Here is a 57,671-nt window from a genome sequence, read left to right as displayed (position 1 = left end):
CTTTTCACGCCATTCTTTCGCGACAACTTCTATATCAGTTGTGCGAGAAGCAAAACGAATGAATCCTTCTCTAAAATCTGCATCGATAATGGTTTCCATCATACTGTGATGTGCTTGTTTTGCGTTTTTCACTAGATCCCGGTCATATGTCCCAAGAAATTCTAGATAGCTTAAGTCAAAATAACTTAAAGCATTGTAAGTACCGCGACCTTCATGTACACCACCATCTACTGCATGAATATTTTGCTCTTTTAATTCAGCGATAAAATCTTCTGGTTTATCTAAAAAGTGTACTAAATGGTCAAATTGTAGCTGTACCATCTGTCCATCCCCCTTTTATTTTTCAAATAAATAATGCGCAATAATTGTGACGAAAGACTTCTGAATTTCGAGCAATGCATGTTCATCGAAATCGAATTTTGGATGGTGATGAGGAAATTGCGTTGCAGGATCGTTGTTATGTGAGCCAACTTTGAAATACGTACCCGGTTTTTCAAGTAAGTAATAAGCAAAATCTTCAGCACCCATTGTAGGCTCTAAATCTTGAACACGGTCTTTACCGAATTGTTTTTCGAAAAGACTTTTAGCTAATGCTGTTTCTTTCGGATGATTGTAAAGTGCCGGATAACCGTGCAAGTAATCAATTTCAGCTGTTGCATGAGCTGATGATGCTGCACCTTCAACGATTGAGTAAATTTCTTTTTTTACTTTTTGACGGACATCCTCAGTCATCGTACGAACCGTACCTTCGATTATTGCTGAGTCTGCAATAATATTGAAAGCACTCCCTGCGTGAAAAACACCAATTGTCACAACTGCTGGATCAAATGGATTTAAACGTCTGCTAACTACTTGCTGTAAGTCACTGACGATTTTACCACCTAAGACGATTGAATCGATTGCTTCATGGGGGCGAGCTCCGTGGCCACCTAGGCCTTGTAGAGTAATTTTAAATTTATCTACTGCAGCCATTCGATAACCTTCGCCAACGGAGATCTTTCCTACTGGATTCCCTGAATCAAGATGTGCACCGAAGATAACATCAACAGCTTCTAGCGCTCCATCTTCCACCATATATTTAGCACCACCAGGAGGTGTTTCTTCTGCTGGTTGGAAGATAAATTTCACTGTCCCATAAATCTTATCTTTGTGCTGTGTCAATACTCTTGCAACTGAAAGTAATGCAGATGTATGACCATCATGACCACAAGCATGCATTACACCCGGATTTTGAGATTTATACGAAACCTCTTTTAAATCTATGATAGGTAACGCATCAAAATCTGCTCTAAGAGCCACCGTTTGACCATCATAAGCACCCTTTAAAGTACCAATTAAACCGTTACCACCTATATGCCTTTTTACTTCAATACCAAAACTTTCTAATTTTTCAGCAATAAATTTTGCGGTTTCTTGTTCTTGAAATGAAAGTTCAGGATTTTGGTGTAAATGTCTTCTCCATGAAACGGTCTCCTCAAAATGTTGATCTATATCATTGAAAATACTCCGGATTACTTCATCATTTGTTGAAGTTGTCATGATACCCCTCCTCATATTATGTATTCTTATATGTTTACTCATATTTAAGGTGAAAATATAGGCCAATTTCTGATGAGTTGGAAATTGACTTTATAGTTCATCAAATAGCTCTTATCTATCAAGCTTTCACTTTCTAGATTTAGACCCTTGTTTTTAGTGGTTGCTTAGATTTCATAAGGAAAGTCCCTTCGTCTCTCTTCACAAGAATCCTTATCAGTTTAGTATGCTTTAAACTTTATAGACTATAATAATGCATCATTGCTTGTAAATCAATACTTTTTTTGAAAATTCTTTTTATTATCACCTCAAAGCATTCAGAGCACTTTTTGTGATATCAGCTCTAATATACGCAAAAAACTTTGGACAAAATCCAAAGTTTTTTACATAATTTTTATTTCTTAATAAGGTGATTTTTGATAAGAATACTCAGGTGATTTCTTTGTATTATCATACTGTTTATGAAAAATATGAGTCGCGGCTGGTGACAACGGTGGTATTAGCCATGTCCAGTTACCTGTAACATCGCGATCTGCTGAAGCCTCATTTACTTCAAAACGTTTAAATTGTTGCGCTGCAGTATGATGATCGACGATACTTACGCCATCTTCCTTAAAAGAAAAAAGTACGGCTACATTTAGTTCTACTAATGCACGATCACGCCATAAGCTTGAATTCGATGTAGTGTTTAAACCCATTCTCTCTGCAACAATTGGTAACATGTTATACCGATATTCATCTGCTAAATTGCGAGCGCCGATTTCAGTTCCCATATACCAGCCATTAAACGGAGCCGCTGCATAGGTAATGCCTCCTACTTCTAGCTTCATACTTGAAATCATTGGTACTGCATACCATTTCATATGTAAATCAGCAAACCAATCAAATTCAGGATGTCGCAAAGGAACTTCTTTTATATATTCTTGCGGAATATCAAAGAATCGAGGTGGATGATCCTCAATCTGAATTACTAATGGCAACACATCAAACTGTCCACCATTTCCTTGCCACCCTAATTCTATGCATTGTTTTGTAAAAGCAAGTGAATCAGGATCTCCAATTACTGAACCATCTTCTTGTTCATAACCAGCATAGCGAATCAGCTGGTGATTCCAAATTCGTACTTTTTTTGGTTCGAAGATGGAAATCGTAGGTCGTATTTTTCCATCATTCGTAGCAAAGTCTATATGTTCTAAGAGCTTTTCATAAATTATCTCTTCATCTATTATCACACGTTGATCCTTTACTTGTAGAGATTGCCAAAACAAACGTCCGATACACTTATTACTATTTCTCCACGCCACTCTTGCTCCATAAGCGAGTTCGTCTGTAGTATGTGTATAATGTCCATGCTCTGTAATTTGCTGTTCAACTTCTCCTAGTCGTTGATTCATTTGCTCTTCTGGCAAATCATTCTCAGCATAATACATCTTTATAAAATCCATTGCCTTATTTAACATCGACATAATCCTGTTAAAACCCTCCTATTGAAACTCATGTACTTCTATCATAAAGGAAATATTTAGACTAAAAAATATGTAGATAAAATACTAATTTATATCTCAAATTTTATTCTAACCAGCTACGGTACATAATATTAAAAGATTTCCGAAGAATATACATAAATTAAAAGAGGCTATTCAGTAGATAATATTCTACTAAATAGCCTTATGTTATCTTTTTAATCGAAATATGTTTACCTAGTTGTCAGTCGAAATGAATTTTTTCTGCAAGATATAATAGGATTCTTTTAACCGATAGGTAGACTTTGGTAGATCCCAATTATCCCAGCTATATTGTTCAAATGCAGGGATCATCTTTTTTTCTGCTTTCGGGAATGAATCTAACAATTTCCCCTGATTATTTACATAAGCAACTCCCACCTGAATTCCATTTACTTTTTCACTTGCTGAAAAGTTTAATTCGCTTATGTTCCCCATAATTTCTTTCGTGCTAGGGTCTTTAAAATTCAACAAAAGCCAAGGAATACGTAACTCTATGGTATTTTCCTTTTCATTAATATTAAAATCAACTAATGAGTTATAGTCCTTACTAGCAGGATTTCCATTCCCTTCTTTCAACTTACCCGTTTCATAGTATGAAAAAGGAATAACCTTTTCAGTCGTAGGAATGGTAAAACTATCATTTAATACGTAACGAATAGGAGAAAATAAACCTGTATTTCCTTTGCTATAATAATCGAATCCTGCTCTATAGCCCCTATAAAGAGCTGCAAATAAATCATATTGACGATCCACTAAGACATGTGCATCATTTTTACTTTTAATTGGTACAATGAAATCAAGTCCATTTTTTGTATGAACCATTGGCATTTGCTTAATGGAGGTATTACCTTTTCCTTGTAACGTATCTAGTAGTAATACTGGATAGCCTTGTTTTAAGTCATTCATTTTTATCTTGTAATATAAATAACGTTCATCATGGTCGACCATTAAAGATTGCAATTCCCCATTGCCACCTTTATAGAGTTCTTTAGCTTCGGACCAATCATCATACTTTCCATCCACTTTTATCTTTAATCGATCAAAACTTAATAGGCCAAATTGCTGCTCGTTCGTTTGAGCATTCGACCAATAAGGGCGACGATTTGGATCATCATAATCCATCGTATTCCAAGTTCTTTTAAACCACTCATCCTGCCATGTAAAGGCAAGTCCTCCTAAAAGCCCCTCATGTTCAATATCTTCATACAAATGCACTAAGATATCACCTTGTTCCTTTTCAGATAAATGACCTTGATTCCAACCGTAGATATTTGTATGGGTCATTCCTCTAGCAGACGGAACACCAAATTCAGCAACTAAAATGGGTAGTTTATGTGCCTTATGCAAATCATGTAAATATCCAGCATAGTTATTTTTCTTCCCTCTAAAATCAACAAAATTTTTATAATCATAGTTCATTGATTCCGGGTAATAAGGATAGATATGATAACTCGCAAATTCCTTGGTCAATGTATATGGACCTTTTAAATGAATAACATTCGGATTAACAGAAACTAAATCTTCCTCTTCACTTGGTTCTGAAGGATGTTTTAAAAGGTCTGTTGTCACCCAGTTCGTGAAGCTTAGTGGGCGTATCCAATTATATTTTTCCAATTCATATGTTGCCGTATAATCCATTTGTGTAGCTAACCAGTTCTCAAAAGGAGAGGCATTTTTTGCCTCGACATATTTCCCCTTATAGTCGTGCATTGTTTTATTCAATTTATTTGTTGATTGAACCATTTCAGGATCCCATTCAATCCCAAGTATCCATCCAATTACATATTTAGATATATCCGCATTATACGCGCCAGAAGCATGTCCTGCTTTTGGTAAAATTAATGCATTTCCATGAATAATATCTATTGTCTTTTTTATTTCATTTTGAAAATTAATGGTTCCTACTTTATCAAAGGCATTGCCCTTACTAACCAGTCTTTCCTCGTCAATCCATACTCCATGGAGAACATATATAGGGTTTTTATGACTTTCATTGTATTTTTTTAATGCATTATAAAACCCGGGTGGGTGGATTGTATAAACTCGGATTGTATTGGCTCCTAGTTTACCAATGTCTTTAAACCACTGATAATACTCATCTTCTGTAATAGCTGTTTCCCCTGGAAAATAACCAGGTTTCGCAATACCAACATTTACTCCTTTGATCTTCATACTTTGCCATTTATCGTCTATTTTAACTTCCATTTTGTCGTCAGATATTTTAGCTGTGTATTGAACATCATGATTATTTTCAGTTTTCTTCTTGCTTATATTTTCTTTATCATCGTTTTTATTGTCATAAGCCTGTTTTAAAATTTCTTTCATCATAGGAACATATGCATCAAAATAAAATGCTGAATCTGAAAATCTATTAGCGTATTTATTGATTGTAAGAATGCCTTTCATTTTGTAAAAGTTTGGCGCAGTTGAAATATCATTAAAATCTCCTGCTAAATAATAGGTTGTTGCACTCTTAATTTGTGTTTTATTTACTGCTACAAAGGATGTCGGAATATTATTATCTGTTAATTTCTCTTGCCCTTTTTTGGTTAAATTCCAATCATAATTAGCCAATACATTTCTTTTATCTTCTGATGTCACAATGTCAAACCAATAATTATATTTGACGCTCTTTTCAATATTGAACTCTTTTTTACCCTGTTCAGTGAATTTTAACCAAATCCCCTTGTTATCTATATCTTCTCCCGTTTTTAAGACAACAATCTCATTTTCTCTTTCATTAATTAATATAAAACCCTTACCTTTATATCCCCAATTACTACCGTATTTATCAACTATCCATTTAGGAATTTCATTGTTTTTACGATAATCCAATTCATCAAAATATCGACCCATCCATCCAGATGACTGAATACCTAAAACACTGCTCATATGATTTCTTACTGTTTCATCAGTTGGGGATGCTAATGTATTAAATTCGGCTACTAACGTACTTTTTTTGTCCTCATTTAATCGATTAACGATTGCTTTCCATTCATTCATTTTTAGTCCGCCGTATACTAGATTAGATCGCTCTCCTTCTCGATTTTTGTTTATCCAAGGAAAATCATCTTGATATACTCCATATGTATCGGCAATGTAAATGACATCATCATTTTCATATGAATCTGGTAAATCTTTTATAGAATACGTCTTTTTACTGGTATTCGGTTTAAATCCAAAATAATCATCCAGTTTATATGAATCATTATTTGAATCTACATATTTTAAGGTCTTTAATAACCAATTCAATCCTAAGTGTTCTCTATAGGATTCATCCGGTACCGTTTTATCAATTATTGCAATTTGTAGCTTTTTTTCATCTTCTAGTTGCCAAAGTATACATGATAAAGAAATGACAAGAATAAAAAAAGCAAAGATTCCTATAATCTTTTTCATTCTGTATCCCCCTCTTTCCTATCTAAACCTTTTCTGGTCATTTCCCCCCAACTTCTTTTACCAGCAAAATAATTAATAAGCCCTTCAAATCTAAATAGTAAAGTTAAAGGTTTATACCATAAAACTTCTGTAAAGGAGAGGATTAATAGATTGAATAAGTCTTTTATTTTAGGATAGCTTTTCATTGTCCAACTTTCTAATATGATTGACAGCATAGAGAATAACGTTCCATACAAAATAAACAGCAATAACAATAGAACAGCAAATTCAAAATAGACTTTTCCTGTAAAGAATGCATAAATCACATAGATATATCCTCCCAATTCCACAATAGGACCTAAACATTCAATAATAAAATAATAAGGAAAAGCAATCATTCCAATGCGCCCGTATTTTGGATTTAGCATCATCTGACGATTTTTCCATAGACTTTCCATTAACCCTTGATGCCAACGACTCCTTTGTTTTCGAAGTGTATGAACTGTTTCAGGTGCTTCTGTCCAGCATACTGGATCTGGAACGAAGAGAATTTTTTTCTTTTCCTTTTTTTCTCTCGTTAATCGATGAAGCCGCACTACCAACTCCATGTCTTCACCAATTGTATTTGTTAGATATCCCCCTGCTTCAATTACATATTTTTTTGCAAATACACTGAAAGCACCTGAAATAATCAAAACCATATTTGACTTACTAAAAGCAATTCTTCCCATTAAAAATGCACGGAAATATTCAATAACTTGCATCACAACAAGTGGTTTTTTCGAAAATCCTAAACTCATGATCGAGCCCATTTGTATATCTGATCCATTTGCAATTTTTACGCTTCCTCCAGTTGCAATGACATCATCCGATTGAATTATTGGTTCCATTACTCGTAATAACGAATTGGTATCTAAAATGCAATCACCATCAATTGAACAAAAATAAGGATACTTCGATACATTTATACCGCAATTCAATGCATCTGCTTTTCCACCATTTTCTTTATCTACTAATAATATTTTTTTATTAATTGTAGATTGGTATACTGCTCGTATTGAATTCGTATCAATTTGCTTTCGAACCACTTTTTCTACTTTTTCCATTTTGAAATTTTTTATTAAGACATCGAGCGTTTTATCTGTCGATCCATCATTAATAATGATAATTTCATATTCAGGATAATTTATGCATAACAATGATTGAACTGTATCTATAATATTTTGCTGCTCATTGTATGCAGGAACTAATACGGACACTGGTTTTGAGAACTGAATATCATTTAATTCTTCATATAGATTTAATTTATCTAATTGGCGATCTTTCCATAAAGTAAATAAAGAAAAAATTAACATAATCGTATAACTAACTACGATAATTAGCACATAAATCAATACTAAATATATAAATGGATGATATAGAATTTGTTTTATTAAATAATCCATTTTTATGCTCCTAACGACTCTAAAATAATCTCTTTAGCGTACGGATCTTCTGTTTGTCTATAAAGTACCTTTAGTACTTTCTCACCATTCTTTTGATCTGCAATCATTTGCACTGTATGATATCTCACCCACCATGAGCGATCAGATATCAAAACTTTTAGGTAATCCATTATTTCATCTAATAGAAAATATTTTAGTAATTTTGCAAATAACATTCTTTCTCTCCAATCATCTGCATAAAAAAATGGTTCATACACTTCAATTGATTGAACAAAACCTATTTCTAATATCGCCTTTAATGCATGTAGACGAATTTCTATATTCTCATCTTTTATCGCTTGATGAAGGAAATCTCTGCACTCTAACAAACTTTTAGATCCTATTGTATCGATAACTGCAATTTTTTGATTTTGCGTTAACGATACAAAGGTTTGCATTATTTCTTTTATACTATCTTCTTCCAATAAAACTAATACATTGTATAATTCAGTATTACTTATTCTATTAGTAGAGCTTTTTAATGGCTTCATTAATTGTTCAGGCATTAAAAGTGCGATAACTTTGTACATTTCAAAATACTCTTTTTGCGAAAATTCCCTCGAACTATTTAAAAGTTCCAATACATCAGGCGCTAAAGACTGCATTTGAAAGTCGAGTATTTTATATAAAGCGTTTATACGTATGCCCCATCTTCTGCTTCTAAGATTTTTTTTATAATGTACATAAAGGTTTTTTTCAGCATATGAGTGTATCCGAATAATGACATCCTGATCGCTTAACAAATGTATATATTTTGTAAGAATTATTTCCATTGCTTTGATTTGGTGGGGGTTTTGAATATTCTCAAGAGTTTCAGTTGGATAACCTTCTATAAAGTAGCGATAGCATAGTGGTAAAAATTCTTCTATATTTTTCTGCACTTTATTATCATTTTGCATTTGTAGCATTCGATTATTAATAAGATAAAGAGAACCACAAATAATTAGTACAGCGATACAAAGAATAGCTATTATCAAAAGTAATATTTTACTCATTATATTCGAATCCTCTTAATCATTTGTTTTAACTCTGCTCTTACTACACTTAAATTAAACGGTTTAATAATAAAACCATCTACTCCCGATTCATAAGCATAAATCATATCTTCTGGCGCCTGTTGTTTCGAAATAATATAAATAATATATTTTCCGTTATTTGGCATCGAACGTAATTCATGTAACAATTGCAAACCATTCTTTTTAGGTAAGGCGTAGTTCATTAATATTAAATGCATATGATCAGAGTGATACCAAGAGGAATCTAGAAAACTTTGACCATCAAAAAAAGAACGTATATCTAATTCAAAATTTTCGACGTCTATTTTTCCCATCATTTCATGAAAAATATTGTTTGTAATTTGGTCATTTTCTATAATACTCACTTTTAAAGTATCAGATTCTGGTATTTGATATTTTGCTACCGCTTTATAAGAAAATGCTTCTTCTGCTAATACTTCTTTTAAAGCATTGGTCCCATCTATATAAATTTCTTCAAATGAGGCTTGAGTATTATTAATTTCAACTATACTTGAACACCATTTAATTTCCTGCATTATTAAGACTTCTTCTCTTGCCTTATTTATTCTGTTTAAATAATAAATTCCCTCTAATTCTTTTGAGTTTGGCAGCATAATTAACCAACCTTCATAGTCTGGGAGTTTTGTTAATATATCCGATCCCCTTAATGTATCGGATAGAAATTGGTTCGTATTCTCGTATTGCATTTCTATTTTCGAAGTATTCAAATTGCTTTTTTGAGAAGTATTTTTAATATTAATAAATATTAAGGTCAATGGACTTTTTGTTCGTTTATTATTATTAGAAATAAAATTGAAAAACCTAAAAAACTCTTGAAACTCAACTAATTTTGAATGTTGTACAATTGGAGGATTTATTGTGCTATTCATCTTACTATATACCTTCCTTCAATTTTAAAATTTCTTCTTATCATCGACTGACCATAGTAATAAGGTTATATTAACATGTTTACCTGAACAAACCCCATTATCTGTTAGAGTTTATTCAATAATTAGGCAGGCAATACAAATTAAAAAGGAGGTTCATTTTGAAATGGACCATCCTCAAATTTATTTTATCAATCTGTATGGAGAATTCATATGAAAAAAATCGCTTGTTTTTTAAGATGATGCAAGTCACTGTTAATAACAGTACACCTTACCCTAAAAATACACTTCGAATACCTTTCCAGTCTACTAATACCCCGCTTAGCAAAGCTAAGTCTATTTTCGCATGTTCGTTCTAAAAGAATCATAGCGAAATATGTATATTTTCATTTTCAATTAATACGACATATATCGCCATATTGATAATAATAATTATTATAATGTGAAATTATTTGACATATTTTTCTCAGTTAAATCCCACCTACTCTTTGATGATTCAACACTTTTATTAATAAAACCTGCAATAATATTACATTAATTGTTTAACTATTTATATTCCTTTTTTAAAAATAAATATTCCTTAAAAATAATTATTATAATTTACTTTCAATTATCAATCTGTTATAGTTGTGTTCGAAGAGGTAATTCTAAGATTTTAATAGGAGGAATGATTTCATGACAAATGAACACAACAAAAAGTTAACTACTGCCGCTGGTGCTCCTGTCGTAAGTAACACAAACTCGATGACTGCAGGTAAACGTGGCCCAGTACTTTTACAAGATGTTTGGTTAATTGAAAAATTAGCAAACTTCAACCGTGAAGTAATTCCAGAACGTCGTATGCACGCAAAAGGTTCAGGTGCATTCGGTACTTTCACCGTAACTCATGACATTACTAAATATACAAAAGCAGCAATCTTCTCAGAAGTTGGTAAGAAAACAGAAATGTTCGCTCGTTTCTCTACTGTAGCTGGTGAACGTGGTGCTGCTGATGCTGAACGTGATATCCGTGGTTTTGCATTAAAATTCTACACAGAACAAGGTAACTGGGATTTAGTTGGTAACAACACACCCGTATTCTTCTTCCGTGATGCAATGCATTTCCCTGACTTAAACCACGCTGTTAAACGTGACCCACGTACTAATATGCGTTCTGCAAATAACAACTGGGACTTCTGGACAAATCTTCCCGAAGCATTACACCAAATAACTTATGTGATGGGCGATCGTGGTATCCCAACTGACTACCGTCATATGCACGGTTTTGGTTCTCACACTTATTCAATGATTAATGCTGATAACGAACGCTTTTATGTGAAATTCCACTTCACAACTCAACAAGGTATCCAAAACCTTTCTGATGAAGAAGCAGAAGGAGTTGTAGCAAAAGATCGTGAATCTTCACAACGTGACCTTTACGAATCAATTGAAAAAGGCGATTTCCCTAAATGGACGATGTCAATCCAAGTGATGACTGACGAACAAGCTAAAAATCATCCATATAACCCATTCGATCTAACTAAAGTTTGGTATAAAAAAGACTTCCCACTAATTGAAGTTGGTGAATTCGAGTTAAACCGTAACCCAGCTAACTACTTTGCTGAAGTGGAACAAGCTGCATTTGCTCCTTCAAACGTAGTTCCTGGTATTAGCTTCTCACCAGACCGAATGTTACAAGCTCGTTTATTCGCATATGCTGATGCTGAACGTTACCGTTTAGGTGTAAATCACAACTTAATTCCAGTTAACGCTCCAAAATGCCCAGTACACAACTTCCACCGCGATGGTGCAATGCGTACAGATGGCAACTTAGGTAGCACATTACACTACGAGCCAAATAGCTATGGTGAATGGAAAGAACAACCTGAGTTCAAAAATCCAAGCGAAGAAGCAGGTCCAGCAGATATCTTTGACTTCCGCGAAGACGATGATAACTACTTCGAACAACCAGGGAAATTATTCAACATCATGAGCCCAGATGAACAACAGCGTCTATTCGAAAACACTGCTCGTAACATGGAAGGTGTTGAATATTTCATCAAAGAACGTCACATCATCCACTGCTTCAAAGCAGATCCTAAATATGGTGAAGGCGTTGCAAAAGCAATGGGTATCGAGATCAACAAGATCGATGTACTGAAAGAAGTTCAATACCACTAAGATTTTCTAATAATTCAACATTCATATCCTAAAAAAGACTGTAGGCAAACTTGATGAAAGTAAGGTTTGTCTACAGTCTCTTTATTTTGGTTTAAAATGCTTAACTCAGAAAAAGTTATTCCTATTAAGCTTAATCATCCGACTTGCTCGAACAACAATGATGGGTTTGACCTAAACAAGGTTACGCCTCTCCAGTAGTAAAGCGATTTATCGAATTTGTAAGTAAACAAACCACTACTTCATCTACAATAAAAGGACATTACCTATCAGTAATGTGCTTTTATTTGCTTACCGCCTTTTTCGTTTAAAAAATCCTTTTCGATTCTTTGCTTTTTTCGGACTTATTCGGAACAATTGATTTAATAGGTCATCAAAAGTATCCGCAATCTTATGAAACTCCCATTCTATTTCCTCTGTAAAGTAGTTTTCCACTATATATACAACAGATGGATTTTCATTCCCTTTTCGATAATCCAAAACAATCCATTCGTGGCAATTTGTCCAAAGAACAATAAGTTCTTTTGGCAGATCTGATTCTGCTAACAATTCCTTGGAGGATAATATACCCAAATCATCTTTTCTAAAGTGTATAGGCTCTATGCTCGGAAGTGACTCTTTGTATTCTGTAAAATAAGGATAATTAAGTTCTCCACCGTTTTGTTTTTTCATCAATTCAATAAATGACGATGGGAAGTGAACATCCAATATATTTTCCGCCTTTTTTATAATTTCATCGTTAATAGGGTACTCGTGACGCTTATTTTTAGGATCCTTATTCCAAAAATTTTCTCCTTTATAAAAATCTTTATTCATCAAATCTACCACCAGCTTTCTTATCCTACAGCTGATTATATCGTACCGGGACTTCTTAAAACGAAATACCAAATTATCTATTATGTAATTAAACTATAAATGCTAAAAATCCCGAGTCTTATGATGACTCAGGGATTTTTATTTAGACTATTTTTATTCTTGACGTAATGCTTGGATGACATCAATCTTCGTTGCCTTTCGAGCTGGACGCCAACCACTCATAATAGCAACACCTATGCTAATCAATGAAGCAATTACAACAAGCTCCCATGGTATTGTTGAAAATTGAATTCCCGCTTTCTCAATACCACTATCAGGCATGACCGCATCTAAGATTTTTGGCAATGCAAAATTCGCCAAAAAGCTAATGATATATGAAATAATAATTGCTATAACTGTCCCTAAAATACCTATATAAGCACTTTCCATTACAAACAATCTTTGAATTAACTTTGGACCAGCACCAATCGCCTTCATCACACCTATTTCACGTGTACGTTCAGTTACAGCCATTGTCATCGTATTGAAAATACCAATAGAAGCAATTAAAACCGCTATTGTCCCTACAAAGATAAGTCCTACTTTTAAGGCAAGGAAAAATACATTTAATTGATCTAATTGTTCAGTTACAGAATAGACAGATAAATCCATCGCTTTTAACTCTTTTAGTACACCTTTAACCGCTTCAATATCTGTTGCATAAACGGAGTAGTTTACATAGTAAAAGTCTTTTTCTTTCATCGCTTTTTCGACTATTGTATTATAATCCTTTAGAATTTTAGGCTTCATCGTATCGCTTAGTTGTATACTCGTATCCATAGCCCACTCTTTTGAAGGCTTTTCACCAATTCCAACTATTTTATATTGTCGTACCTTCGTATGTTTATCTCCATTCTCTGGTGTAAAGGATAAGGAAATCGTTTTACCTAATAATGAATGCTGATAACCTTTTTTTGATGTTCCTTCCTCATTTTTTTCCTCTTTAATACTTTGTTCTTCCTTCTTAGTCAATAAGCTTTGTCCTAAATTATAGCCAACAACAATTTCGTTCTCTTTTGTAGGATATGTACCCTTCGATAATTTAATATTAGCTTTTTGTTGTTCTTCAAAATTATTGAATTTTACATCGCCAAAACCGGAACGATTTTCAAATTTCACATTTGTATTTATTGCAGTAGTAATTTGAGTTGTTTCACCTAATGCCTGAACATTCGGGATTTCTTTAATGGCTTTCTTGTCGATGCCCTTTTCATCGGAATTATATACTTCGATCTTCGTCACAGCACTATCTGATAAAATTTCTTTCTTAATTGAACCTTGTAGTCCAAATGCAATTGATGCTAATACAATTAAAAACGCACAACCCATAGTTGTTGCTAATATAGTGGTAAAAATCCGCATACGGTTTTTCTTGACATGTTGTCGCACAAAATCTATTTGATCTCTAAACTGCACTCGGAACAGCCTCCTTTAATACGCCATCATGCATCAGAAATTTTCGATGTGCTATATTCGCTACTTCTTCATCATGCGTAATAATAATAAACGTAATATCCATAGATTCATTTAATAACATGATTAACTGTAAAATTTCCTGTTCCGTTTCGGAGTCTAAATTTCCTGTTGGCTCGTCTGCTAAAATAATAGGTGGATTGGTTACAAGTGCTCTAGCAATGCAAACACGTTGCTGTTGACCGCCTGATAGTTCACTGGGATAATGATCTGAAACTGTCTCTAAGCCTACTTTTCTTACTATTTTTTGGACTATTTGAAAACGTGCATTTTTCTCTACCCCTTGAATTTTCAATGGCAATTCAATATTTTCAAAGGCCGTTAATCCAGGCATCAGTTGAAAATTCTGGAATATGAATCCAATATTTTCAGAGCGGAATTTCGCATATTCTGATTCTGTTAGATTTGTCGTTTCTTTTCCTTGCATGATAATTGATCCTTGCTCAGGCTTAAGAAATCCTGCAACAGCATTTAGTAATGTTGATTTTCCAGATCCACTTTTTCCAACAATTGAGATGATTTCTCCTGTATCAATTGCAAAAGAGATGTTCCTCAATACAGGAACTTTCTTCTCGCTTCCTTTTTTACCTATTTTAAATGTATGACTGACATTTTGTACGTTAATCAAAAATATCAACCTCCCTCATTTCGTCTATTAATTAGTATAGGAAAAATTTCTTAATAATTTCATGTTAAAAAACTGAAGAATTTCTTAAGATTTGGCTGTTTTCTGTATAAAAAAAGAAACTACTTTGAAAACCTTCAAAATAGATTCCTTTTTTTATCAAGTTATATTTATTTTTTGTTTTTTTCCTTAAGCATATAAAATTTTCGCCACATAAATCACGATGGTTACCGTTATACAACTAACGACAGTCGTAAATAGAACCGTTTGTGCAGCAAGTTCTGGCTCGACATCATACTCTAATGCCAAAGTAGAACTGTTACGCGACGTTGGAAAAGCACTTGCTATTAATAAAGACTGTGCCACTACGCCATGGAATCCGAAAATAGTAATCCATAGGAAAGCAACTAAAGGTCCCATCAGCAATCGGCCAATACAACTCATATATAACATTTTATTAAACATCGTGCTGAAGTGAATTTTTGACAGTTGTGCACCTAAAGTGAGCAGCGCAATGGCAACGAAAGCATCTGCCATATGACCAACAGCAATGGATAAAAACTGTGGCAGCTGAATATTCGCTACATTTAAAATAACCCCTAGAATTAAACCATGTACAAGTGGTAATTTCACAATACTTTTGGCAATTTCCCATCCTGACTTTGTCGTGGAAATTAAATTATACAACCCGTATGTATAGGTCGTTAAATTTTGAAAAATTACCGTGATGATTTGAATCGCTGTACCTAATGGCTGTGCATGGAATACCATTTGACTGACTGGGATTCCATAATTCCCAGAATTAATTAGGACAATGCTATTTTTGAAGATGGCTGCTTTCTTTTTTTCAAGCTTCAATACTTTACTAATAACCGTGCTAATAATCATTAAACTGATACTAAAGGCAAATAAATAGATTAATATTTTCCCTAGAACCGCTGGGTTCACTTTTGTTTCATATATATTAACAAATACAGCAGCTGGCATTAAACAATATGTGATTAAATTGGATAAAGCTTTCAAGTTAAATTGAAACTTGCGTTGCATGATTCCACCAACGACAAGTAAAACTAAAATAGGTGCAACTACTTGAAAGAATACTAAACTTAAGTAACTCATCTTCTCTCCCCTATCCTATTCCCCTCTATTTTAAATTTTTCAAGATAAATAAAAAGAGTTGTTATCTTCTAGATGTGTTTTCAGAAACTTAATCAAAGATTATTAAAAATAACCCAACTATTTTATATAGTTGGGTTTAAACTTTTCGCCATGATGATACGGTTTCTCCCTTGTTCTTTTGCTTGATATAAGCATTGATCTGCTTGTTCAATTAACTTAGTAGGAGTTTTTTCTGTTTCTGGGTATTCAGCTACACCTGCGGAAATTGTTATTGCTTCACCTGTAGGACTAATTGTGTTTTCAAGATCCTTCCTTAAAATGTCGGCTATTTCAAAAGCATCTTGAGCGCTAGTATTCGGTAAAAGAACGATAAACTCCTCTCCACCATACCGACAACATAAATCGGTTGCTCGAGTTGTAGCTTTCATTTTATATGCTAGGTATTGTAAAACTTCATCTCCTACACCATGTCCATATGTATCATTAACCAATTTAAAACGGTCTATATCCATTAAAATCATGGAAAATGGCGTTTTTGCAGTTATCAATTCATCCATTTTAGCATTTAATGTTCGTCGGTTTGTTAATCCAGTCAATGGATCTGTTGTCGATTGATCCATAAAAAAGTTCACTTGTTGATGTAAAAAGCTTAAACTTTGAATTAATGCATTTTTTAATTGTATAGCCTCGTAATACCATGCTTGAACAGCAGATAGATTTTTTTGTTCGTCTTTTTTCATACTACTCTCTGTTAATTCAGCTAATTGTTGCAATGGTCTAGATATTCGGATCGCTGCCCAAATAATGATAACTAAAGTAATTATGAGTAACGGTAATGCTAAATAAAGCATTTCTTTTACCATATTTTCTGCAGGCTGTAAGGAGATTTCTGTTGGCCTTTGTGATACAACTCCCCATCCAGTATTTTCTACCAATGCATAACCTGCTAGCATGTCCTTTCCTTCCGAGTTAGTTACTCTTTGGGCTCCACCATCATTCTGATTCATTATTTTTTGGACGACTGGATTTTCCTTAACTACATTATTAATACGATTTCGATTTTGATGATAAATGATACGTCCATTCCGGTCGACTACATACACATATGAACCATCATTATAAAAATGCTTTCCTAACAATTCATAAAGAATATTTTGTTCTTCTAAGTAAATTGTTCCACCTACAAGGCCTACATATTTACCTGTTTTATTAAAAATAGGCGCAGAAATATAGATTAATTCACGATTTGTTATAGCTCGATATGGATCAGAAATCATCGGCTTTTTTTCTTTTATAGCAGTTTTCACTGCATTTGAGGTTAATGTTTTGCCTTTGATACCTATTGTTTGCGGAGAAGTAGCTAATACTTTTCCTTTTGCATCTAAAATAGAAATGGAGTTAAATGTATTTGATTGATTTTTCAGGCGATCAGCTTCAGTTAGAAGTTGTTTCTCGTTATCCATGTGTTCTGCAATTGAATTCGCATTAACTGTTAGTGTTTGAAGTGTCTCATTTAAATAATTATTTGCTGTAGTTGCTAGTTTTTCAGCATATACTCGGTTTGTTTCTAGTGTGTTATCCATTAACGTTTGATTGTTCATACGGTAACTACTCAACAAACTACTTACAATGGTTAACATAAACGCTAAAATTGCAACACCGATGATTAAATGTTGCAGTTTTAAATGATATTTTTTCATTTTATATTATTCTCACCTTAAGTTTTTCTTTTATTTTACTAAAAATTGTAATGTTTGGATTAAAAAAATTCAAAAAAATAGCTAAACTGATTGTAAAATATACGTCAGTATAGCTATTTGATCAAAACTATGCATTAAAACGGTCTATTGTATCATCATAATCATCATCTAAATCATCTTGTAAAAATCCTAAAAACCTTAATAGCTTTTTCAACATACAAACATCCCCTAACTTGTACATACATTTCGCTAATACGGCCGACTTTTTTCTGAATATTATTTACTTATAGTTTACATGAAATTAATATAAAATTCTATTAATATGATTATTTATCATTTCAGGTGTGGGTAAAAACCGCTCCCTTTCGTCAGGAATCTCGCGGTTTCTACCCACCTCATATTGAATTGGATGTTCCGCTACAGACGGCGCTTTCCACGGGCTTGGCTTCAATCTCCTCGTCACTACGTTCCTGCGGGGCTTTCAGCTCAAGCTTTTCCCGTAGGAGTCGCCGTCTTTCGCTCCACAATGACCAAAGTTGCTGTTTTTTTAAGTAAAGCAGATGTCTTTTTTTAGATATTTTTCTCTCAATATTTTTATATAAATCAAGTAAATTGGTAATTTTTGATTTTTCAATCTTTTTATTGTTATGGTGTTGCAATTGATATTATAACACTTTATAATATTAACCACTTAGAATAGTAGGAATTAGACCCTCCCCTGTTCTAATCACTAACATTGTAAAAGTGTTAGTATGTTATGCAATTCTGATACATTACTTTATTTGCCTTAAAGTTGATTATTGTATAACAAAAATGAAGAACTTTCCTTTTTGTATACACCAGTAACCACCCCTCAATGGTTATTGGTGTTTTTTTGTTTATTTAAACTTCTCGTTTGCATTCATTGCTAAAAATGAGATACGCTATTTTCGAATAGACACCATTTGAAAAAGGAGCGATTTTACATGTACGTAGTTACGAACCGTATTAAAGTTAAAAAAGGCTTTGCAGAAAAAATGGCACCAAACTTCACACGTCCTGGTGCATTGCAATCATTTGAAGGATTTGTAAAAGTAGAAGTTGCCGTTTGCAAAGATTTTGAAGAATATGATGAAATGAGCGTCAATATGTATTGGGAAAATCTTGATGGTTTCAAAAAATGGCGTGAAAGTGATGCTTTCAAACACGCTCATAAACGTCCAGAGTCTAAACCAGGTGAAGAGCCTAAAGAATCTCCACTACTTGGTAGCCAAATTGTCGTTGCAGAAATTGTTTCAAGCATTGGATCTGCTACACAAGCTTAATCACATGGGAAAAGCTCTAGTGAGAATACTTTTTCTTACTAGAGCTTTTTTAATTCTTTTTATTTTTTTCGATAAAGTTAGTCGAAATGCTTTCGCTTTTATTTTAGGAATTCATAATTGCTCCGCCATTTACATGAATGCATTGCCCAGTCATGTAAGTTCCTTCATCCGATGCAAGTAGTACATATGCTCCTACCAATTCACGTGGTTGACCTGGACGCTTCATTGGCGTATCAGCTCCGAAAATTGCCACTTGCTGGGCATCAAATGTGGATGGGATAAGTGGTGTCCATATTGGACCCGGTGCTACCATGTTCACACGAATCCCCTTCCCTGCCAAATTTTGAGCAAGCGCTCGAGTAAAAGCTACGATTGCTCCTTTTGTTGCTGAATAATCAATTAATTGTTCGTGCCCTTTATATGCAGTTACAGAAGTCGTCGTAATAATTGAACTTCCTTCTTTTAAATGCGGCATCGCATGCTTACTTAAATAAAAGGCTGGGTCTATATTTGTTGCAAATGTCTTATGCCACTGTTCACTCGTTATATCAGCAAAATTTTTCACAGGATATTGTGCCGCTGCATTATTAACTATAATATCAATCTTGCCAAATTCCTGGATTGTTTGATCAACCATTTTTTTACTTGTCTCTTCTTTTGAAATATCCCCTACTATTAGTAAACATTTCACCTTTTCTTGTTCAACCATTTTCTTTGTCTCGTTAGCATCCTCATGCTCTTCTAAATAATTTATGACAACATGTGCTCCTTCTTTTGCATAGGCAATCGCAACCGCCCTTCCTATACCCGAATCACCGCCTGTTATTATTGCCACTCGGTTCTTTAGCTTTCCACTTCCAACATAGTCGATCGGTTGAATGGGCTTTGGATTCATAATGGATTCAATACCTGGTTGCTTTTCTTGCGTTTGAGCGGGTTGCCCTCCCTTTTGTTGTTCATTTATATTCATCCACCTTTACCTCCTTGATTTTCAATACATTCAGCCATTGCCAACTACAAATGAAATTAAACATGTAATAAAAAAGGACATAACAAAAAAGCCACACTTTTTATCCAATTGGACTATAGTGTGGCTTTCTTTAATGAAGGGCATAAACCCCTTCTATATATTCAATTTGCTTACTAGTACTTTCTTATAATGAACCATAACCGATAACGCGAGCTGACCAATAGCTACCTTTTGCTACACTTTGGAATTGTACTTTGTTACCAGCTGCATGTAATACTTGTCCGTTACCTGCATAGATTCCTACATGAGTAATTGTATTACTACCCGGTGTTGCACCGAAGAAAATTAAATCGCCAACATCTGGGCTACTTACTCGTTTTGTAACAGAATATTGTGTACGACTGCTATGAGGTAGTGTACCGTAACCTGCTTTTTTGTAAACATATGCTGTAAATCCTGAACAGTCAAATCCTGATGGAGACATACCGCCCCATACATAGGGAACACCTAGGTAATCACTACCAATGCTAATCAGCTTATTGCCAGCTACTGCATTAGATACTTTTTTAGTTTTTGTATATTTCTTTAAATAGGATCCTGAAACCCAGCCTGTTTTGCCTTTATATTTTACTTTATACCACTTTTTGTTACTAACAGTTTTCTTATATGTAGCAGTAACAACCGCACCTTTTTTTAATGTAGTGACTTTTTTATATTTTGTTGAAGCACCTTTTCTCATGTTTAGCGCTGCTTTTGTTTTATATTTACCTGATGCTTTAACAGCCTTTGAGCTAGATACAGTTGTAATGTTATGTGATGTATGTTCTATGTTAGTTTTTGCTTGTGCTTGTAATTGTTCTTGAGGAGCAGCTCCTAATAATGTCCCAAGTCCTAATGTAAGAGTTAAGGTACTTGCGGTAAATGCTTTTAATACGCTTTTCTTATTCATTTAGATGTCGTTCCTCCATTTTAAAATATTTTTCATTTGATGTATTCGATTAATGTAATTGTATTCTAATTAATTTATATACTAATATTATGGAAATTTTGATGAAGAAACAACGCGATTTCATTTACAGAGTTATTACTTTTTATTACAAATAATACAAAATGACAGATATCTTTTCGGATTTTAATATACCAGCAATATAAATGTATATTTTTACCATTTTTAAACAAAATAAAAACTCCGTATAGAGTTACGGAGCTTTGTTTTTAACTTTTTTTATTAAAAGGAATCGTGTATCCACTTTTCCATACCAAAACAAGGTGCCATTTAAAGTTTTTTTAATTTTGCCTTTAGCATGAGGTATATGTAAATTAATTAAAGATTTTTTCATTCAATCGTAGTGGTTTAATTTTACAACGCTACATATAAATCACTTAACGGCCTAGTCCAATACACTTCCTTTCGCTTTTCTTTAAAAAAAATGCGATAATGAGGAAAATACACATGAAGGATGACACGATGACAAATATACTTACATTACGAGTAGACCACAAGTATGTGGCTGAACTAAATAGAGGCTATTCACTTATATTAAAAGACGCAATTCAGAATAAAGATTTATTAGAAGAAGAGGGCGACATCATTCGCTTAGTGGATCAACATAATCGCTATATCGGTACTGGTTATTATGGTAATCAAAACAAAGGAATCGGTTGGATTTTAACAACGAAAGAGCATGAACAAATTGACCAAGCCTTTTTTAATAAGAAGTTAACGGTTGCATTAGCGCATCGAGAAGACTTTTTCAATGATAATGATACTACAGCATTTCGCGTCTTCAATGGTGAAGGTGACGGCATCGGCGGTTTATCAATTGACTACTTCGATGGGTACTATATGGTGAGCTGGTACAGTGAAGGAATTTATTCATTTAGAGAATATATTTATAATGCTCTAAATGAACTTGTAGAATACAAAGCGATTTATGAGAAAAAACGTTTTGATACAAAAGGGCAATACATTGACCAAGACGATTTTGTTATGGGAACAGAAGGCGATTTTCCTATTATTATTAAGGAAAATGGGATGCACTTTGCCGTTAACCTAAATGATGGTGCAATGACAGGTATTTTCCTTGATCAACGTGATGTTCGCCGTGCGATTCGCGATCATTATGCAGATGGGACAAATATGTTAAATACATTCTCCTATACAGGAGCTTTTTCAATAGCTGCTGCTTTAGGTGGTGCATCAAAAACAACAAGTGTCGATCTTGCTAAACGTAGTCTAGCGAAAACAATTGAACAATTTAGTGTGAATGGTATCGACTATGAAGCACAGGATATTAAAGTAATGGATGTTTTTCACTACTTCAAATACGCTGTTCGACATGAATTGAAATTTGATTTAGTCGTTCTTGACCCTCCAAGTTTCGCACGTACGAAAAAGATGACCTTCTCTACTGCAAAAGACTATCCAAAATTACTTGCAGATGCAATTGCCATTACTGAGAAAAATGGAATCATCGTCGCTTCGACAAATAACGCAAGCTTTGGAATGAAAAAATTTAAAACATTTATTGATCAAGCCTTCAAAGATACTCATACAAAATATAAAATAATTGATCAATATGGATTACCTAAGGATTTCCGTGCTAATCGAGACTTTCCGGAATTTAATTATTTAAAAGTAGTCTTCATAAAAAAACTAAGTTAATCATTCCTACACAAAGACGACTCATCATAATGGTGAGTTGTCTTTTTTATTAGAAAAAATCGATATATTTTTTGAGACGGCTTCTATACTATAAGGGCCCTTAACTTAAATGTTATCCTTTCGAAAATATAAAAGATTAAGACCATCCTAATATGTTAGGGATAATATAGAAGGTACATGCATCAGGATTGGCCATTTGTCCTTGATTCTTGAAATGCGGACATTACCGCCCGTTAATGTGGGATATACCAATTAAAAATATACATGGATTAACTAATCTATTAGCCTATTCAACAAGATTTTAACCAACATATCTTATTACTGTAGAGTTTGAAAAAAGCTCAATACACAAAGGAGATGTTAATGTATGTCAAAGAAGTGTCATAAACATAATGAGCCATGTGAAATAACGCCAATGCAACAGATTCCGCTCCATGATAAAAATATCGATCTTAAGAAGACTGAAAACCCGTGCCCTATATTTAAAGTGCCAGTTGTACTTGCAGAAACGAAGCTTCAAATTGTAGTAGAGGCAGATATCGACCTTGATCCAAAAGCAACAGAGATTAAACGTGTAACAAAGAATGTCTTTTTAACGCAAGTAAAACTTATCCCTGTGGAATTTGAAAAAGCTTCTGATGAACATTGTCACCACATTCCAGGCTTTTTTAAAGTAAAGAAAGCAAAACTATTTGTAGCAGGACATATTCGAAAAAATATCGAATATTCTTCTAGTGATTGTCAAGGTACCCTCCACGATCGAATTGTAACTATACCGTTTAGTGGGTTCGCTGAGCTTAAACATGGTGACTTCTTAATCTCCCCTATCATTGGTGTATCTGATAGTGGCAAATCGTATTTCTTAAATGACAATAATGGTGAAGTGCCTCGATTAGACAAAAACTTCTTCCAAAATCTTGTGAGATACAATGAGCAACCATATGGTGAATTAATAGGTGCTAATTTCTTTGAACTTGATTTCTCACCAAAAACTGTAAAACCAGAGGGTGAATTTGGCGTATTACGTGAAAAAATCGTAATGGATCTCTTTTTAAAAGTATTACAAGTTCAACAATTCCAGGTGCATGCGCATAGGGTATTACCAGTGCTTGATGAAGGTACACTTGGATAATATTTTAAAGGTATAATATGTACACTACACTTTCATAACACATCTTATGAGCATATGCTGCAGAAATAATGTAACACTCCATTACCATCATCACACGGTTTTATTAGCATTTGAAGTAAATAATATTTCGAAAAGGCGACTGTTCCCTCTAAAGGAGCAGTCGCCTTTTTACTTTCAAGTACTATAGTGCCTAACCCGTTAATAAATTCAATTTTTCTCTATTTTCCATTACATTTATAGACATTCGTACAGCACCCCTTATAGAAAATACATAGAATACTAATGTATGAGGATTGCAAATGCAAACGAAATGATAAAACCTTTTCCAAAGAATAGATGAAGTAATGAATCAAGTCTATAGACGCTAAATTTGTCCAAATAAATTATTCACAAAAATCACTCTAAAAAAACTTAAATTCCACAGCCCATCGATGTTAGTAAAATTTGTTATTGCAATCCCATACACAAGGAAAATATCCCCCACAACATGTGTTACTTCTTATACTGAAGTAGCACATTCTCAATTAAATAATGATCATTTCTAAAGTTTAGAATAAATGAAATTAGAAGCTTTAAAATAACAAATCCTCATCTAGAGTTCCTTTGAATCTATCCAAAGTTGAATTCTAAATGAGGATTATTAATATTTGCTATGTTAAGCCAAAAAACTACTATTAAATTTTACCTTATTAACAAGTATGCTCATGCAATGGTGCAAGATCAATTTCAAATCCCAAATCTTCAAGCATTTTCTTATCTTCTTCACCTGGTTGACCATCTGTTGTTAGGTAGTCACCTAGGAAAATAGAGTTTGCTGAATACAAGCTAAACGGTTGTAGTGAACCTAAGTTTACTTCACGGCCACCAGATACACGTATTTCCTTCGTTGGATTGATGAAACGGAATAATGCCAACACCTTTAGACAGTATCTTGGATTCAGTTCATGCGTACCCTCTAATGGTGTACCATCAATCGCATTTAAGAAGTTTACTGGAATCGAATCTGCATCTAATGCATGTAGGCTACGTGCCATATCAATAACATCTTGTTTTGTTTCCTTCATACCGACGATTACGCCTGAGCATGGTGAGATTCCCGCTTCTTTTGCACGTTCAACTGTTTGTACACGATCATCATACGTATGTGATGTCGTAATGTTTGCGTGATTTCTAGCTGATGTGTTGATATTGTGATTGTAACGATCTACTCCCGCTTCTTTTAGACGCTCGGCTTGCTCAGGTTTTAAAATACCTAAACATGCACAAATCGTCATATCTTGATGCTTTTCTTTAATCGCTTTTACAGAATCAACAACGATATCAATTTCACGGTTCACAGGACCTCTACCACTAGCAACTATGCAATATGTACCAACATTTAATGCCGCTGCACGATCTGCACCTGCCATAATTTCTGCTTGTTTCATCATTGGATATTTTTCGACGGGTGCATTTGAGACGATTGATTGTGAACAGTATCCGCAGTTTTCAGGACATAATCCTGATTTCGTATTGATGATCATATTTAGTTTTACTTTGTTACCAAAATAATGGTGACGAATTTGGTAGGATGCATCCAGTACTTTCAATAGATCAACATCCGGGCTCTCTAAAATAGATAATGCTTCCTCATCGTTGATTTTATATCCATCAATTACTTGCTGAGCTAATTTTACGTAATCCATATTAATGACCTACCTTTACGATTTTTTGTAATCTAAATCCAAAAATTCCTGCAAATACGGCTAAAATAATATCCTTTGGCATTGGAGGAATCATCCATAACCAAGCCATTTTATAAGTAAATCCTTCTGGAGCTGCTGCCCAAAGTTTATAAGCAAAATACATCCAGTTTGTACCAAGTAAATAGTTAATAGCTATACCTACAAGCGCTGCTGCAATATACATTTTTTTCGTACGACGATATTCCACCATTTTCCCTACAACATAAGCAGCTAATATGAAAGTTATGATAAAGCCAAATGTTGGACTTAAAATAGAAGAAAAACCACCACTAAACTGGGCAAATACAGGTGCTCCAGCTAAACCAACAAGCGTATAAACTGATATGGAAATGGCGCCTAGACGGCTACCTAAAACAAGACCAGCTAAAATGGCAAATAACGGTTGTAGCGTAATTGGAACCCCACCAACTACTAAAAACGGTGCGAAAGATGTAATATTCGCTCCGATCATCATTAATGTTGCAAACATACCACAGTAAACAATCTCTAATGTAGTAAGTTTAGCTTTTGTTCCTGAAATATTAGAAGTCATTCATTCCCCGCCCTTTTGCGTTAACTCATTTTAAATATAGGTTAACACATATAAAGGAAAATGGAACTAAAAATTTTTAAAAAGTTAGAAAAAAAAACAGATAAAGCTAATAAAATTAGCTTTATCCGTCTTATGAAGAAATCAATGAATAATCTATGTTAGATAATTTATTTCACTGTAAATTTCACTGCGATTGAATTTTTAACAGCTTTCCCGTTCGATGTTTTCAACCCTTTTTGGTCAATCAAAATAACATAATTACCTGCAGCAAGAGCTTTCTTAGATGCTATTTTAATTGTTTTGCCATTCTTACTCTTCGATAATGTAAAAGTAGATAAATTTTTACCTGAATAATTCACATAAACATGGCTCGATTTTAATGTTGATGGCTTAATAGCTGTTTTAAAGGTAATGGTTGTATATTTTTTCTTTTTCATATTTGATAGATTTGTTGCTTTTACTTGAGTTGACTTTGATGTAGTCGAAATTGTAGTTAAATTTAGCTTTTCACGATATTTTTTAATTGCCTTTTTTTGTAATGTCGTTAAATCATTGTACACTGTATAAACTGGCAAAAACTCGGATTTGAGATTTAGTTTCTTGCCCTTATTAATATTCTTAACAACATTATCAATCTTCGTTTTATTATGACTTACATAGATTTCGGATGCTGAATCCTTTGCTGTTGTAAACTGAATCGTTTTGCCTGCAGATTCTTTACCGAGTGTGCTAATCGTGATTATTTTTGCTCGATAGGTTGTGCCTTGCTTCAAATCTTTTAATACATAGTTCGTATCTGTTGTTGTGATTGCTTTCTTCCCAGTTACTTCTATTCGATATTTTTCTACAGGAACAATGGCGTTTTGTGCCATCTCATAGTGCAAGGTAGCTGATGATTTTTTAATTTGTAACGCAGAAAATTTGCTAACATTACTTGGATTCGCTATAGCTGTATTTATTAAGCCATATCCGTATAAAGGATCTCTTCCTACGTCACCTAAATCGATCGTGTAATTTCGAAGTACACCGCGTAATTCACTAGGCGTATAGGTTGGATATTGTTGTTTTAGTAATGCAATCATCCCTGTGATATGTGGAGCTGACATGGAAGTGCCGGTCATTTGTACGTAGTTTTCAGTTGGGCTTAATGTAAAAATCCCAACACCAGGTGCAGTATATTCAACCTGGCTACCTGTGTTTGATTTCTTCCATAGCCTTTTATAATTGTCAATAGATGATACAGCAATTACCTCGCTGTACTTTGCTGGATAATCAACAGCATTCGTATTACCTTCATTTCCAGCTGCTGCAACCATTGTAATGCCGGCTAGATGTGCTTGTTTTATGGCTTGATATAGAATAGGATCATCTTGTTCTGTACCAAATGACATGTTGATAATATCTATATTATTTTCGATTGCCCATTCAACGGCTTTTAGAACCGTTTCCATTTCAGCGCCAGTAGGATCAAAAACTTTAACACTATACAGATCAACATCTGGTGCTACGCCGACTAAATTTCCATCTGCTAATTGTCTTCCCACTTGACCTGCTATAATACCTGCAACAGCAGTTCCATGTCCATCTGTATCTAATGGGGAGCGATCATCTTCAGGAGTCTCTGGGTTATCTTCTACAAAGGAATACTTTTTGACATTAGCTAACGTAGGAATATTAGCTACACCTGTATCAAATACTGCTACTTTAACACCTTGTCCTGTTAAATTTTGATTCCATGCATTTTGAACACCCATCATTCTCATATTGGCCAATGGGATAATCCCTTTTAAGGAAGTACCTTTTGTTTCTAAAGTTGCCGTATTTTTCTCAATCACTTGAATATCATGTGATTGTTTTAAGAGTGCTAAATGCTCAGCACTAAAATCCCCTTGCACAATATTCAATAAGTCAAAATTATTTTCAATTGATGATGCTAATTTCATTATTTGCTCTTTACCTGATGTATTACTATATACAACCATTACATCCTTATATTCAGGTTCTTTAGCTGATACATTTTGAGAATTATAGGATACTATGCAAAATGCTATAGCAAACAGCATCCACCATTTCATATTTCGTAGCATAACTTCACCTATCTCTATTCAATTATTATCATATGTATATTTCCAATATCTTTAAGGACTCTTTTCGACAATTTTATAGTAACATGGAGTTAGAGTATGGTTATCTTACAAGGCTATTAAGTTTCTGTAACAATTCACACATAAAATGATATTTATCTTTTATCTATTAAAGAAAATAGCAGAAAATTAATATTAAAGTAGAATACCATAGAGTTCATGTGCAATGTTATCTCCACTGTTCTATAATGTGATATATTGAGCTTCAATTGCGTAGTCAAAAAAGCTGAAGAATGTTAGCTCTATTCGAAATTTTTCCGATTTCAGCGCTAGAATCTGTAACTCTCGCTGAAAGTAGTTAAATACTTCTAATAATATTGAGTAGATGCCTATATTAAATAGGTGAAGAAGGGATTTCTATGTTTAGAAATAAAAAGATTAAAATTCGTGTTTCTGGATGGTCAGCTTTATTGATCCTTATTGCTATTTTAGGTATCTCACTTACTTTGGCCATTACAGTACCTTACTTTGGATTTTATGGTTTATATAATATATTAGCTAAATTCAACCTAGCTCATATTGATATTTTCGAAAAGTGGTACCAAGACCTTTTCTACTTTGGTTGGTTTATTATATTGATCTTTTCTATGATTATCTTACTTGATTTACTTTCCCTATTTGTTATTGCTAATTGCAATGTTAAATTGACAAAATCAGTAGATACTGTTGTTACAATTGCACAGTTTGCTATTAGTGTCGTACTCTTCAAAAAGTTCATTGTTGCAGGTTTTGATCGTATTGATGTAACATGGACTGGCTCTATTATTATTTTCTTATTACTTTATATTGTTGTAGCTGTTTTTAGTTTTGAAAAAACAAAGGATGCATAAAACTAAGGCGGAAATCATCTAGATAAAACTCTTTACTTGGTAATTACAACCATTGTTGTGTCAATATTATTACAACACTTGAACACCAATTAATAGTATGATAGAATCCTAAAGTTCGATGTTTTATTTCTAAATAAAAGTCGAACTTCGTGTGAGTATAAACCTAATTTTGGGTCTTTGGCGAAAAGCTGAAGACTCTTTTTTTTTGGAGAAATAAAAGAAAAAACCTTTGTTATAAAAACAAAGGTTTTTAAATATGGTATTAATGATTCATATATAGCTCGAATATTTCACCAAAATCCTTTTTAATATATTGTTCTTTGTTTTTCAACACCCACTCATTTGCAAAACGTGTAATTTGTTCAAAGGATTGTGCAGGTGTTACTTCTTTAGCCTCTACTTTGCCAATCGATTGTGCTGCATAGCTTAAACTATTTTGTGCTATTTCGAAGTTTTTCTTATTATAAAGCATCTCCATTGAAATAGTATGCAATGCCTTATAGAGGTCTTTAATTTCCGTATCGAATTTTTTATGAATATCTATTGACATCGGTATGTTATCAATTGTGAATTTAATTTCAATATCTAAATCAATTGTACCTGCTGTTTCTAACATAACATCAGATATTGTACTATGCTCGTATTCATATCGCTTCAATAGACGTTTTTTACTCATAGCTGAATCACCATCTACGTGGATTAATGCTTGATTTGTAAAGCAATATTCATCTGACTTTGTTTTAATCAAGAAATACACAAATTCCCCTGACTCATGCTTCACAAAATCATCAGATTCAGTTTTATCGAAATCCTCCTTTGGTACAACAATCCCAATATCCGATAATCCTAGTGCATCTGATGCTAGTTTTTTTAACATTTGATATTCCTCCTAATTTTCTTTGCCTCTATATACGTAAAACCTCAAAAAAAGATTCAAGGATACGATTTCTTTATTTTTTTCATTTCTAATTACGAATATTCACAGTCAAAGTTTTTTCACTGCACACAAGTGACAATATGATTGTGGATAAAGAGTGATTAACTCATTTTTAAGCACTTGTTATGAACAATATGTGCATAAGTTTTTTGTTCAATGTGTATAAAAAATTTTTTCATTTTATGTTATCCACAATAATATAAAAAAGTTATACACAGATAGTAAATCAATAACTTTTCTGCTCTAAAATTTCCACTTTATTTTATTAGTTAATTTCCAAATTTTTTATTCAAATAACAGAGTATTTATTCACTCAATAACCTCTAATAAACTATAACAACGAATAAATTGTTTTAAGATCACCTTGTGATATAAAACACATGTTTAATAGAATATTTACTTTAAAGTTTCATACTCTCGCAAAAACATAGAAAAACTATATAAATATCTTAATTTTTCAGCTTATCTATTTTTGTTATATTTTTCTTAAAAATAAAATATCAGAAACTTTTAAATATTTTTATATATTTTACTTGCACGGCAAATATACAATAAGATATGCTAATGAAAGCGCATTAATTGTAAAAAGTGGATTGGATTTTATAATGCTTTAATAAATTACCAACAAATTTCGGCATATTCCGTCTTTGTTTACTTAGGGGGCTTCACAATGATTGAGTTTAAAAATGTGAATAAGTATTATGGGGATTTCCAGGTTTTAAAAGATATTAATCTCACTATAAAAAAAGGTGAGGTTGTTGTCATCATTGGGCCATCAGGTTCTGGTAAAAGTACGCTTCTTCGTTGCATGAATCGTTTAGAAACCATCTCTAATGGGTCATTAACGATTAATGGTATCGAATTAAATAATAAAAAAACAGATATTAACAAACTTCGACGAAAAATCGGAATGGTATTTCAACACTTTTATCTTTATCCACATAAAACTGTATTGGAAAATATTATGTTAGCACCTGTGAAGGCACTTAGCCAAACAAAAGAAGAAGCAAAAAAGACAGCATTAGCCTATTTGGAGAAAGTAGGTATTCCAGATAAAGCAGATGCTTATCCATCCCAACTTTCTGGCGGGCAACAACAACGTGTTGCTATTGCAAGGGGACTAGCCATGCATCCTGAAATCATGCTTTTTGATGAACCAACATCAGCACTTGACCCTGAAATGATTGGGGAAGTATTAGATGTTATGAAACATTTAGCTAAAGAAGGTATGACGATGGTTGTTGTCACACACGAAATGGGATTTGCGAAGGAAGTGGCCGATCGAATTATTTTCGTCGACAAAGGCCAAATACTTGAGGATGCAGATCCGGCTGAGTTTTATAAAGAACCGAAGGAAGAACGTGCTAAGTTATTCCTAAGTCGGATTTTAAATCATTAATTGTAAAATAAGGGGGAAAAATTGATGTTCAAAAAGAAAAAGGGTTTATTTACAGTTTTACTTTTAGCAATGCTTTCTGTACTAATGCTAGCTGCTTGTGGATCGAAGGATGGATCTAATTCTTCAAGTGGTTCAAATTCAGGTAAAAATTCTCTAGAAGCGATTAAAGAGAAAGACAAAATTGTATTTGGGGTAAAAAATGATACTCGACTTTTCGGTCTAAAAGATCCTAAAACTGGCAATATTGAAGGTTTTGATATTGATATTGCAAAAGAAATCACAAAAATTATTTTAGGTGATGAATCAAAAGCTGAATTTAAAGAAGTAACTTCAAAAACTCGTATTCCTATGCTTCAAAAAGGTGATATTGATGCAATTGTTGCAACAATGACTATCACTGAGGAACGTAAAAAAGAAGTAGACTTCTCTGATGTATATTTCGAAGCTGGTCAAGCATTACTCGTAAAAAAAGGAAGCCCAATTAAAAGTATAGATAATATTAAAAAAGGCACAAAAGTACTTGCTGTAAAAGGCTCTACTTCTGCAATTAACATTCGTGAAAAAGCGCCAGATGCAACTGTTTTAGAATTTGAAAACTATGCGGAAGCATTTACTGCTTTGAAAGCAGGCCAAGGGGATACTTTAACAACAGATAATGCGATCCTTTACGGTATGGTTGACGAAGACCCTAGTTACCAGGTAGTAGGAGATATTTTCACAGATGAACCATACGGTATCGCTGCGAAAAAAGACAGCCCAGAATTAGTTAAAGCTATTAATGATGCATTAAAAGAAATGAAAGACAATGGAAAATACGATGAAATTTATAAAAAATGGATTAAAACAAGTAACTAATCATTTTTATTCATAAAGTTCTACTTGTTAAATGTATTTTTTACAGAATCATAATCTAACCATTTAGACTTTAACGGGCAGTCACCTATTCTAATGGATGAAATTAGATATTAGGTTATTACTGCCCGTTCTTTCTTGAAATTACTTTTTAGAATTTTAACCCACTCATTGTAAGGAGTGAATCAATGATGCTCGACTTTTCAATTTTGACTGAAAACTGGGATATGTACATAGAAGGCTTTTTAAATACCATTTACATAAGTTTATTTGGCCTTGTGGGAAGTTTTGTATTCGGAACGATCTTAGCTGTTTTTCGTATTGCACCATTAAAACTCTTAAATTGGATTGGAACGATCTATGTTGAGTTTTTCCGTAATATCCCATTATTGATTATTGCGTTTTTCTTGTTTACAGCTCTACCAACAATCGGAATACAATTAGATGGCTTTCAAGCCGGGACATTAGCACTCATTATTTATACATCTGCTTTCATCGCAGAAGCTGTTCGAGCTGGTATTTTATCTGTACCTAAAGGACAAACAGAGGCAGCTAGATCCTCAGGCTTAACTTATATTCAAACGATGCGCCTTGTCGTTTTACCACAAGCGATTAAAATTGTCATTCCTCCACTCGGTAACCAATTTATTAACCTTGTTAAAAACTCATCTATTTTAACTATTTTGGCTGCTGGGGATTTGATGTATCAAGCAGATTTAATCTCTACCCGAACTTTCGTTACTTTTGATGTTTATATCTTCGTTGCATTATTTTATTTAGTTATAACTATACCTCTTAGCACTGGCGTTAACTATTTAGAAAAACGCCTTGCAAAGAGTAATTAAAGGAGGGCGATTCTATGGATTTTGCTGGTGCTTATACTCCAGATAATCTAAAATTTCTGCTAGACGGGTTTCTTGTCACTTTAAAAATAGCTGTTATTTCAATTATCGCCAGTTTTATAATTGCGGCATTTGTTGGTGTTATTCGTTATACCAAACTACCCGTAGTTTCTCAAATACTTGCTATCATCGTTGAGGTTATACGAAACTTACCTTTACTCTTAATCATCTTCTTCACTTTCTTCGCATTGCCAGAAATAGGGATTGAGATGAGTATTGAAATGGCTGCTATTGTAGCATTGACAATATTCGAATCGGCTATGATTTCGGAAGTTATTCGTAGTGGTTTAAACTCAATTGATAAAGGACAAATTGAAGCAGGTCGTTCTTCAGGTTTAACTTATATTCAAACACTATGGCATATCATTTTGCCACAAGCCTTACGAAGAATGGTACCACCTATTGTCAGCCAATTTATTTCTCTTTTAAAGGATACATCGCTTGCAGTCGTTATCGCCCTTCCAGAGTTAATGCACAATGCACAAGTGATTAATGCCCAAAATGTCAACTTTATCATTCCCATTTTCATATTAGCAGCCTTAATGTATTGGGTTGTCAATTATGCTCTATCCATTGTGGCAAGAAGATTAGAGTTAAAGGTATCTTAGTTTGAATCTTTAAAAATACAAATGGAGCTGTCCGAAAAAGTTAGATTATACTAACCATTCGAGCAGCTCCATTTTTTTATTTTCGCTAAACTTTGAGCAAAACAATAAATCTAGTTATTTCGTTTTATCAGCTAATTCTTTCAATGCTTCAGTCAGTTGATCATTTAATGTACCCAAAGCTTTTTTGTCTAAAGTAGGTGCTTCTGAACCTGCAATTGTTGGATCTAGGTATTTTTCAACTTTTCCATAAAGATCTTTATTATCTTTTTTCACTTCATCTTCAAAAACTTTCCATTGATCTTCTAATTTTGGTCCAACTTCTTTTACTTTTGCTTGATCGCCGCTATCAATTGCTTTTGATAATTGTTCAGTTGTATCAAGCATTTTATTAACTCCATCAGAAACTTCATTGCTCTTATTTGAACCACAACCAGCTAATACTAATGCACTTCCAAGACCGATTGATAAAATCATTGATGTTATTTTCTTCATGTATTTTCCTTCTTTCTTAATGAGTATTATTTATTGTAACTAGTTATTACTTTTAAACTTTTTCACTAGAATGATAGCAATAGCAACAATAACAAGAATTAATTGTGGGATGGCACTCTCCCATGAAGGGTATAGTGCAAAGAATTCAATGCTTGGAATACTTTCAACATTAGTTGTTGGAATTAATCCAGCTAATTGTAGGCTATGAATGCCCATTCCAGTAAACTTAATGCAAAGATAAAATACAATTAGGCTTGATACCATAAAGAATGGTCGAAGCGGCAACTTTAAGCCTACATATATCATTAAAAAGGCTATGATTCCTAGGATAGCTGCTCCTATTAGAAAACCAAATAGAAGTGATTGAAGCTTAATTTGGCTTGCCATTCCAATATAAAATAAGACAGTCTCTGTTCCTTCGCGGAATACTGCTAGAAATGCTAAAACGCCAAGTGAGACAAGCTTTCCGGTAGATAATGCTGCTTGACTTTTTTCACGAATATATCGATTCCAATCAGCAATATTTGATTGGCTATGAAGCCAATAGCTCATATACAATAACATGACCGCTGCAAATACTCCTGTCCAACCAGCAATAAGTGCATTATTATTACCAAATGCTCCGGAAGATATCACGAATTTGACTATTAGTGCAAGAATAATACTAACTCCAAATCCACTTAAAACTCCACTCCAAATCCATTTCTTTCCTCTTGTTTCGCCTGATTTCTTTACAAAAGACATCAAAGCAATTACGACAAGTAATGCTTCCAATCCTTCGCGAATAAGGATCATTGCAGCATCCCAATAGGTGTAACTAGATTTTTCGGCTAATGGTGTAAGATAATTGATCATACTTTCTATTGTTTCATTTGCTTGTTTATAATTTGGTGGATTAGCTGCCAATATTGCTTGTATTTTAACCAAATCTCGTTCGGTATCACTATATACAGATGCAGATTGTGCAACTACTACTCCCTCAACACTTAGCCAACTATCGCTCGCTTTCTTCATGTCCGCAAGAGCTTCCTTTTGATTTTGATTATTAATCTCCTTCTTTGTTTGTTGAAGTAGAATAATAAAATCATCTAAAGAAATGTCCTCTTTCTTAAAACTTTTCTCTTTTGGATATCCACCACTTGCAAATTTATCATTTACATTCTTTAAACCTTCTAAAGCCTGAACTACCTGATCTTGTTTTTTAAGAGTAAATGCATAGACTACTTGTCCCATATTTGATTCAATATCTTGATAAGCTTTTGCTGAATCATTTTTTATTCCAGTTTCAATTTCTCGCCAAGTTTTATCATATTCGTTATAGGTTTTCTCTGCTTCAGAGAGGTCCCCTTTTTTAGCCAATTCAAGAGCTTTATCAACAGATTTCTCAGCCTTTTTCATATCATCATTGGAATTTCCAGCAGCATACGCAGGATTATGTATTCCAACTCCAATGACTAATAAAAGGATAGATATAATAAATAGTAATTTTTTTCTCATAGGTTTCTCCCTCGAAGATTATAACAATCTCCAACTTAATTGATAATGAATTTCAATATCAAAATACATTATTATTTTAATCACATTGATGTGTACTGTCAATGAGTAATTTCTTGTATTTACATAAAGATTTAATCGAAAAAGTAAGCTATTTCTACCGGATGATTTCGACGCACTATTTTGTGTAGATTTATTAAAGTTTTATATAGAATAGAACGAAGCAATTTTTGTGAGAAAAACTGAGTTATAGGTACTTAACTTTAGAAAAGATTGTATACAAAGAAAAGACCTCTCGATTTTTACTGGAGAGGTCTTTCCTTTTATTTAATGTGTAACACGTTCAAAAAAGTCATTTAATCTTTGCAAATCTGAGATGTTTTTATTGCAATTTTTACTATCCGTACAAATGTAGTTACTGTATTTTGTAAACGTATCTGTAACTTGCCCTTTTACCTTTGTTGTGAACAGACTAACATCTGAATGGCGATTACAAACTGCACAAATCCCTTTAATTACTTTGGTATCGATGTTCCCTTTAATAGCTTTAAGCTTTCCTCGTTGTTCAAGCACTACATACTTACGATGTGTACTAACATCGTCCCAAGTTAAATAGCAGATATGTTGATAATCTATACTTTCTAGATTAGGTAATTTTAATTTCTTTTCTTTTTTGAAAAGACTTTTTAGATTATTTACTGTCACTTCTCTAAAAGGAATGACATAGGGTTTTAAGCTTTCTAAATATAATTCACCTTGAGTGTAATCCGTCATATTGTATAGCTGCTCAATTTTTATTAATTGATTAGGATCAAGCTCTAAATTTTTTGATAACTCTGTTTCAACAAGCCCTTTTACGGCAAGAATCACATTTTTATCCTTTGTTGTGTGATGAGCATTTATGATTTTATTCATTTGTTGTTCGATTAAATGATAGTTTGCTACCGATAAGAATGGTTGAATTGTTTGTTTTTCCATTTGAAATCACTCCAATTATTTAGGCTTTAAAACTAAGGTGACTGGCCTAAAGAAATGATCCAATTTGTCTTGGAAAAATAAATCATTTTTTGCCTAAGACATTTTATGAAACTTCGATGGAGATTTCTTTGACCATGAAGTTTCGTGCTTTAGAGCATGCATTAGAAAATAATGCGACCATTTAGATTCCTCCTTGTAAAGAGAACTACACTTATAGTAGCATCTGTTAACTTAAAATACAATTTTTGTAAATTTTTAGTTATATGGATCATTTCATATTTGAAATCTTGTATAGCTATCTATGTTGATTTCATACACATGAATTTTATTTGCCTATTTAACCCTACATATCAACCTTTTCTTGTGGTATATAAATCAGAAGCTTCATCGAAATAGAATCTACGTTTACCTTTTCCAAATACAACGAGCATAATATGGATAAACAGTACAACCGTTAAGATAAAGTTTAGAACCATTGTTCCAATTTGGAGGAAAACCGAAACATGATAATAAGGCGATTCCATAGAGATTTGAGATTGATTTAAAACCATTATCACGAAGGTAATAAAAAATGTTACATAAATTGCAGCAAAACGCTTAAATAGGCGATTCACTGTAGAACTACGACTTTCTTTACTATCGTAGCGGAAACGCATGATAAATGTTCCAACTGTTCGACCATTCCAAAGTATTGGAATCACAAAGAAAAAGACAAATAGAGAAATAGATCGTATTAGAAATTCATTTACTTCATTTGTGCTCGTAACATGTAGAATAATTTGAGTCACCGTATCAGAAATAAATAAATCAATAACAACTGATAGTAATACAGACATCGGTTTTACTTCATCTAGTTTTAATAAAAGATCTGCCTTTTCATGGATTTTGTCTTTAGATGGGAATAGTGCTAATACTGCTGGTGCAATAAAGAATCCGACAATCCCACCCAATGTATTTAACATTAAATCATCAACATCAAAAATTCGGTAGGCACAGTTGTAAAGCCCATATATCCCAGTTACTTGTGTTAATTCATAAAATAATGTCAATAAAAATGTAAGTCCTAGTGCCATAGGCCATTTTTTCTTTTGTTGTAAGAAATAACGCAAGTAAACACCAAAAGGCATTAATAACATAAAATTAAAAAATGCTTGGTAGAATGCCGACTGTTTAAATAAATTTATATAAGTTCCGGGTTGTGACCACATAATTCCGCTATTTTTAAACATATCAATTACAAACTGGAATGGTACTAATGAATAATGTTGTGTTCCAGGTTCTTGCATTGAACAAGTATCTCGAATAGTTGGTAAAGGTAATAACACTAAAAATAGAGCGGACAAAAAGTAAAAAATAAATGAAAACGATATTATCGTCGTTGATAATGGCATAAATCCATATTTGCGATATGTATAAATAAGCCATGGAATCCAAATTACAAATGCTAACAGTATAAATGTATAAATCGCAATAATAATCGGTTGTGAATAAGCACCCATCTCTCTCATCGCTCCTTTTCTAAAACTTGAATGGAAATAGACATTCAGAAATCCTTCACTTAAGTATTCCCGAATGTCTATTATTAAAAGCATATAATAGGCTAAATGTTATTCTCCTGTAGCAATATGTTCCTTACAAAAAGTTAAGATCATTTCTTCTTCGTCATCTTCAAGTGCAAAATCTAATAATTTTTCATTTGCTTTTGCAATGAAAAAATAATTAGCTAGAGAAATTTCGCTATCTTTTTTTGCAATAATTGCTCGAATTTCAAGTCCGCCTTCTGTGTAAAGTTCATCATCTTCATCAACTTCAATATCCAGCAAAAATTCGAAGCGTTCTCCTTCAATAATATTTGTTGGATCTAAAATTTCTTCCATTGTATATGCTAAAATATCCAATCATATCGCTCCTTTTACATCTTTCATTACTTTATAATATAGGAAAATGGCAATTAGTAAAGTTTTATGATAAAAATAGTCGATAACATAAGGGAGCGTGAAAAAATGCAAGAACTTTTCTATTATCAAGATGTCATGATGAAAGAATTTGATGCAACGATTATAAAGCAAGAAGTGGATGAAGAAGGACGAAAATATATCGTTTTAGACAACACTGCCTTTTATCCAACTGGTGGTGGACAACCCCATGATACAGGTATGATAAAGGGTGTGAAAGTCATTGATGTGGAGAAAATTGATGGTGAAATTCGACATTATGTAACTGAGTCTTTACCCGAGTTTACAACACAAGTTCATGGTGTACTAGATTGGCAACGTCGTTTCGATCATATGCAACAACATGCTGGTCAACATATATTAACAGCCGCTTTTGTCGAACTTTTCAATTATCCGACAGTAAGCTTCCATCTTGGGACAGAAACGTTAACAATCGACATTGATACAGCAAAGATCTCTGATGAGGAGCTTGCTTCAGTCGAAAAAAGAGCGAATGATATTATTTTAGAAAACCGTCCTATCGAAACAAAATGGGTAACAGAGAAAGAACTAGCAAATTACACTTTACGCAAAGCTGTCGCCGTCACTGGAGAAATACGTCTAGTCATTATTCCAGATTTCGACTATAACGGCTGTGGAGGTACTCATCCTACTTCTACAGGACAAGTTCAAGCCATTAAGATTTTAACGACTGAAAAACAAAAGAAAAAAACGCGTGTACATTTTGTTTGTGGAGGACGTGTACTGCATGAATTACATTGGCGTAAAAAAGAATTATCGGATACAGCTCGTCTTGCAAATTCTCCAGAGGAAGGAACAGTACAAGCTGTCACAAAGCTATTACAAACCCAAAAAGGACTTGAAAAAGCTTTAGCTGATGCTAATAATCAATTAATCGCTTTTGAAGCAAAGAGTTTATTACAAGAATCCGATGAGCATCTTATTCGCAAAACCTTTACATCCCGTTCCGTTCAGGAATTACAACAACTGGCACGCGTTATTATATCAGCAAATGAGGAAACCACTGCACTATTCGTTTCGGAGCAGGCAGATAAATTACAATTTGTGGCGGCAAAAGGGGCAGCAGCTCAGTTTGGTAGCATGAAGGAAATTGCAAACACTATTTTGCCAGTTATTCATGGTAAGGGTGGCGGCAATGATACCTTTGTCCAAGGTGGCGGTGAAGCTACTATTTCTTCTGAAGAATTGCTTGAACAGATGACAAAAGTATTAGCATAGTATAAAAGGACGTTTCCTCTATTATAAGAAACGTCCTTTTATCATCTATCCTCTATAATAACTAATTGCAATTTGTATGATTAAAATAAGGGTAATCATTCTTAATAGTGTATTTACATATTTGGTGTTCATTTTTCGTGCTACACGCACAGCAACCTGAGCTCCAATTGTTGCGCCAATCATTAAAGCAATGGTTAAACCCCACATAATCTTTCCTGTAGCAATGTAAGAAATCGCTGAACCGAAGCAACCTGCAAACGCCCCTACCCTTGTAAGTCCAACAGCACGAATATAAGCAATTTTTTCATGTGCATATAAATACATTTGTAGCGTGCCACTACCTGGACCGAACATACCATCATACATACTAATTCCTAGCAATGAAGGAACTGTTAGTTTATTAAGCTTAAATAGAGCATCTCCATCAAAATCACTTTTACTAAAAAAAGAAGTAACAAATGCGAAGGCCAGTAATATAATAGCGATCATTGTTAATGTGCCATCGCTTAAAAGTGAAGCGATGACTCCACCAAGAGCCCCACCGACCAAACACATAATAAGAACAGTAAACGATTCTTTTAATGTTATCTCTTTTTCTTTGAAAATAACAAGAAAGCTTGTAAAAGAACTAACAGTATTTGAAACTTTATTTGCTCCAATTGCAGAATGAGTAGGTAACCCCATTAGAAGCATTGTCGGTAAAGTAATTAGCCCTCCACCACCACATAATACCCCGATAAAATTCCCCAAGAATCCAATGATCATAAAAACCAAAAATTCCATTTTTACACCCTACTTTGTGTATAGTTTGTCATCCTAGATTAACAATCAGTATCAGACTTACTTACTGAATGTATGAACTCCTTATATAAGCTCTTTAATTATAGCGTAAATTAATTAAGTTCTTTTCATATTATGGAAAAAACCTATGGGTACAATTAGTACCCACAGGTTTATATGATAATCCCGTTAATATCTATCATAGATTAGTCAAATATTTTCCCAGTAGTGAAAATCATTGATGGATGTACTGCCATTTTCTCGACAAAACGATTCCAATCTTCAATCATTGTATTGAAATGGAAGGCATCTGGTTTACCTGCAGGATAAGAAATAAACTCTGCATCCGCATAAAATTCATCCCAATCATTTTGCTCCTGATAGCGCTCAAGCAGGCTACCAGCTTCCACTTTCTTCTGGAATTCTGCAAATGCAGCTGGTAAAACTTCCAGAAAAACAGATTTAATATTTTCTTCTTGTATATGACTACGCATAATAGTTGCCCAATGCAATATAACACGCTCATCTAATTTTGCGTATTTATTATTTTGACGTGTGTATGGATAATGTTTGGACTCTTCTTGACGTTTATTAATATCTTCAATTTTATACAGTGTAAATGATTGATAGACTTTGCTTAGTTTTTCTTTCAAACGTAGAGATAGATCTTCTTTACGTGATAGAACCTCTAATTTCATACCCAAATAGCCCAGTTCTACTCCAAGTTGTTCTTCGCTAACAGCCGTTGATTTCTGATTGATAAGCCATTTATGGGCAGAGTGATAGAAAGCTCCTGCGGCCGCTAAATCATTAGGAGTATATAAATCCTCAGGTAATAAAATACATTGAGAATAGACCTTAGATACTACCAAACGGAGAATGTCTCCCATAAAGTATGAATCTCTTTCAAGCCATTCATCTTTGGTGCCTTTAATATAAGCATAATCAGGATAGATTCCGATAAATTGTTCGTATTGTTGTATTTTACGTTCATATAGAGCGGTAATTGACTTTCTCATTAACTCTTTTTCATCATTGATCTCATTTCTCTCAAAGAAGGTGCCTACTGTTTCAACATAAGCATTTAAGAGACGTTCAAAGCCACGACCTAAAATGTCATTTAATTTCTTAAGCTGTTGTTCTTTCTCTTTCCCTTCAAAATCACGATGAATTCGGGCTTTATATGTGCAATATTCAGAAGCTAAAAAATTTATATGTTCGCTAATAGCAGCAATTCTTTCAAACGATAATCCACCTCTTGCACTAACATTGAATTCAACCATTTTCCAAAAAATTTCCTTAGGTAAACCATTTGATTCAATTTCTTCCTTTGTTAGTGCTTGCACTTTCATGCGCTTATTAGCAGAAAAATGTTGAGGCAATCTATTTTCGGCATCTTGTTTATATTGTTCTTTTATTTTTTCTATTTTTTTGAAATTTAATTTACTTTCTAGATTTCTTTGGTCATTCTGCGTATCATGCTCATTGAATGACACAGATAGTAAAGGCCAACTCTCATGTTCCTTCATGTCCTTTTAAAGGGCCCCCTTTTCAAATTTTCGACCAAATTGAATAATACTTAAAAGCATTATGATTATTCTATCAATAATTGTGACATGCGACTAGAGAATTTTTCACTATTACTTTGCTATTACTTTGGTTTATTACAATATTCACAGTTTTTTCATTTTTCAGTTTCCATATAAAAAAACAAAACTCACCTGCTATTAGGTAAGTTCTGCACTTTAGTATTTGTAGTTCTTCAATAATATTTCAATTTCTTTATAACCCAGTTTTTCTGCATGTTCGATTGGTGTTACACCATCTTTATCTGCAATATTCGGATTTGCTTGGTGTTGCAGTAACATTTGTACGCATTCTTGATATTTTTTACCCCCATCGCCTAAAATAATTGCTTCGAGTAATGCTGTCCATCCTAAATTATTTATGTGATTTACATCAATTTCTGTTTTGTTTAATAACAACTTTAAGACCTCTAGATTGCCATGTTCAGCAGCTGGTATTAAAGCTGTGCTACCATAGCGATCTGTAACAGTAGGGTCAGCACCTGATTGTATCATGAGTTTCAAAATATTCAAGTATCCTTCTGCTGCAGCATATAAAAATGGGGTATTTTGCAAATCGTCTTGAATATTCACGTCGGCCCCAATATCTATTAACATTTTAGCGATATCTACATCATTGTTATATGTAGCAATCATCAGAGGAGTACGGCCACTGTCATTTTGTTGATCTAAATCCGCACCGGCTCTTATCAGTTTTTTTACTGCATATAAATCTTGTTTATGAACAGCGTTCAAGAGCGTCATTTGCCCATCTTTACCTTTGGTATATTTCATTAATGCAAAGCCTAAAGATAGTGCAGCCATTGCAGCTTTATGACTTTTTTTCATGTACTCTCCTCATTCCCCATCTGCTCTGTTCCTTAATAAGCGAGCCCTACCCTTGTATATAAGAATTGTTGTTTGAAGCATTCTTCATACGCAAATTTGGCAGTATCACCTACTGTTATCTTTTCCCCATTCAAAGGTAATTTATTTTTTTCTATTCGATATTTTCCTAATGCTTCTCCGTCTGGTAAGTAGGTTGGGCATACGATTGTCCAATCCACATTTGATTCTGCTAGCATTTTATACACTTTGGCGTGTTCCTCAGCAGCAAATGTTAATTTCTGTTTGGATTCACTCGATTGAAATCGGAATTTTCCAGGTTCCGTACGGCTATCTAAAATTCCTGCCGTGCCTATAGTGACGATTCTTTTTATATGATGTTTCTTCATCGTGGAAATAATATGTGGAATACCTTCTGATAAGGTTGTTGTTCGATCTGTACCTAATGCACTAATTACTACATCGGCACCAATAACTGTATTTTCAATATCTTCTTCATTAAATACATTTCCCTGAAGAATGATTAAATTGGCATGGTTTTTTAATTTTGATGGTGTACGTACAAGTGCTTTTACTTCATGTCCATCTTGCAATGCCAAACGTACCATTTCGCCACCAACTCTTCCAGTTGCTCCTAAAATAGCCAGCTTCATATAGAATTTTCCCTCCTAGCTTCTATCTAGTCATTATTTTATCATTGCGTGTATTTCTTATAAAATGATGTGGCTATTGGGCAAAGGGCTCGGCTGTTCGCCATCGGAAAGCGATGCTGATTCTAACATAATTCATATTCCACACCTTTAAAAAAGGCTGTTCAAGAGTTTACATAGTTACTCTTGAACAGCCTTTGTCTATTTATTTTTCTTTCGTTCTTCTTTTTTCTCTTGCTCTACATCTTGATTTTTATCATATACCTTATAAATTCTTTCTAACATCGGTGGATGTGTATAACGGAACCATTTTACAAGGAGTGGTGGATTTACTTCACTTAAACCAGCCTTCGTAAGCTTTTGGAATGAGGTAACAGCTGCCATATGATCTCCTGTTAATTCTAGTGCATAGTTGTCGGCTCTTGATTCCTGATATCTCGAAATATAATTCGATAACGGACTAGATGCAAATAACAGAAAAGAGGTAACTAGTAAAAATAATGGCATCGAACGAAGATTGCCTATTTTGTTAATTTTTAATGCTTTTCCATAACGTGCAATAATCCAATTCATCATTTTCGCTGCAAGCCAAAGACCAACAAATGATAGTAGTATATAACAAGCTATTCCGATATAAATATGCTTTTCTACATAGTGCCCCATTTCATGTGCCATGATGAAAAGAATTTCTCTATCTGTTAATCGATTTAATGTCGTATCCCATAATACAATTCGCGAATTCCTTCCGATTCCTGTAACATAGGCATTCATAGCATTCGTCTTTTCTGCCATATTTACTTCATAGACATGGTCCGATGGAATATTCGCTTGGTCTGCTAATGCTAGAATTTTGGCTTCTAATTCTTTATTTTGTAATGGATAAAAATCATTATATAAAGGGTCAATTACTACCGGTTGCACAAACATGACAAAAATTGAAAACGGAATGGATAACAGCCAAGCATATAGCCACCATCTCTTTGTGCTTTTTTTAATTAGCCAATAAACAACTGTCATTACTATTACTGACGTTACAAAATTAACCCCAAAATCAATTAATCCATCCTTCATCCATGAAGGAAAAGTCTGAGTGCTTATCCCATAGTCTTTACTTAAATGATATCTGTAAAAATCCAATGGCCATAATACGATATACATAAGAAGTGATAGCCAAAATACATAAATGATCGTTTGGAAAAGTGTTGACTTAGCACGCGAAACTGACCATTTTTCAAACAATTGAGAAAGACCAGCAAGTAAAACAAATAAATAGATTAGCCACTCAAATGGTGTCGCTACAAAAAATAGGAAATTTCTAATTTTTGAAAATTCCTCGCTCAACAATAATTCGTGTTGTGTCATAAATACTGCTGGGTCTGCAACAGTCCCCTTCAATGCTGCAGGTATCTCTCCACTACCACTATGGAAAATATAAAAATACATTCCTACAGCATATATCGCATACAACACTAGAGCTATAAAACCCATTTTCTTTGCCATGTCATCTCCACCTTGTTCAGTCTGTCCTATATTTTAATGTAGTCGTAAGAAAAAAATATAGAACGAATTTACCAACATCATTAGTATTGAAATTTAACTCTTAATATTGCACTAATTGTTATTACCCCTTGTTCAATTGGTGTTGTAACACTCTGACTCGCGAAAGCAGCGGATTTGTATAATATAGGCTCATTAGCTCCCTCTTCGATAATCTCAATTGGTGTTGGGGGATTATGTAAGTGCATTGTCTCAGCTATCGTATTTGCTTTTGATTGTGCATCTCGAAGGGCCAAAGATAAAGCCTCATGATAATACTGTTCTGAATGTTCAACTTTGAATTGAATTCCCGAAACACTATTTGCACCGTTTTTTACTGCAGTATCTATGACAGTACCTACTTGACTAACATCTCTTATCTTTACAGTAATGGTATTCGTTACTTCATATCCTCTAAAAACTTGTTTACCTTCAATATAGTCATATTTTGGAGAAATAGTATAAGATGCTGTTTGTATATCTTCTCGTGGGATGCCAAGTGCCAAAAGCGATTGAATAACACGATCCATCGTCACAGCATTTTCTCCCGCTGCATCACTCACCGTTTTACCATTCGTAATAACTTCCACCTGAAGTTGGACATAATTTGGAGTAGCAGTAACTTCTCCATTTCCCTTTACAGTTATGATACGTAATGGATCACATGGCTTTTGGTGAACGTTTTGATTATACACAGGATTCCACCTTCCATATTTATTCATACTGCTTATCCTATGCTTTTTTTATTGAAAACTTGTCATTGAAATTTTTTTAAATCGTTTGACCAATAATTTTACGGTTTTGTGTCGAAACGTCCACAACAAAAAAGAAAAGCTTCGACGAAAAAATATCCTGTTTTCTCTATCGAAACTTTATTTTGCAATTCCTATGCTGTTTTATGATCCGCAGGGAGCCAAAATGCAACAAATGAAAAAATGGGTAACACTGAAATAAAAATCATCGTAGTTAAAATTCCATAATGGTCCATCATCATACCAATAACAACTGAACCAATGGCGCCCATGCCAAAGGCAAGTCCCACCGTTAAACCAGCCATCGTACCAACTTTACTTGGCACCAATTCTTGAGCGTAAATAACCGTAACAGAAAAACTTAACATAATGAAAAATCCTATTACAGCAAGAAATATTATAACTAACCATAAAGGTATATATGGCAGCATAAGTGCTAATGGCATTGGAACTAAAAATGATAACAATATCACATTTTTTCTCCCCATTCGATCAGCCATTGGACCACCAAAGAATGTTCCAACAGCGCCAATTGCAAGGAAGATAAAGATCAATAATTGACCTTTTTGAATCGTTAAATGATATTTATCCATTAAATAAAATATATAAAAGTTGGTCATATTCGTAACATAAAATGAGCGGATAAAAATAACTCCCATTAATAGACCAATCGCAATTCCTATTTGCTTTTTCGATAAAGTAGGCAAATTAGAAACCAATACTTTTTTTGTTTTTGCTACACTTTCTTCTTCTAATTGTTTTTTATACCATACAGATATTCTTGACAGCAGAAGAATTCCAACAGCTGCTACGATTAAAAACCAAGCTGCACCAATTTGACCAAATGGTACAAGAACAAATGCGCTAATCAGTGGTGCTAATGCTTGTCCAGAGTTTCCACCAACTTGGTAAATGGATTGAGATAGTCCCCGTTTTGATCCCGCTGCCATAAAGCTAACTTTTGAACCTTCTGGATGGAAAATAGCAGAACCTAAACCTAAAAAAATAACAGACAATAGAATCATCCAATAATTCGAAGCAATAGCAATTCCCAAAAGACCTACAAATGTACAAGACATTCCTAGTGGCAGTGCATATGGTTTGGGATTACGATCACTAAAAAAACCAACAACTGGTTGTAATACAGAAGATACCATATTTAATACAAACGTAATGAGGCCTAATTGTGTAAATGTTAAACCAATTTCTTTTTCTAATACTGGAAACATCGCAGGGACTACTGCCTGCAACGTATCATTAAATAGATGGCAAATCCCAATTGCAACCATGATAGGATAAATAGGATTCCCTAAAGTGGACCTTGCCATTGTTGTCGTTGACACGATAAATTCTCACTTCCTTTAAATTCCAATATTTTAAGTATTTTAATTATAACAATTTTTTAATACTATTCATCACTTAATACGAGAATATTCCCTTTTTTCTTGTTCATACTAATTGCGATTAGAAAGAGGAGTGAATAAAAAATGGAGAACTTTTTTGAAGTGAACTTCTGGGAAATGATACTTAGAACAACTCTTTCCTTTATAGTATTGCTTTTTTTAGCACGTCTACTCGGTAAAAAACAATTAAGCCAACTCACTTATTTCCACTATATTACCGGTATTACCATTGGGTCTACAGCAGCTCAAGTCGCTTCAGTGGAAGAAACTCCATTTATTGATGGTATGATTTCATTAATATGGTGGGTAATATTAACAATTATCGCAAGTATGGTCGCACTAAAATCCTCAAAACTTCGTAATATTGTGGATGGTAGCCCAACTGTTATTATTAAAAACGGTGAGCTTTCTGTTCAAGCAATGAAAACATCTAAACTTCACATGGATGACCTTCTTATGATGCTTCGCGAGCAATCCGTTTTCTCTATCCAAGATGTTCACTATGCAATATTAGAAACAAATGGCCAACTTAGTATCTTAAAAAAACCTGCAGAACAATCATCTACAAAACAAGATGTAAAAGCAGACGTTTCCATACCACCTCATATTCCTATTGAGGTAATCGCGGATGGACATATTGTGTGGAATACAATGGAGGAAATGAATTTAACAGAGGATTTACTAATGAAAAAGCTTAAGAAAAAAAATATAGAAAATATCGAAGAAGTATTTTATGCACAACTTCAACCTAATGGCTCTTTATATATATGTACTCGAGAAGAAAATAAAGCAAGCCAAAATGACAAATCCGAGTAAATGAGCCATCAATATATATGATTCCCTAGAATTCCCCAGGAAATAACAATAATGAATCGACATTCTTTTATGCCAAAAAGGAGTTGTACCCGTAAAGTACAACTCCTTTTGACTGTAGACAAACTCGAAGAAATTCGCGTTTTCTACGTTTTTTTTTCTATTAAACTGTTGATTTCCATGGAAGCTTTCCGTGGGTGGAGCCATCTTCGCTCCAATCAACTAAACGTGTAATAACAGAATCATTATATTTATTTTTTCAAATACGGATTTATTCATAAATTTCTAGTAATGCTTTTTTCATCGGTTCTCGTACATTTACTTTCGAGCGAATTGTTTTTGCTATTTGTTCCGCTTCTTCTACCGTTTTCGCTTGTCCAAGTTCTAGTAACGTTGCCGTTGCCATCGTGCCAGCACGGCCACTTCCGCTACCACAATGAAAGAAAACCTTTTTGTCATCATGATAAGCATTCATCACTTCATTTACCGCATTCTTAATAGATGGTACTATTTCTGCTTCCTCATCTGCAAGAGGTGCATGAATTCGTGTATAATTTACTTTCCCTGGCTCTGCTACTCGTAAATCAATTACTACATCAATATTTTCGTTTGCAATAGCTGCTTCAGCATCAGCTGCTCCTCCAAAGAAAATTCGATTTTTTACTAATTCTTGATAGTTTTTCTCCATATCTATCCCTCTTCGTGAAGTAATTCTTTGATTTCTTCATAATGTGGCATTGCTGTAATAGCACCGGCCTTTGTTGCTGCGTAAGCACCTAGCTTGTTCGCAAAATGAACGTATTGATAAGCAGTGGCCATTGATTTTGGCATACCATATAAGTGAACTTGACGAAGGATACCTGCCATAAATGCATCACCTGCACCTGTTGTATCCACACAGTCAATTTTAATAGAAGGAACTTGCTTAATTTCCTCATTAAATACTACATATGCACCCTTTTCACCAACAGTTATCATAATCAGTGGGATATCAAAATGTTTCAAAGCTTGAATGCCATCTTCTAATGTATCTGTTTGTGTTAAGAAAAATAGTTCTTCATCTGCTAGTTTCAATAAATCGGCATCTTTCAAGAAAATAGAAATTGTATCATGACAAATTTGTGGGCTTTCCCATCTAAGTGGACGAATATTCGCATCCATTGCCACAAGTACTTTGTGTTTTTTCGCAAATGAAATAGCTTTTTTTGTAGTTTCTAATGCGATAGGATGGAACATCGTATTAGAGCAAAAATTGAAAATAGAGGCACGTTTAAACGCTTCTTCTTGTAAATATTCTTTTTCCACTTGGAGATCTGGTGTTTCATCTATATAATCTGTAAAAATTCGTTCATTTCCTTCAGTTAAATGAACATGCACTCCACTTACTCGTTTTTCTGGAATGATTTTTGCGTAATCCATAATGACGCCTTCGTTGTCTAATTCATAACGAACAAAATCAGACGTTTCATCATCCCCTGTTAAAGTGATCAATGCAGAAGGTGCACCTATTCGGCTGATACCAGCAGCCACATTCACAGTTGCTCCACCCAAAAACTTAGTAAACGACGTATTCGTAGTATCATTAGCTATAAAATCAACGAATGCATCCCCATAGACGAGAACGAATTCTTTATTGGATTCTAACATTTCGAAGCTCCTTCACAAATATCTTCCTCCTATCGTACCATGAAGTCTGACAACACAAAAGTATCTAATGAAATAATTTAGGTAAAAAATCATAAGATGCGAAAAAATTCACTGTTATTTGGATAAATTCTTCAAATTATATCTAACCTAAGCAAATGTTCCTTACCTTTGCTATACTAGGTTCTAAAGGAGTCTGATAGATATGGAGATTACTGTAAGACCTGCACAATTAACAGATGCCACATATGCAGCACCTTTAATCATTGATGCCATCGGTGAAATCGCTAATCGCCTTACAGGTGAAGATGAGCTTCAAGCTATTCTAACTGAATTAGAAGTGTTATTTAAACGCACAGATAACAGACATTCTTATAAAAACACTTACGTAGCTGAAATCGCTGGTGAAGTGGCTGGTATCATGGTTGTCTATGGTGGAGATCAAGCACCTACACTAGATAATAATCTTGAAAAATGGTTAACCGCAAAAGGTGCAACAATTCAAAGTATAGAAGTCGAGGCACGAACTGATGAGTTCTATATTGATACAATTTGCACAGCACAACAATTCCGTGGTCAAGGCGTAGGTACAGTATTATTAAAATATGCTGATATTGTAGCGAAGGAAAAAGGCTATCATAAAGTTTCCTTAAGCGTTGAGAAACCAAAAGAACGTGCTCGACATCTATATGAGAAAATGGGATTTGTATTCTCAGAACCTTGGACGATTATAGGAGAAGAATTTGATCATATGGTGAAGGAAGTTTAATCCTTTCCAGGACACTAGATTTAACAAAAGACAGGCAAATTACCTGTCTTTTGTTCTTCATATTAATTAAATATTTTTGTATTTAATTTTACTAAAGAATTTCACTATATTTCATTCATACCGAATCCCCTGCGACATTTCCTCTAACACTTGATTATTTAAGATACGTATAGAAAATCGACTTTTTTCAATAATCCCTCGCTCGCATAAATTACGAATCACTCGATTTACATGTCGATGTGATGTACCGAGTAAATCGGCAATTTCTCCAATATTGGTTGTTTGTAACTCCAGGCCAAACTCATTATCTGGCGTGGTTGTGGACAATAAATAACTTGCAAAACGATTTTCCACCGATGCAAGTAAATTAACACGAGACGCAATTGTACCTGTTTGGAGCTTATAGCTTAAATGTTTCAAAAGATCCTGTAAAAACAATGGATTTTTCATCTCAAAATTGTATATATAATCAAACGGTAAAGCGATACATAAGCACTCTGTTACGGCTGTTATTTGTGATTGTACCGGCACATGACGTACTAGCTCGATATCACCAATAATTGCAAGTGGATGATTAAATCGTAACAATAGAGATTTGCCTGTTTCTACACTTGAGGTTGCTTTTACCTTACCCTCTACTAAGTAGAGCAATGAATGTAGTTCTATTCCCTCATGTAATATAATCTCTCCTGCCTCATAGCTTTGAAGGGAAAATGGTTGTGTATCAACATCTCCGAAGATCTCCTGAAACTTATATTCAGTTAATTTTTTATGAAGCACTGTCGAATCCTCAATAATTTTCATATAATATCTCCCTTTTGGACATATGTCCTTTTTCATTATAATTTGAGTTGTTATGATGGTTGAAGTAAAAAAAACACAAAGTAGCGTTTTGTTCTAAGAAAATTGCTATTCATGTTATAATTCTTCTTTAGTATTTTTATATACAGGAGTGTTAATATGAACAAAAATTTAATATATCCATTGCTGATTGTTATTGGATCGAGCTCATATGGAATTTTATCTACAATCATCAAAGTTGCTATGCAACATGGCTTTGAAACGAAGGAAGCTGTTACTAGCCAATATGTAATCGGTTTCTTGCTTGCATTAGTCTTATTCATCATTACTCAACGTTCTTTGCCGAAGTTAACTGGTAAAGGATTTTTAATAATTATGCTTTCTGGATTATTAACTGGGAACACAGGGATTGTTTATGGACAAGCTGTACACTACCTACCTGCTTCCCTTGCAGTTGTTATGCTATTCCAATTTACTTGGATTGGTCTATTTTTAGATTGCATAATTCGTCGTCGACGACCAACACGTAGTGAGTTAATCTCCGTTGTATTCCTTGTCATCGGTACAATTTTTGCCGCAGGAATTTTAGATGTGGATTTAAGTGGGCTCGATTGGCGTGGATGGGTATTTGGTTTGGCATCCGCACTTAGCTTTGCTTGCTTTATGCAATTCAATTCAAAACCAGTTGAGGGAATATCAACAATTGGTCGTATGACGATTATGTCATTCTTTGCTATGCTTATTGTTTGTGTATTCCAAGCACCAGAAATTATGATTAACGGAAAATTATTTGGATCTGAACTATTATACTTTGGTCTAGCTCTTGGTTTCTTCGGAATCATTTTACCGATACTACTATTTACTATCTCTGTTCCTAAAGTTGGAGGGGGACTAGCATCTATTTTAAGTGCGATGGAGCTTCCAGTAGCTATTATTGCTTCTGTCATTGTACTTCACGAAAAACTAACGTTGCTTCAAGTAGGTGGTATTGTTTTAGTATTAGTGGGCATGACTTTACCAACCATTTTACAAAAAAGGCCTGCTAAATAGCACGACTTCACACTTATTTCGCAAACTCCCTTTCTTATTTTGCTACAATGATTTATGCAACTAGAAGGGAGTTTTTTTAATGAAAAAAATAGCAATGTTATTCATGGCATTAGCAACAACTACAGCTCTTGCAGCATGTAATAATAACACAAATACAACAAACGATACGAAAAAAGAAGCAGCACCAATAAAGGCGACTTTAACTGTTCCTGAAACAGCAAAAATTGGTGACAAAGTTGAATTAAAAGTTGATGTAACACAAGATGGTAAAGCTGTTACAAATGCTGAAGATGTTGCATTTGAAGTTAAAAACAATGACACAAATTCTGATAAAATGGTAACCGCTAAATTACAAGATGATGCATATGTTGCTTCTTATGATGTGAAAGATGCAGGTAAATATAAAATCACAGCACATATTTCTGCAAAAGATGGTGGACATGCAATGCCAAACGCAGACATGACTGTTGCAAAAGATGCTACATCTTCAGAACATGCTACACACAATGACCATAAATCCACAACTGAATCAGCTACAGAAGAACATGATCATCATCATGATGTAGCCATCACATACAATCATAAGCATACTGTAGCGAAAGACAAAGAGATTAATCTAAGTGTCTCTTTAAAACATGATGGCAAAGCATTATCTAAGGCAAGTGTACATTATCAAGTTCTTCCGCAATTTAAAGGTGGAAAGCCAACATGGATTACTTTAGAAGAAACTTCTAATGGCACATATGAAGGTAAATATACATTTACACAAGCAGGGAAATATCAACTTAAACTCCATGTTGAAAATGATGAAGGTCTACATTCACATGAAGTGAAAGAGTTTATTGTAAAATAACATTATATCCATATTTTTTATCACACTAAAAAGCCTGAATGGAAATTGTTTTCCATTCAGGCTTTACTATTGCTATTTTCTATTAGAGCTAGAATCAATCATAAATGTTGAGATAATAAATACCCCAAAACTAATTAACAAAATTGTGCCACCAACAATATAAAAGATTAATGCAAATGTATCATTAATTCCGAATGGTTTTAATGTATTTAACCACATACCAACAGTTAAACCAATTGAACCAATAATTGCTGTCCAACCATGAATAGCTACTAATTTAGTGGACTTAATTTTAAATACGCTATAGAAAATTCCCCATGCAAAAACAGAAAGCCAGCCAACCACTAGAATATGTGCATGGATTGGGCGAAATTGATAACTACCTGAACCAGCCATATGAGAACCTAAAAAGGCACCAATTAAACCAAAAATTGCAGCTAAGCGAATTAAACGAATACCCCATTTTCTTTCCATCATGTTTTACCTCCATAGAATTCAAACTTTTAATGCTATAGTGTAAATATAATGGTTGAATATGAACTCTATATGAACGCTATATTACAAATGTGGAAGTGTAATGATAAAGGTCGTCCCCTTGCCAAGCTTACTTATCACCTCTATATGACCTTCATGTAGATGGACAACTTGCTCTACAATAGATAGCCCCAGTCCTGTACCATCTTTTGTACGCGATTCATCCGCACGATAAAAACGTTCAAATAACTGTTTCTTTGTCACATCGCTCATACCAATCCCTGTATCCTGTATTCGCACAATTACTTCCTGTATAGTTGATTCCAGTGAAATTTGAATATCCCCATTTAGATGGTTATATTTTATCGCATTGGTCAATAAATTCTCCCAAACATTTTCTAATAGACCAGCATCACCATTAAAAGTAGTTGGCTCTAAAGTCATAGAAAGATTAATCCCTTCCTCATCCAACCACCAACGATATTTTTGTATCGTCGTTTTCAATTGTTGATCCAGCGAATACTCCTTTCTCACCATACGACGCGATGATTGATCAAGCGAGGTCAATAATAATAGCTGCTTTGTAAGTGTCGATAATCGATGCGTTTCAGACTCAATAATAGCTGCGTAATTTTGGCGTTCCTCATCAGTAATATGTTTTTCCTTTAACAATCCTGCATACCCTTGAATGTTAAGTAACGGTGACTGAAAATCATGCGAAACATTGCTGATAAACTCTTTCCGTATCAATTCATTTTCTTGTAATTGGCTCATCATCGTATTAAAACTTGTTGCAAGTTGCCCAATTTCATCTTTCCTCTCAATTTTCAGTGGCGTATCGAATCGTTCATTTGCAATACGCTTTGTTGCTGAGGTAAGTTCTGTGATTGGTCTAATCAATAATTTCGCAAAATACAACATTGCTACTAAACTAATAATGCCCATAGAGAGAGTCCATCCACCCATAATTGTATGCACTTCATTAAATAATAGCTTTATGTCCGGTCTTAAAAACATCGCGTAGTTTTTATGATGATATTGGAATGGAACACCGACTGTATTCGACATATGATTGGCAAAGAAGCCTGTTACAAAGGTTTCTCTTGGGAAATCGCGCATACCATGATAGATCTTCCCATCAAGAACATTTTGAATAGTTGATACAGGTAAATCTTTCACACGATAATTTCCACCATAAAATTTATGCATGTTATGATCATCAACAAGATAAATTTGGTACCCCACATCACCAATTGTATTTAAATAATGATCTAAATTAAGATCTGGCACCTCATTAATATGTTTAATAATTGACTGAGCAATTGCTACGTTTTTTGCATCATTTTTAGGCTTTGTTACTTGATGATAGTATGTGTTCGTAATTAAAAACCCAGCGATCGAGCTTAAAAACATAATTAAAATGGTTGCTAATAAAAACTTGCTGTACAAGGATTTCATTTTGGATGCACCTCTAGCTTATAACCAATTCCACGAATCGTTACGATTTCTACATCTGTTACAATTTTCCCTAATCGTTCGCGTATTCGTTTAATATGCGTATTTAATGTTTGCTCATCCCCTTCATAATCAAATCCCCATACCTTTTCCATAATGTCTGCTCTTTCAAACACTTGATTTGGACGGGAAGCAAGTAAAGTAAATACCTCAAATTCTTTTAATGGCATAAATAAAGTGCTTTGACCAGCAGAGACTTCGAAACTTTTCCGATTAATCGTAACAGAACCTACCCGCAGTATAGCATCACTAGGTTTATCGTAACGACGTAGGATTGCTGCAATACGGTATAAGAGCTCTTTAGGTTCAAAGGGCTTTACCATATAATCATCTGAACCAGCTATAAACCCCTTCTCCTTATCTTCCAATTCGCCTTTTGCTGTTAGTAGCAATATCGGCAAATCTAATTTCTCACGTATACGTTTTGTCAGTTCATATCCATTCATTCCAGGCATCATCACATCTACTACTGCCAAATCAGGTATTTCTGTTTCTAAAATACCTAATGCCTGTATACCGTTTTCCGCCTTTAATACTAGATAACCAGCTTGTGTTAAATGAATACGTACTAAATCTAAAATATTCTTATCATCATCTACAATTAAAATTTTAGACACTTCAATTGCTCCATTTCCCAGTCTTTTTCTTCCATTTTAGCGAAGGAGCCGTTAGGACTATACCTAACGGCTCAACTTATGCAAAAAATCCGATAAATAATATGATGATGATTGGTACAAATACGATTAAATAGCCCATTGGTCTAGCAAAATTGATGGTCCATCCAATCCCAAATCTTTTTTCTACAAAAAGCGATGGATCGTCTTTATTAAAATAGAATAATCCGCCCTTCCAATAACGATCATCATCTACATCGGTAATACCACCTGAAAAACTAGAGTGATCTCCGATTTCTTCTAAATTACTTACTTTGACTGAAAAAATAATACTACCTATTAAGATCACTAATATAAATGTTATAAATATAGTCAGCATAATACCATTTCCTACTATGCCATGATGAATAGTTGTTAACTGTAGAAAACTAAATAAGATGGTAATAAGGAAAGCTGTTAAAAACATAAACCAACTAGTGTATTTTCTTTTCACTAATTGTTTATGAGCTGATTTTTCACGATTAATAACACTTATCTTCATACCAGAACGCTTCGTTCCTTCAGTTAAAGCAGCAAACAATGCTTGCATAATCAACATAATAAGCGGTAACGAAATGACTGAAAAGCGATTCTTTTCCGTAAAAGCATCAGGTTCTCCGTTTGGTCCCCAATGTGTTGGAATCTGTTCAGGTAGAAGAGAATATTGAAAGTACGTATAAATAATTAATATTACTGGAACAAAAGCTAGACTTATAAAATAAGAAAGTGGCAGCATCTCATCCTGCTCACGTAATGAAGTATCTACTACCTTTACTTCTGTTAAATCCGCTCCCCATTGATGTTGTTGCTTCTTTATTCTCAATTTCCGATGAAAATATGCATAGAATAACATACTTATTATCATTAGGAGAAACATTATTGCTGTGCCAACAATGATTTGAAGATCCTCACTTTGAATTACGAGAATCGACCAAATGCTATAACCAACTAACAAAAGCAGCCAAATACTTGCTATAGCGATACTATAGATTTTTTTCGCTTGCATAACCAATTGGTCCTCTAAATGCGAAGCAGGAATCGTAACGCCAAATACTACTGTCTTTTTTAAAAGATAAGGTATAAATATTTGAACTATTCCAACAAAACATATCATAATAAATGAAATCCAGAAACCAATCATAACTAGCCTCCTATTGCAGTTTTTTTATAATCCTTTGAATTATCTCTTCAAAATCATTCATCTCTAAACCATAGACAATACCTTCAGCCACTGCAGGTCGAAGTAATTTTTCCATGTAGTCTAACTGCTGTGGACTAACTTTGCCCTTCTCATTAAATGCATTCACACTTGCACCTGATTTCGGCAGAATTGAAATCAGCCCTTTTTTCTCTAATTCATGATAGCTTTTATTAACTGTATGCATATTAACACCTAAATCGGCAGCAAGTGATCGTACAGAAGGTAGCGATTCACCTGATTTTATATCTCCATTGGCAATACCCTCAATGATTTGTTGTGTTAATTGGGTATATATAGGGACATCTGTATTGGGTTCAATTTGAATAAACATTTAATCGCTCCAATCTGTTCTATATATATTATAACAAAGCATTAAGAAAAAAAGTCACATGTTATCAGAAACTTAAATCCTAAAAACTAAAAATGTTACAATAAAAAAAGCACAACTGAATA

General features: G+C 33.9%; 52 protein-coding genes (1 of these 52 running past the window's edge). 14 read left to right on the top strand and 38 right to left on the bottom strand.

The annotated features are described in order from the left end of the window. The 7 genes from ABE048_RS06470 to ABE048_RS06440 all read right to left on the bottom strand — a co-directional run. Positions 1 to 321, bottom strand: the 5' portion of a protein-coding gene (locus tag ABE048_RS06470; protein ID WP_430310011.1) for a VOC family protein. It extends 492 nt beyond the left edge of the window; 321 of the gene's 813 nt are visible here — the first part of the coding sequence; the start codon lies at positions 319 to 321; its stop codon lies off the left edge, out of view. A 15-nt stretch (positions 322 to 336) separates the two neighbouring features. After that, positions 337 to 1,539 (bottom strand): M20 metallopeptidase family protein, encoded by a 1,203-nt coding sequence (locus tag ABE048_RS06465; protein WP_430310009.1) that lies wholly within the window; start codon positions 1,537 to 1,539, stop codon positions 337 to 339. Positions 1,540 to 1,937: 398 nt separating this feature from the next. Next, a complete protein-coding gene (locus ABE048_RS06460; RefSeq protein WP_430310007.1) occupies positions 1,938 to 3,002 on the bottom strand; it encodes a nitric oxide synthase oxygenase in 1,065 nt (354 codons plus the stop codon). A gap of 234 nt (positions 3,003 to 3,236) precedes the next feature. Beyond that, on the bottom strand, positions 3,237 to 6,440 hold the full coding sequence (locus tag ABE048_RS06455) for a hypothetical protein (protein WP_430310005.1): 3,204 nt from the start codon (positions 6,438 to 6,440) through the stop codon (positions 3,237 to 3,239). Beyond that, complete coding sequence (locus ABE048_RS06450) at positions 6,437 to 7,864, bottom strand: glycosyltransferase family 2 protein (RefSeq protein ID WP_430310003.1); 1,428 nt, start codon at positions 7,862 to 7,864, stop codon at positions 6,437 to 6,439. The genes ABE048_RS06455 and ABE048_RS06450 overlap by 4 nt, the downstream gene beginning before the upstream one ends. A 2-nt stretch (positions 7,865 to 7,866) precedes the next feature. Beyond that, positions 7,867 to 8,898: a HEAT repeat domain-containing protein gene (locus ABE048_RS06445; protein ID WP_430310001.1), complete on the bottom strand. Its 1,032-nt coding sequence runs from the start codon at positions 8,896 to 8,898 to the stop codon at positions 7,867 to 7,869. Next, positions 8,898 to 9,809, bottom strand: a complete 912-nt coding sequence (locus ABE048_RS06440; RefSeq protein WP_430309999.1) for a response regulator — start codon at positions 9,807 to 9,809, stop codon at positions 8,898 to 8,900. Before ABE048_RS06440 ends, ABE048_RS06445 begins: the two co-directional genes overlap by 1 nt. 672 nt (positions 9,810 to 10,481) lie before the next feature. Here ABE048_RS06440 and ABE048_RS06435 point away from each other — a divergent pair. Then, positions 10,482 to 11,966, top strand: coding sequence for a catalase (locus ABE048_RS06435; RefSeq protein ID WP_430309997.1), 1,485 nt, complete (start codon positions 10,482 to 10,484; stop codon positions 11,964 to 11,966). A 288-nt stretch (positions 11,967 to 12,254) separates the two neighbouring features. On the opposite strand, the gene ABE048_RS06430 is transcribed toward ABE048_RS06435, so the two are convergent. The 5 genes from ABE048_RS06430 to ABE048_RS06410 all read right to left on the bottom strand — a co-directional run bounded on the left by ABE048_RS06430 (position 12,255) and on the right by ABE048_RS06410 (position 17,735). Beyond that, a complete protein-coding gene (locus ABE048_RS06430; protein WP_430309995.1) occupies positions 12,255 to 12,779 on the bottom strand; it encodes an SMI1/KNR4 family protein in 525 nt (174 codons plus the stop codon). A gap of 153 nt (positions 12,780 to 12,932) precedes the next feature. Continuing rightward, the gene (locus ABE048_RS06425; protein ID WP_430309993.1) at positions 12,933 to 14,234 is read right to left on the bottom strand and encodes an ABC transporter permease; all 1,302 of its coding nucleotides are present in this window, start codon (positions 14,232 to 14,234) and stop codon (positions 12,933 to 12,935) included. After that, positions 14,224 to 14,919 (bottom strand): ABC transporter ATP-binding protein, encoded by a 696-nt coding sequence (locus ABE048_RS06420; RefSeq protein ID WP_430309991.1) that lies wholly within the window; start codon positions 14,917 to 14,919, stop codon positions 14,224 to 14,226. Before ABE048_RS06420 ends, ABE048_RS06425 begins: the two co-directional genes overlap by 11 nt. Before the next feature lie 186 nt (positions 14,920 to 15,105). Continuing rightward, positions 15,106 to 16,035: an AEC family transporter gene (locus tag ABE048_RS06415; RefSeq protein ID WP_430309989.1), complete on the bottom strand. Its 930-nt coding sequence runs from the start codon at positions 16,033 to 16,035 to the stop codon at positions 15,106 to 15,108. A gap of 122 nt (positions 16,036 to 16,157) precedes the next feature. Beyond that, on the bottom strand, positions 16,158 to 17,735 hold the full coding sequence (locus ABE048_RS06410; protein WP_430309988.1) for a sensor domain-containing diguanylate cyclase: 1,578 nt from the start codon (positions 17,733 to 17,735) through the stop codon (positions 16,158 to 16,160). 965 nt (positions 17,736 to 18,700) lie between these two features. Between ABE048_RS06410 and ABE048_RS06405 the strand changes: the two genes are divergently transcribed. Beyond that, positions 18,701 to 19,039, top strand: coding sequence for a heme oxygenase (locus ABE048_RS06405; RefSeq protein WP_430309987.1), 339 nt, complete (start codon positions 18,701 to 18,703; stop codon positions 19,037 to 19,039). Between the two features lie 103 nt (positions 19,040 to 19,142). Here the strand turns inward: ABE048_RS06405 and ABE048_RS06400 are convergent, their stop codons facing one another. Together ABE048_RS06400 and ABE048_RS06395 are read right to left on the bottom strand one after the other, a co-directional pair. Further along, a complete protein-coding gene (locus ABE048_RS06400; protein WP_430309985.1) occupies positions 19,143 to 20,009 on the bottom strand; it encodes an SDR family oxidoreductase in 867 nt (288 codons plus the stop codon). Positions 20,010 to 20,193: 184 nt separating this feature from the next. Further along, positions 20,194 to 20,958 (bottom strand): C40 family peptidase, encoded by a 765-nt coding sequence (locus tag ABE048_RS06395; protein WP_430309983.1) that lies wholly within the window; start codon positions 20,956 to 20,958, stop codon positions 20,194 to 20,196. A gap of 519 nt (positions 20,959 to 21,477) precedes the next feature. On the opposite strand from ABE048_RS06395, the gene ABE048_RS06390 reads away from it, so the two are divergent. Together ABE048_RS06390 and ABE048_RS06385 are read left to right on the top strand one after the other, a co-directional pair. Continuing rightward, positions 21,478 to 22,674, top strand: a complete 1,197-nt coding sequence (locus ABE048_RS06390) for a class I SAM-dependent rRNA methyltransferase (protein ID WP_430309982.1) — start codon at positions 21,478 to 21,480, stop codon at positions 22,672 to 22,674. Between the two features lie 367 nt (positions 22,675 to 23,041). After that, on the top strand, positions 23,042 to 23,806 hold the full coding sequence (locus ABE048_RS06385; protein ID WP_430309981.1) for a CsxC family protein: 765 nt from the start codon (positions 23,042 to 23,044) through the stop codon (positions 23,804 to 23,806). Positions 23,807 to 24,495: 689 nt separating this feature from the next. Here the strand turns inward: ABE048_RS06385 and bioB are convergent. The 3 genes from bioB to ABE048_RS06370 form a co-directional block, all read right to left on the bottom strand. Beyond that, positions 24,496 to 25,491: a biotin synthase BioB gene (gene bioB / locus ABE048_RS06380; protein WP_430309979.1), complete on the bottom strand. Its 996-nt coding sequence runs from the start codon at positions 25,489 to 25,491 to the stop codon at positions 24,496 to 24,498. 1 nt (position 25,492) lies between these two features. After that, a complete protein-coding gene (locus tag ABE048_RS06375; protein WP_430309977.1) occupies positions 25,493 to 26,083 on the bottom strand; it encodes a biotin transporter BioY in 591 nt (196 codons plus the stop codon). 167 nt (positions 26,084 to 26,250) lie between these two features. After that, entirely contained in the window at positions 26,251 to 28,170 is a 1,920-nt protein-coding gene (locus ABE048_RS06370; protein ID WP_430309975.1) for a S8 family peptidase, read from the bottom strand. Between the two features lie 416 nt (positions 28,171 to 28,586). Here ABE048_RS06370 and ABE048_RS06365 point away from each other — a divergent pair, with 416 nt between their 5' ends. Further along, positions 28,587 to 29,057, top strand: coding sequence for a hypothetical protein (locus ABE048_RS06365; protein ID WP_430309973.1), 471 nt, complete (start codon positions 28,587 to 28,589; stop codon positions 29,055 to 29,057). Between the two features lie 262 nt (positions 29,058 to 29,319). Here ABE048_RS06365 and ABE048_RS06360 read toward each other — a convergent pair whose 3' ends face one another. Further along, on the bottom strand, positions 29,320 to 29,934 hold the full coding sequence (locus ABE048_RS06360; RefSeq protein WP_430309971.1) for a PH domain-containing protein: 615 nt from the start codon (positions 29,932 to 29,934) through the stop codon (positions 29,320 to 29,322). Positions 29,935 to 30,664: 730 nt separating this feature from the next. Between ABE048_RS06360 and ABE048_RS06355 the strand changes: the two genes are divergently transcribed. The 4 genes from ABE048_RS06355 to ABE048_RS06340 all read left to right on the top strand — a co-directional run bounded on the left by ABE048_RS06355 (position 30,665) and on the right by ABE048_RS06340 (position 33,755). Further along, complete coding sequence (locus ABE048_RS06355) at positions 30,665 to 31,393, top strand: amino acid ABC transporter ATP-binding protein (protein WP_430309969.1); 729 nt, start codon at positions 30,665 to 30,667, stop codon at positions 31,391 to 31,393. Between the two features lie 69 nt (positions 31,394 to 31,462). Beyond that, positions 31,463 to 32,248 carry a transporter substrate-binding domain-containing protein gene (locus tag ABE048_RS06350; RefSeq protein WP_430310041.1) on the top strand — a complete coding sequence of 262 codons (786 nt, stop codon included), beginning with the start codon at positions 31,463 to 31,465 and terminating at the stop codon, positions 32,246 to 32,248. Positions 32,249 to 32,436: 188 nt separating this feature from the next. Then, entirely contained in the window at positions 32,437 to 33,090 is a 654-nt protein-coding gene (locus ABE048_RS06345) for an amino acid ABC transporter permease (RefSeq protein WP_430310039.1), read from the top strand. Positions 33,091 to 33,104: 14 nt separating this feature from the next. After that, entirely contained in the window at positions 33,105 to 33,755 is a 651-nt protein-coding gene (locus ABE048_RS06340; protein ID WP_430309967.1) for an amino acid ABC transporter permease, read from the top strand. Positions 33,756 to 33,869: 114 nt separating this feature from the next. On the opposite strand, the gene ABE048_RS06335 is transcribed toward ABE048_RS06340, so the two are convergent. The 5 genes from ABE048_RS06335 to ABE048_RS06315 form a co-directional block, all read right to left on the bottom strand. Further along, a complete protein-coding gene (locus ABE048_RS06335) occupies positions 33,870 to 34,247 on the bottom strand; it encodes a hypothetical protein (protein WP_430309965.1) in 378 nt (125 codons plus the stop codon). Between the two features lie 39 nt (positions 34,248 to 34,286). Then, positions 34,287 to 35,744 carry an FTR1 family iron permease gene (locus ABE048_RS06330; RefSeq protein WP_430309963.1) on the bottom strand — a complete coding sequence of 486 codons (1,458 nt, stop codon included), beginning with the start codon at positions 35,742 to 35,744 and terminating at the stop codon, positions 34,287 to 34,289. 324 nt (positions 35,745 to 36,068) lie between these two features. Continuing rightward, the gene (locus ABE048_RS06325) at positions 36,069 to 36,719 is read right to left on the bottom strand and encodes a FusB/FusC family EF-G-binding protein (RefSeq protein WP_430309961.1); all 651 of its coding nucleotides are present in this window, start codon (positions 36,717 to 36,719) and stop codon (positions 36,069 to 36,071) included. Between the two features lie 350 nt (positions 36,720 to 37,069). Beyond that, positions 37,070 to 38,218: a VanZ family protein gene (locus ABE048_RS06320; protein ID WP_430309960.1), complete on the bottom strand. Its 1,149-nt coding sequence runs from the start codon at positions 38,216 to 38,218 to the stop codon at positions 37,070 to 37,072. 108 nt (positions 38,219 to 38,326) lie between these two features. Next, positions 38,327 to 38,617 (bottom strand): DUF6509 family protein, encoded by a 291-nt coding sequence (locus tag ABE048_RS06315; RefSeq protein WP_430309958.1) that lies wholly within the window; start codon positions 38,615 to 38,617, stop codon positions 38,327 to 38,329. A gap of 66 nt (positions 38,618 to 38,683) precedes the next feature. Between ABE048_RS06315 and ABE048_RS06310 the strand changes: the two genes are divergently transcribed. After that, positions 38,684 to 39,913 (top strand): alanyl-tRNA editing protein, encoded by a 1,230-nt coding sequence (locus ABE048_RS06310; RefSeq protein ID WP_430309957.1) that lies wholly within the window; start codon positions 38,684 to 38,686, stop codon positions 39,911 to 39,913. A 45-nt stretch (positions 39,914 to 39,958) separates the two neighbouring features. On the opposite strand, the gene ABE048_RS06305 is transcribed toward ABE048_RS06310, so the two are convergent. The 7 genes from ABE048_RS06305 to ABE048_RS06275 all read right to left on the bottom strand — a co-directional run bounded on the left by ABE048_RS06305 (position 39,959) and on the right by ABE048_RS06275 (position 47,370). Continuing rightward, positions 39,959 to 40,696, bottom strand: a complete 738-nt coding sequence (locus ABE048_RS06305) for a sulfite exporter TauE/SafE family protein (RefSeq protein ID WP_430309956.1) — start codon at positions 40,694 to 40,696, stop codon at positions 39,959 to 39,961. Positions 40,697 to 40,899: 203 nt separating this feature from the next. Then, positions 40,900 to 42,222 (bottom strand): hypothetical protein, encoded by a 1,323-nt coding sequence (locus tag ABE048_RS06300; protein WP_430309955.1) that lies wholly within the window; start codon positions 42,220 to 42,222, stop codon positions 40,900 to 40,902. A gap of 216 nt (positions 42,223 to 42,438) precedes the next feature. Then, entirely contained in the window at positions 42,439 to 43,107 is a 669-nt protein-coding gene (locus ABE048_RS06295) for an ankyrin repeat domain-containing protein (RefSeq protein WP_430309954.1), read from the bottom strand. A 32-nt stretch (positions 43,108 to 43,139) separates the two neighbouring features. Then, the gene (locus tag ABE048_RS06290) at positions 43,140 to 43,757 is read right to left on the bottom strand and encodes an NAD(P)-dependent oxidoreductase (protein ID WP_430309953.1); all 618 of its coding nucleotides are present in this window, start codon (positions 43,755 to 43,757) and stop codon (positions 43,140 to 43,142) included. Between the two features lie 198 nt (positions 43,758 to 43,955). Beyond that, positions 43,956 to 45,254 carry a M48 family metallopeptidase gene (locus ABE048_RS06285; RefSeq protein WP_430309952.1) on the bottom strand — a complete coding sequence of 433 codons (1,299 nt, stop codon included), beginning with the start codon at positions 45,252 to 45,254 and terminating at the stop codon, positions 43,956 to 43,958. Between the two features lie 80 nt (positions 45,255 to 45,334). Further along, entirely contained in the window at positions 45,335 to 45,985 is a 651-nt protein-coding gene (locus ABE048_RS06280; RefSeq protein ID WP_430309950.1) for an SIMPL domain-containing protein, read from the bottom strand. 191 nt (positions 45,986 to 46,176) lie between these two features. Continuing rightward, on the bottom strand, positions 46,177 to 47,370 hold the full coding sequence (locus tag ABE048_RS06275; protein WP_430310037.1) for an MFS transporter: 1,194 nt from the start codon (positions 47,368 to 47,370) through the stop codon (positions 46,177 to 46,179). Positions 47,371 to 47,529: 159 nt separating this feature from the next. Between ABE048_RS06275 and ABE048_RS06270 the strand changes: the two genes are divergently transcribed. Next, on the top strand, positions 47,530 to 48,261 hold the full coding sequence (locus tag ABE048_RS06270; protein WP_430309949.1) for a DUF421 domain-containing protein: 732 nt from the start codon (positions 47,530 to 47,532) through the stop codon (positions 48,259 to 48,261). 268 nt (positions 48,262 to 48,529) lie between these two features. On the opposite strand, the gene ABE048_RS06265 is transcribed toward ABE048_RS06270, so the two are convergent. After that, a complete protein-coding gene (locus ABE048_RS06265) occupies positions 48,530 to 48,946 on the bottom strand; it encodes a protein-tyrosine phosphatase family protein (RefSeq protein WP_430309948.1) in 417 nt (138 codons plus the stop codon). Between the two features lie 2 nt (positions 48,947 to 48,948). Next, positions 48,949 to 49,905 carry a carbohydrate kinase family protein gene (locus ABE048_RS06260; RefSeq protein WP_430309946.1) on the bottom strand — a complete coding sequence of 319 codons (957 nt, stop codon included), beginning with the start codon at positions 49,903 to 49,905 and terminating at the stop codon, positions 48,949 to 48,951. A 202-nt stretch (positions 49,906 to 50,107) separates the two neighbouring features. Between ABE048_RS06260 and ABE048_RS06255 the strand changes: the two genes are divergently transcribed. Further along, positions 50,108 to 50,671, top strand: a complete 564-nt coding sequence (locus tag ABE048_RS06255) for an N-acetyltransferase family protein (protein ID WP_430309944.1) — start codon at positions 50,108 to 50,110, stop codon at positions 50,669 to 50,671. 111 nt (positions 50,672 to 50,782) lie between these two features. Here the strand turns inward: ABE048_RS06255 and ABE048_RS06250 are convergent, their stop codons facing one another. Further along, positions 50,783 to 51,475, bottom strand: coding sequence for a Crp/Fnr family transcriptional regulator (locus tag ABE048_RS06250; RefSeq protein ID WP_430309943.1), 693 nt, complete (start codon positions 51,473 to 51,475; stop codon positions 50,783 to 50,785). 156 nt (positions 51,476 to 51,631) lie between these two features. Here ABE048_RS06250 and ABE048_RS06245 point away from each other — a divergent pair, with 156 nt between their 5' ends. Beyond that, the gene (locus tag ABE048_RS06245; RefSeq protein ID WP_430309941.1) at positions 51,632 to 52,522 is read left to right on the top strand and encodes an EamA family transporter; all 891 of its coding nucleotides are present in this window, start codon (positions 51,632 to 51,634) and stop codon (positions 52,520 to 52,522) included. Between the two features lie 79 nt (positions 52,523 to 52,601). Then, complete coding sequence (locus ABE048_RS06240; protein WP_430309940.1) at positions 52,602 to 53,375, top strand: FixH family protein; 774 nt, start codon at positions 52,602 to 52,604, stop codon at positions 53,373 to 53,375. Between the two features lie 72 nt (positions 53,376 to 53,447). Here the strand turns inward: ABE048_RS06240 and ABE048_RS06235 are convergent, their stop codons facing one another. From ABE048_RS06235 to ABE048_RS06215, 5 genes are all read right to left on the bottom strand, one after another. Further along, positions 53,448 to 53,849 carry a hypothetical protein gene (locus ABE048_RS06235; RefSeq protein ID WP_430309938.1) on the bottom strand — a complete coding sequence of 134 codons (402 nt, stop codon included), beginning with the start codon at positions 53,847 to 53,849 and terminating at the stop codon, positions 53,448 to 53,450. Between the two features lie 84 nt (positions 53,850 to 53,933). Next, the gene (locus ABE048_RS06230) at positions 53,934 to 55,307 is read right to left on the bottom strand and encodes a sensor histidine kinase (RefSeq protein ID WP_430309937.1); all 1,374 of its coding nucleotides are present in this window, start codon (positions 55,305 to 55,307) and stop codon (positions 53,934 to 53,936) included. Continuing rightward, positions 55,304 to 55,981: a response regulator transcription factor gene (locus ABE048_RS06225; protein WP_430309936.1), complete on the bottom strand. Its 678-nt coding sequence runs from the start codon at positions 55,979 to 55,981 to the stop codon at positions 55,304 to 55,306. Before ABE048_RS06225 ends, ABE048_RS06230 begins: the two co-directional genes overlap by 4 nt. A 76-nt stretch (positions 55,982 to 56,057) precedes the next feature. After that, complete coding sequence (locus ABE048_RS06220; RefSeq protein ID WP_430309935.1) at positions 56,058 to 57,158, bottom strand: DUF1648 domain-containing protein; 1,101 nt, start codon at positions 57,156 to 57,158, stop codon at positions 56,058 to 56,060. A 10-nt stretch (positions 57,159 to 57,168) separates the two neighbouring features. Continuing rightward, complete coding sequence (locus ABE048_RS06215) at positions 57,169 to 57,549, bottom strand: GntR family transcriptional regulator (protein ID WP_430309933.1); 381 nt, start codon at positions 57,547 to 57,549, stop codon at positions 57,169 to 57,171. Between the last annotated feature and the right edge of the window lie 122 nt (positions 57,550 to 57,671).

It is taken from the genome of Rummeliibacillus pycnus, assembly GCF_050459865.1.
GTDB lineage: Bacteria > Bacillota > Bacilli > Bacillales_A > Planococcaceae > Rummeliibacillus > Rummeliibacillus pycnus_B.
Note: the sequence above shows the minus strand (reverse complement) of the source record. Positions and strands in the feature narration are given on the sequence as shown.

Coding starts and splice junctions, on each gene's coding strand:
- ABE048_RS06265 (WP_430309948.1), bottom strand. CDS start 48,946: ATGGAGAAAAACTATCAAGAATTAGTAAAAAATCGAATTTTCTTTGGA.
- ABE048_RS06220 (WP_430309935.1), bottom strand. CDS start 57,158: ATGATTGGTTTCTGGATTTCATTTATTATGATATGTTTTGTTGGAATA.
- ABE048_RS06465 (WP_430310009.1), bottom strand. CDS start 1,539: ATGACAACTTCAACAAATGATGAAGTAATCCGGAGTATTTTCAATGAT.
- ABE048_RS06405 (WP_430309987.1), top strand. CDS start 18,701: ATGTACGTAGTTACGAACCGTATTAAAGTTAAAAAAGGCTTTGCAGAA.
- ABE048_RS06345 (WP_430310039.1), top strand. CDS start 32,437: ATGCTCGACTTTTCAATTTTGACTGAAAACTGGGATATGTACATAGAA.
- ABE048_RS06335 (WP_430309965.1), bottom strand. CDS start 34,247: ATGAAGAAAATAACATCAATGATTTTATCAATCGGTCTTGGAAGTGCA.
- ABE048_RS06430 (WP_430309995.1), bottom strand. CDS start 12,779: ATGAATAAAGATTTTTATAAAGGAGAAAATTTTTGGAATAAGGATCCT.
- ABE048_RS06450 (WP_430310003.1), bottom strand. CDS start 7,864: ATGGATTATTTAATAAAACAAATTCTATATCATCCATTTATATATTTA.
- ABE048_RS06340 (WP_430309967.1), top strand. CDS start 33,105: ATGGATTTTGCTGGTGCTTATACTCCAGATAATCTAAAATTTCTGCTA.
- ABE048_RS06365 (WP_430309973.1), top strand. CDS start 28,587: ATGTTTAGAAATAAAAAGATTAAAATTCGTGTTTCTGGATGGTCAGCT.
- ABE048_RS06410 (WP_430309988.1), bottom strand. CDS start 17,735: ATGAAAAAATATCATTTAAAACTGCAACATTTAATCATCGGTGTTGCA.
- bioB (WP_430309979.1), bottom strand. CDS start 25,491: ATGGATTACGTAAAATTAGCTCAGCAAGTAATTGATGGATATAAAATC.
- ABE048_RS06445 (WP_430310001.1), bottom strand. CDS start 8,898: ATGAGTAAAATATTACTTTTGATAATAGCTATTCTTTGTATCGCTGTA.
- ABE048_RS06400 (WP_430309985.1), bottom strand. CDS start 20,009: ATGAATATAAATGAACAACAAAAGGGAGGGCAACCCGCTCAAACGCAA.
- ABE048_RS06260 (WP_430309946.1), bottom strand. CDS start 49,905: ATGTTAGAATCCAATAAAGAATTCGTTCTCGTCTATGGGGATGCATTC.
- ABE048_RS06305 (WP_430309956.1), bottom strand. CDS start 40,696: ATGGAATTTTTGGTTTTTATGATCATTGGATTCTTGGGGAATTTTATC.
- ABE048_RS06235 (WP_430309938.1), bottom strand. CDS start 53,849: ATGGAAAGAAAATGGGGTATTCGTTTAATTCGCTTAGCTGCAATTTTT.
- ABE048_RS06245 (WP_430309941.1), top strand. CDS start 51,632: ATGAACAAAAATTTAATATATCCATTGCTGATTGTTATTGGATCGAGC.
- ABE048_RS06240 (WP_430309940.1), top strand. CDS start 52,602: ATGAAAAAAATAGCAATGTTATTCATGGCATTAGCAACAACTACAGCT.
- ABE048_RS06375 (WP_430309977.1), bottom strand. CDS start 26,083: ATGACTTCTAATATTTCAGGAACAAAAGCTAAACTTACTACATTAGAG.
- ABE048_RS06320 (WP_430309960.1), bottom strand. CDS start 38,218: ATGGGTGCTTATTCACAACCGATTATTATTGCGATTTATACATTTATA.
- ABE048_RS06295 (WP_430309954.1), bottom strand. CDS start 43,107: ATGAAAAAAAGTCATAAAGCTGCAATGGCTGCACTATCTTTAGGCTTT.
- ABE048_RS06455 (WP_430310005.1), bottom strand. CDS start 6,440: ATGAAAAAGATTATAGGAATCTTTGCTTTTTTTATTCTTGTCATTTCT.
- ABE048_RS06270 (WP_430309949.1), top strand. CDS start 47,530: ATGGAGAACTTTTTTGAAGTGAACTTCTGGGAAATGATACTTAGAACA.
- ABE048_RS06350 (WP_430310041.1), top strand. CDS start 31,463: ATGCTTTCTGTACTAATGCTAGCTGCTTGTGGATCGAAGGATGGATCT.
- ABE048_RS06290 (WP_430309953.1), bottom strand. CDS start 43,757: ATGAAGCTGGCTATTTTAGGAGCAACTGGAAGAGTTGGTGGCGAAATG.
- ABE048_RS06355 (WP_430309969.1), top strand. CDS start 30,665: ATGATTGAGTTTAAAAATGTGAATAAGTATTATGGGGATTTCCAGGTT.
- ABE048_RS06230 (WP_430309937.1), bottom strand. CDS start 55,307: ATGAAATCCTTGTACAGCAAGTTTTTATTAGCAACCATTTTAATTATG.
- ABE048_RS06360 (WP_430309971.1), bottom strand. CDS start 29,934: ATGTTAAAAAAACTAGCATCAGATGCACTAGGATTATCGGATATTGGG.
- ABE048_RS06330 (WP_430309963.1), bottom strand. CDS start 35,744: ATGAGAAAAAAATTACTATTTATTATATCTATCCTTTTATTAGTCATT.
- ABE048_RS06370 (WP_430309975.1), bottom strand. CDS start 28,170: ATGCTACGAAATATGAAATGGTGGATGCTGTTTGCTATAGCATTTTGC.
- ABE048_RS06300 (WP_430309955.1), bottom strand. CDS start 42,222: ATGAAGGAACATGAGAGTTGGCCTTTACTATCTGTGTCATTCAATGAG.
- ABE048_RS06285 (WP_430309952.1), bottom strand. CDS start 45,254: ATGGCAAAGAAAATGGGTTTTATAGCTCTAGTGTTGTATGCGATATAT.
- ABE048_RS06385 (WP_430309981.1), top strand. CDS start 23,042: ATGTCAAAGAAGTGTCATAAACATAATGAGCCATGTGAAATAACGCCA.
- ABE048_RS06395 (WP_430309983.1), bottom strand. CDS start 20,958: ATGAATAAGAAAAGCGTATTAAAAGCATTTACCGCAAGTACCTTAACT.
- ABE048_RS06435 (WP_430309997.1), top strand. CDS start 10,482: ATGACAAATGAACACAACAAAAAGTTAACTACTGCCGCTGGTGCTCCT.
- ABE048_RS06250 (WP_430309943.1), bottom strand. CDS start 51,475: ATGAAAATTATTGAGGATTCGACAGTGCTTCATAAAAAATTAACTGAA.
- ABE048_RS06440 (WP_430309999.1), bottom strand. CDS start 9,809: ATGAATAGCACAATAAATCCTCCAATTGTACAACATTCAAAATTAGTT.
- ABE048_RS06415 (WP_430309989.1), bottom strand. CDS start 16,035: ATGAGTTACTTAAGTTTAGTATTCTTTCAAGTAGTTGCACCTATTTTA.
- ABE048_RS06275 (WP_430310037.1), bottom strand. CDS start 47,370: ATGGCAAGGTCCACTTTAGGGAATCCTATTTATCCTATCATGGTTGCA.
- ABE048_RS06215 (WP_430309933.1), bottom strand. CDS start 57,549: ATGTTTATTCAAATTGAACCCAATACAGATGTCCCTATATATACCCAA.
- ABE048_RS06255 (WP_430309944.1), top strand. CDS start 50,108: ATGGAGATTACTGTAAGACCTGCACAATTAACAGATGCCACATATGCA.
- ABE048_RS06460 (WP_430310007.1), bottom strand. CDS start 3,002: ATGTCGATGTTAAATAAGGCAATGGATTTTATAAAGATGTATTATGCT.
- ABE048_RS06325 (WP_430309961.1), bottom strand. CDS start 36,719: ATGGAAAAACAAACAATTCAACCATTCTTATCGGTAGCAAACTATCAT.
- ABE048_RS06310 (WP_430309957.1), top strand. CDS start 38,684: ATGATAAAAATAGTCGATAACATAAGGGAGCGTGAAAAAATGCAAGAA.
- ABE048_RS06390 (WP_430309982.1), top strand. CDS start 21,478: ATGACAAATATACTTACATTACGAGTAGACCACAAGTATGTGGCTGAA.